Below are 54,716 nucleotides of genomic sequence, written 5' to 3'. Positions count from 1 at the left end.
ACCTCCCACCCCCCAACCCCCCCCACCGCGGTTTTCCCCCCCCCCCGGGGTGTCGGGGCGGGCCCCCACCGCGCCCCCCCCGCCCTTCCTCATTCCTCGCCGATGTCCTCGTTCCACAGCTCCGGACGGTCACGGACGAAGGCACGCATCAGCGCGATGCACTCCGGGTCGTCGAGCAGCACGATCTCCACCCCGTGCCCGGCCAGCCAGTCGTGGCCGCCCTGGAAGGTCTCGGCGTCGCCGATCACCACCCGGGAGATCCTGAACTGCCTGATGAGACCGCTGCAGTACCAGCACGGCGAGAGCGTGGTCACCATCGTCGTGCCCCGGTACGAGCGCTGCCGTCCGGCCGCCCTGAACGCCGCCGTCTCCGCGTGCAGGGACGGATCGCCGTCCTGGACACGGCGGTTGCGGCCCCGGCCGAGCAGGGTGCCGTCCGCCGCGTACAGCGCGGCGCCGACCGGGACGCCGCCCTCCGCGAGGCCCGCCCCGGCCTCGGCGAGGGCGGTCGCCAGCCAGTCGGCGTACGGAGGGCTCACCGGGCCAGCGGGGTGTCCAGGACCGCCTTGCGGTGGCTGAACGTCTCCAGTGAGTACCGGCCGTGGTAGTTGCCCATGCCGCTCTCGCCGACCCCGCCGAACGGCAGGTCCGACACGGTCAGGTGGGCCAGCGGCAGGCCTATGCCCACCCCGCCCGACGAGGTCTCGGCCAGCAGGCGCTCCCGTACGGCGGGGGAGTGCGTGAAGGCGTACAGCGCCAGCGGCTTGTCCCGGTCGTTGATGAAGCCGATGGCCTCGTCGAGCCCGGCGACCGTCACGATCGGCAGGACGGGGCCGAAGATCTCCTCGCCCATCACGGGGGCGTCCGGCGCCACATCGGCCAGTACGGTCGGCGCGATGTACTTGTCGGCACGGTCGTGGGTGCCGCCCGTCACCGTACGGCCGGAGTCCAGCAGCCCGACCAGCCGGTCGAAGTGGCGCTCGTTCACGATCCGTCCGTACTCCGGGTGGGCGGAGGCGTCCTGTCCGTACAGCCCTTCGACCGCCGCCGCGAGCGCGTCCGCCAGGGCGGGCGCGGTCGCCGGGTCGGTCAGTACGTAGTCGGGGGCGACACAGGTCTGGCCCGCGTTGAGGAACTTGCCTGCGGCCAGCCGTGCGGCCACCGTCGTCAGATCCGTGTCGCGGTCGACGAACACCGGCGACTTGCCGCCCAGTTCGAGGGTGACCGGAGTGAGGTGCCGGGCCGCCGCCGCCATCACGATCCGGCCGACCGTGCCGTTGCCGGTGTAGAAGATGTGGTCGAAGCGCTCGGCGAGCAGCGCGGTGGTCTCCGGGACCGCCCCCTCCACCACGGCCACCGCGTCGGTGTCCAGATAGCGCGGCAGAAGCCGGGCCACGGCGGCGGAGGTCGCGGGCGCCAGCTCGCTCGGCTTGGCGACGACGGCGTTGCCCGCGGCCAGCGCACCGGCGAGTGGAGCGAGCAGCAGCTGCACCGGATAGTTCCAGGGCGCGATGACGAGGACCACGCCCAGCGGGTCCTGCACGGTGTGGGCGGTGGACCCGGCGAGGGCCGCCGGTATGGGGGCGGGCTCGGGCCGCAGCCACCCCTCCAGCCGTTCCAGGGTGTGGTCGATCTCGCGGACCGTGAAGTCGATCTCGGTCCGGTAGGCCTCCTTGCGGCTCTTGCCGAGGTCGGCACGGAGCGCCTCGGCCAGCTCGTCACCGGACTCGGTGAGCAGGGCGCGCAGACGCGTCAGCTGGGAGGTGCGCCAGTCGAGGTCCCTGGTGCGTCCGGTGCGGAAGGTGCCACGGAGGCGGGCGACTACGTCGGCAGGGGGCTCTGCGGTGCTCACAGGGCCGCCACGATCTCGCGGGCCAGCTGCTCCGAGGAGGCCGGGTTCTGTCCGGTGTGCAGATTGCGGTCGTGCACGGTGTAGGGCGCCCACGACTCCCCTGCGGAGTAGTCGGCGCCGAGCTCCACCAGCCGGTTCTCCAACAGCCAGGGTGCCTTGTCGGCCAGCCCGGCGAGGGTCTCCTCGGCGTTGCTGAAGCCGGTCAGCCGGTAGCCGGCGAAGGGCCAGCTGCCGTCCTCGCGGCGGGCGGCGAGCAGCGCGGCGGGGGCGTGGCACACGACTCCCAGGTGCGCACCGGAGTCCAGCACTGCGGTGAGGAGCCGGCCGGACACCTCGCTGACGGCCAGGTCCTCCATGGGGCCGTGGCCGCCGGGGTAGAAGACGACGTCGTACGAGGTGGGGACGACATCCTCGAGCCGGGCGGGGATGCGGAGGATCTCGTCGATCGAGGCGAGGTACGAGGCGACGGCGTCGGCCTGCTCCTGGCCCCCGTTGGCGTCCGCGGCGAGGCTGGCCGTGTCCACGGTGGGGGCCACGCCGCCCGGGGTGGCCACGGTGATGTCGAATCCGGCCTGGGCGAAGACGCGGTGCGGGGCGGCGAGCTCCTCGGCCCAGAAGCCGGTGGGGTGGGTGGTGCCGTCGTTGAGGGTCCAGTGGTCGGCACCGGTGAGGACGAACAGTACGGAGGTCATGGGGGGTGCTCCCTACGAGACGCGAGACGCAAGACACGAGCGAAGGTTGATATGCTCAAGCAACACGGTTCATGTAACTGTCAAAAGTTGAGCATGTCAAATGAATGCGATGTGGCGTGGCGGACACGGTTCCGAACCTCGGGGCCACGCGTACAGATCGAAGGATGACCGACCATGACGACGGATCCGGCACCCCGCGCCGTCCCTACTCCGGACGAACTGCTGGAACCCCTCGCAGTCGTCGTCCGCGGCCACCACGACGACCTCACCGCCGTCGCCACCCGCCACGGCCTCAGCACCTCGCAGGCGCGCGCACTGATCGCCCTGAACGAGCCCATGCCGATGAGTGCCCTGGCCCATCACCTGGTCTGCGACGCGTCCAACGCCACCGGCCTCATCGGCCGCATGGAAACCCGCGGCCTGGTCACCCGCACCCCGGCACCCGACGACCGCCGCTCCAAGGTCGCCGCCCGCACGGCGGACGGCACCGAGCTGGCCCATCGCATCCGCTCCGAGATGCGCGTCGTGCACGGTGCCCTGGAGGCGCTCACCCCGCAGGAGCGCACGGCGCTGCTGCCCCTGCTCAACCGGCTGGGGCAGCTGCTGTCCTCATGAGGAGGAGGCGTCCGTGGATCCTGCCCCGCCCTCGCGGCGCTTGATCTCGTCCTCGCGGCGGCGCAGATCCGCTTCCCAGTCCTTGAGGAGCGACTCGTCCTTCGTGTTCTCTTCCTTGATCGACTTCAGGAAGTCCGGATTGTCGTCCGGCGCCACCCACGTGGTGCGGTGGTTGCGGTGCCACTCGGAGGGCGTGCGGCCTCCGGCGGGCGGCACCCGCAGCTTGCCTGCCGCGAACCAGACGATCGGGCCGACGATCCAGAACAGCAGGATGATGAAGACCCAGGCCAGCTTCGGCAGGTGCTTGGCCTCGTCCTCCGGGGTGTTCAGGCAGTCTATGAACGCGTAGATCGTCAGCGCGAGCGGCAGAAGATAGATCAAGGCCCTGAGCATCGTGGAAGGGTCCCCCGAGAAAAGGTGAGGGGCGCACTGTCCCGCCCCGGTGACGGGCCCAGGGTAGCGGGTGGCCGATACTTGTCCCCATGGCTTACGACGATCTTCGCTCCCTGCTCCGGGCTCTGGAGCGCGAGGGCGATCTCAAGCGCATCAAGGCCGAGGTCGACCCGTATCTGGAGGTCGGCGAGATCGTCGACCGGGTGAACAAGGCGGGCGGGCCCGCGCTGCTCTTCGAGAACGTCAAGGGGGCGTCCATGCCCCTGGCCATGAATGTCTTCGGGACGGACAGGCGGCTGCTCAAGGCGCTCGGGCTGAAGTCCTACGCCGAGATCAGCGACAAGATCGGCGGGCTCCTCAAGCCGGAGCTGCCGCAGGGCTTCGTCGGGATCCGTGAGGCGTTCGGGAAGCTCGGCGCGGTGACGCACCTGCCGCCGAAGAAGGTGAAGAGCGGGAGCGCCCCCGTCCAGGAGGTCGTCCTGACCGGCGACGACGTGGACCTGGAACAGCTGCCCGCGCTCTTCACCTGGCCCGAGGACGGCGGCTCCTTCTTCAACCTGGGCCTCACGCACACCAAGGACCCCGAGACCGGCATCCGCAATCTGGGGCTCTACCGCCTCCAGCGCCACGACAAGCGCACCATCGGGATGCACTGGCAGATCCACAAGGACAGCCGGAACCACTACCAGGTCGCGGCCGGGCGCGGTGAGCGGCTGCCCGTCGCCATCGCGTTCGGGGCGCCGCCCGCGGTGACGTACGCCTCCACGGCGCCGCTGCCGGGGGACATCGACGAGTACCTCTTCGCCGGCTTCATCCAGGGCAAGCGCATCGAGATGGTGGACTGCAAGACCGTCCCGCTGCAGGTCCCGGCGCAGGCCGAGGTCGTCATCGAGGGGTGGCTGGAGCCGGGCGAGATGCTGCCCGAGGGCCCGTTCGGCGACCACACCGGTTTCTACACGCCGCAGGAACCGTTCCCCGCGCTGACGATCGACTGCGTGACCATGCGCGAGCGGCCGCTGCTGCAGTCGATCGTGGTGGGCCGGCCGCCGACCGAGGACGGTCCGCTGGGGCGGGCCACCGAGCGGTTCTTCCTGCCGCTGCTCAAGATCATCATTCCGGACATCGTGGACTACCACCTGCCCGAGGCGGGCGGCTTCCACAACTGCGCGATCATCTCGATCGACAAGAAGTACCCGAAGCACGCCCAGAAGGTGATGAGTGCCGTCTGGGGCGCGCACATGATGTCGCTGACCAAGCTGATCGTGGTCGTGGACGCCGACTGCGATGTCCACGATCTGCACGAGGTCGCCTGGCGGGCGCTCGGCAACACCGACTACGCCCGCGACCTGCTGCTCACCGAAGGGCCGGTCGATCATCTCGACCATGCCTCGTACCAGCAGTTCTGGGGTGGCAAGGCGGGCATCGACGCGACGCGGAAGCTGCCCGAGGAGGGCTACACCCGGGACGGGGGCTGGCCGGAGATGGTCGAGTCCGATCCCGACACGGCGGCGAAGGTCGACCGTCGCTGGAAGGAGTACGGCCTGTGAGCGCTTCCGCCGCTGCGGTGCCGCAGCCCCGCAGCACGCCCCGCGCGTTCCTGCGGCTGGTGATGATCGAGCACTCGGTGTTCGCGCTGCCCTTCGCGTACATCGCGGCGCTGACCGCGATGTTCCAGCTGGACAAGGACATCCACTGGGGCGCCCTGCTGCTCGTGACCATCGCCATGGTCGGGCTGCGGACGTTCGCCATGGCCGCCAACCGGATCATCGACCGGGAGATCGACGCCCGCAATCCCCGGACCGCGAGCCGCGAACTGGTCACCGGTGCGGTCTCGGTGAAATCGGCGTGGACCGGCGCGATCATCGCCGTCGTCGTCTTCCTCGGCTCGGCCGCCCTGCTCAACCCGCTCTGCCTGGCGCTGGCACCCGTCGCCGTCGTGCCGATGGTCGTCTACCCGTACGGCAAGCGGTTCACGAACTTCCCGCACGCGATACTCGGCATCGCCCAGGCCATCGGGCCGATCGGCGCCTGGATCGCGGTGACCGGCAGCTGGTCGTGGGACGCGGTGATCCTCGGCCTGGCCGTCGGGATCTGGATCGGCGGCTTCGACCTGATCTTCGCCTGCCAGGACGTGCAGGCCGACCGGGCCCACGGGGTGCTCTCCTTCCCGGCGCGCTTCGGGATCCCGGCCGCGCTGTGGGGCGCGCGGGTCTGTCACGTCGTGACGACCGGGCTGCTGGTCTGGTTCGGCCTGGCGACGGACGCGGAGGTCTTCTACTGGATCGGCATGGCGATCGTCGCCGTGGCGTTCGTGTACGAGCACCGGGTGGTGCGGCCGCACGATCTGTCCCGGCTGAACCGGGCGTTCTTCTCGGTCAACGGGTTCATCGGGATCGCCCTGTTCGCCTGCGCGCTGCTCGACCTGCTGGTGCGCGGTCTCACACCGTGACGGCACCGGCCGTACGGCGGGGGCGGCGGAAGGCGAACGCCGCCGCCACCCCGCCCACGAGGCCGAAGAGGTGGCCCTGCCAGCTGATGCCGGAGTCGGTCGGCAGCACGCCCCAGAGCAGTGAGCCGTAGACCGCGGCGATGATCAGGCCGAGCACGATGTCGAGCGGGCGGCGGTCCACGAAGCCGCGGACCAGCAGATAGCCGAAGAGGCCGAAGACCACACCGGACGCGCCGAGCGTGACCGTGTCCGGGGGCGCGGTGAGCCAGACACCGAGGCCGCCCGTCACGATCACCACCAGGACCACGGCGGCGAACCTGCGTATGCCGGCGAGCGCCGCGATGAAGCCGAGCACCAGCAGCGGGACGCTGTTGGAGGCCACATGCTCCCAGCCGCTGTGCAGGAACGCGGACGGCACGATGTCGACGAGCTCCGCGGGCTCGCGCGGGCTGATGCCGTACGTGTCGAGGGAGTGGCCGGTCGCCGTGTCGATGCCTTCCAGCAGCCACAGGAGCGCGATCCAGCTCAGCATCACCGCGCCGGCCGTGACGGCCCGTGCGGTGGTCTCTGTGCGCATACCGGTCATGGTCACCCCCTGGTCCGTGGCTGCCCCTTCACCTGACGGAACGTACGGAGTACCTGGCTCGGTTCCTGGCCGGGGGTGCCGGATAGGCTCGGTGGTGTGGATTCCGGGACTTCAGTGAGTCAGCAGCAGCGCAGGCCTTGGATTGTCGGGGTGTCCGGCGCATCGGGGACCCCGTTCGCCGCCTCGGTCCTGCGGGGGCTGCTGGCCGCGGGGGAGAGCGTCGATCTGGTGGTGAGCCGCGCCTCGCGCCTCACCCTTCTGGACGAGACGGGGATCGCCTTCCGCGACGCGCACTGGCAGGAGGACCTGGGCGACTGGCTGGCGCGGGGGGCCGACGGGAAGCCGCACACCTTCGGCGTGAGCGAGACGGATCTCGGTCGCGTGCGGCACTGGGCGGCCGGGGATCTGGCGGCCGGGCCGTCCTCGGGTTCCTATCCGGCGAAGGGGATGCTCATCGTGCCGGCGTCGACGGCCTGCGTGGCCGGGGTGGCACTCGGACTTTCGAAGGATCTGCTGCAGCGGGCCGCGAGCGTGACGCTCAAGGAGCGGCGGAGGCTGGTGGTCGCGGTCCGCGAGACCCCGCTGAGCGGGCAGACGCTGAAGCAGATGGTCGCGCTCGACGAGGCGGGCGCCGTGGTGCTGCCCGCCTCTCCGGCGTTCTACGCGGGGGCGACGCACATCCAGGATCTGGTGGATTTCGTCGCGGGGCGGGTGCTGGACGCGGCAGGAGTGCCGCACCAGCTGTACCGCCGGTGGGAAGGAGAGCTCGGTGGGGGCTCCCGTGAAAGGCCGTAGCCGGTCAGCGCTTCTTGGGTGTGCGCGGGGCGCGGGCCTTGTCGACGCGGTGCGCGGCGGCCAACTGGTGGGCACTCGAGCGGTTGGCCAGGTCCTGCAGCTCGCGCATCCGGGCGTAGGCCATCTCGATCGTGTACACGGTGAAGTTCACTCCTGAAGATTCGAAAGCGTTTCTTGGATGTTCTGAAGGATTTGCAGGGCCTGAGCCCTGCACGCCTTAGATTTTACACATAAACTCGCGGTACTGCTGAACAATGGAAGGTTTCAGTCATATGGACGCGGTGGACAGGCAGCTCATCCAGGCCCTCAGAGAGAACGGCAGGGCCTCGTATGCCGAGCTGGGCCGGCTCGTCGGGCTCTCCGGGCCCAGCGTCACCGACCGCATCAACCGGCTGGAAACCGCCGGTGTCATCACCGGATACCGTGCGACCGTCGCCTCCGCGTCGCTGGGGCTCGGGGTCACCGCGCTGATCGGTATCTCGCTCTCCGACGCCGCCGACCACGAGGACGTCGCGCACCGGCTGAAGGACCTGGCCGAGATCGAGGACTGCTGGTTCATCGCGGGCGACGACTCGTACATGCTCAAGGTGCGGGTCGGTGACGTGGACGGCCTGGAGAAGACGATCCGACGGCTCAGCGGCACGAAGGGGGTCTCCCGGACCCGCACCACGATCGTGCTGTCCACCAAGTGGGAGAACCGGGTCGGGGAACTTCCCGACGAGGCATAGGCGTACGGTTGGCTGCCGGAGTCTGTTACGTAGAGATATCGGAGGGGCACTGGTGGACGCGGGACTCAAGCGCGAGCTGGAGGAGAAGGTCCGGGCCGGCGAGCGGCTGACCCGCGAGGACGGGATCGCGCTCTACGAGTCCGACGACCTGGCCTGGCTCGGCGGGCTGGCCCATGAGGTGCGTACGAGGAAGAACGGCGACGTCGTCCACTTCAACGTCAACCGCCACCTCAACATGACCAACGTCTGCACCGCGTCCTGCGCGTACTGCTCGTTCCAGCGCAAGCCGGGCGAGAAGGACGCGTACACGATGCGCATCGAGGAGGCCGTCCGCCTCGCCAAGGCGATGGAGAACGAGAACCTCACCGAGCTGCACATCGTCAACGGGCTGCACCCCACCCTGCCGTGGCGCTACTACCCCCGTTCGCTCAGCGCGCTGAAGGAAGCCCTGCCGAACGTCGGGCTCAAGGCGTTCACGGCGACGGAGATCCACCACTTCGAGACGATCTCGGGACTCTCGGCCTCCGAGATCCTCGACGAGCTGATCGAGGCCGGTCTGGAGTCGCTGACCGGCGGTGGCGCGGAGATCTTCGACTGGGAGGTCCGCCAGCACATCGTCGACCACAACACCCACTGGGAGGACTGGTCGCGCATCCACCGTCTCGCGCACGAGAAGGGGCTCAAGACCCCGGCGACGATGCTGTACGGGCACATCGAGGAGCCCCGTCACCGCGTCGACCACGTGCTGCGGCTGCGGGAGATGCAGGACGAGACCGGCGGCTTCCAGGTCTTCATCCCGCTGCGCTACCAGCACGACTTCGTGGACATGAAGGACGGCAAGGTCCGCAACACCCTCCAGGCGCGGACGTCCATGGCGACCGGCGCGGAGGCGCTGAAGACCTTCGCGGTCTCGCGGCTGCTCTTCGACAACGTTCCGCACGTCAAGGTGTTCTGGGTGATGCACGGGGTGCAGACCGCCCAGCTCGCGCTCCAGCACGGCGCGGACGACATGGACGGCTCGGTCGTCGAGTACAAGATCACGCACGACGCGGACGACTACGGCACGCCGAACAAGCTCGGCCGTGAGGACCTGCTGGACCTGATCCGCGATGCGGGCTTCCGGCCCGTGGAGCGCAACACCCGGTACGAGATCCTGCGCGAGTATCCGGGTCCGGACGCCGACCGGCGCGAGTCGCCGCAGCCGATGCGCGTCTGAGGCGTCCCGGTTCCCGTTGTGTGAAAGCCCTGGCCGGCTGTCTGCGGCCGGGGCTTTCGCATGGGCCTTCTCGCGTGGTGGACACCGGTTGAGGGTCGGTTAAGTAATGGTTAATATGCGGGTATGGCGCTTACATTTGAAGTGGACCCCGCGTTCGACCGGGCACTGCGGGACAGCATCACCGCGCTCTGGGTCGATGTCACCAACGCGGGCGGAGCCGTCGGCTTCGTGCCGCCCGTCACCGCCGACGAGGTCCGCCCGGAGCTGGTCAGACACCTCGCCGGTATGGCCGAGGGCCGCACCCGGTTGGTCGTCGGACGCGACGAGGACGGTGCTGTGGCCGCCACCGCCTTCCTCACGCACAACTCCCACCGGCTGATGCAGCACTGGATCGGGCTGTACACGGTGATGGTCCACCCCCGGCACCAGGGCAGGGGCTTCGGGCGCGAGCTGATGGCGGCCTCGGCCGATGCCGCCCGCGGGACCGACGGCATCGACGCCATCCGGCTCACCTGCCGCGGCGGCACCGGAGCCGATCGCTTCTACGCCTCCTGCGGATACAAGGAGGTGGGCCGGATCCCGGACGCGATCAGGGTCGCGGAGGACGACTACCGCGATGACATCATCATGCTGCTCCCGCTCTTCCGGCAGGACGGCCCTTCAGTGGTGAGCCCGGCGGGGGGCCCTGCGTAGAGCGGGAGCCCCGCATGGATGGGGAGCCCTGCGTGATCGAGGAGTCCGTCGTGAACGAGGAGCCCTGCGAACTGATCGAATTCGGGGCATGCTTCACTGGTCGGGCAGAACCGCAGACTGCACGAACGCAGGAACGTCGGACGTAGAGAGAAGGCCAGCCGTGTCCGCTGCCAAGCCGAGCGCAACGATCCGCTACACCGCGATGCGCCTGCTGATTTTCGTGGGCTGCTTCTTCTTCTCCGGTGTGGCGGTCCACTTCGGTGTGCTGCCCGCGGGGCTCGGTGGATCCAACCTCGTCTGGGTCGTCCTGCTCGGCCTGCTCCTCTCCGCACCCCTCAGCTTCGTCCTCCTGCGCAAGCAGCGCGACGAGATGTCCGAGCAGCTCATCTCCACGGTCGACCGGACCAGGGCCAAGCTCGAGGCGAACCGCACGCGCGAGGACAGCGTCAGCCAGTAAGCGCCCCGTAAGGTTCCTCACACCCTGCGGCCCCGTACGCACGAAGCACCCCGGACCGGAGCAACCGCTCCAGCGCCGGGGTTTCGGCGTTTTCGGGACGGACGGCGACGTTTTCGAGCCGGCCGGGCGAGCAGTGGCGGCGGGGCGGCGTGGTTCTTCGTCAAAGCAGACCTTTGAGGTTCTCAAAGTACAAGTGTTAACGTGTTCGACATGAACGCAGCAGCGCGCCCCTCTCATGCCATGAGCCCCCCGCTCGTGGCGCGCCTGCATGTCGATCTCTGCCGCTGTATGTCCGCGGTCTGTTGCCGCAACGTCTGAACCGGCATCATGCAGCGGCGCCGCCCCTGACGCGGGCGCCGCACCCCCGTCCCCGTTCGACCGCACGTAGGTACGTCCGTTCCCGTACGTCCCGATGCGCACATCTGGAGTGTGTCCGTGTCCGCGAATTCCGCGCCCCCCGCGACCGACGCCGGTAAGCCCTCCGGCTCCGGTTTCCGCATACCCAAGGTCCCGTTCTGGGCCCAGATCGTCGCCGGTCTGGTCCTGGGTGTCCTGCTCGGCTGGCTCGCCCGCAGCCAGGACATCAGCTGGCTCTACACCACGCTCGACAAGGTCGGCCACATCTTCGTCCAGCTGCTGAAGCTGGCCGTCGCGCCCCTCGTCTTCTTCGCGATCCTGGTGTCGATCACCAACCTGCGCAAGGTCAACAACGCCGCGAGGCTTGCCACCCGTACGCTGCTCTGGTTCATGATCACCTCGCTCATCGCGGTGGCCATCGGCCTCGTGATCGGTCTGGTCACCAACCCCGGCGCCGGTACCGGCCTCACCCCGAAGGACGGCGCCAAGCCCGAGCACGCCGGCTCCTGGCTCGACTTCCTGACCGGCATCATCCCGGACAACGTGATCACGCCGTTCACCGAGCTGAACGTGCTGCAGATCGTCTTCATGGCCGCCGTCGCCGGTATCGCCGCGCTCCAGCTCGGCGAGAAGGCCAAACCCATCCTCGCCCTCAGCGAGTCGATTCTGGAGCTCCTCCAGAAGGCCCTGTGGTGGGTCATCCGCCTCGCCCCGATCGGCACCGTCGGCCTCATCGGCTACGCGATCGCCGACTACGGCTGGGACCTGATCGGCAAGTACGCCACGTTCACCGCCGACGTCTACATCGGCTGCGCCCTGGTGATGTTCGGCGTCTACCCGCTGCTCCTCGCCACGGTCGCCAAGGTCAGCCCGCTGCAGTTCTTCAAGGGCGCCTGGCCCGCGATCCAGCTGGCCTTCGTCTCGCGCTCCTCCGTCGGCACGATGCCCGTCACCCAGAAGGTCACCGAGCGTCTCGGTGTCCCGAAGGAGTACGCCAGCTTCGCCGTCCCGTTCGGCGCCACGACGAAGATGGACGGCTGCGCCGCGATCTACCCGGCACTGGCGGCGATCTTCATCGCGCAGATCTTCGACGTCCAGCTGGGCATCGGTGACTACATCCTGATCGCGTTCGTCTCGGTGATCGGCTCGGCGGCCACCGCCGGTCTCACCGGCGCCACGGTCATGCTGACGCTCACCCTGTCGACACTGGGCCTCCCGCTGGAGGGCGTGGGCCTGCTGCTCGCCATCGACCCGATCCTGGACATGATCCGCACCGCCACGAACGTGGCCGGACAGGCGCTGGTCCCGGTGATCGTCTCCGCCCGCGAGAAGATCCTCGACCACGACAAGTACAACTCGGCCTCGGCCTCCCCGGTCGACGAGATCGAGGTCGAGGGAGCGAAGCCGACGGGCGTCGCTGTCGCCGCCTAGCGCGGAATCCGCACCGCACACACGAGAGCGCCCCCGGCCCGTACGAGGCCGGGGGCGCTTTTTTGTGCCCGCCGGGGGGGGAGGTGCTCCCGCCCGCCGGGCCGGGGCGGGGTGATGCGTGTGGACGCCGGGCCGGTAGGGGTGATGCTGTGGACGGCGGGCGCCTTTTGGCCACAGCAGTGGGGTCGTATGTGTCGTCATCCGGCCGTTCGTCCGACTCTGTCACCCGGGTCCAGGCCATGACCGGATGGTCCAGACCATTGACTCGGCATCCCTTCGCCTTCTAGCGTTGCCGTTGCCGGAGACCGGCGCCCAGACGGATCCGGAATATCTCAAATCCCTTTCCTGGCGTGGTTTCTGACGACCCGTCGACAGATTCCCCGAGCTGCTGGCCGCTGCCCCGCGAAGCGGCACGCAGCCGGGGTCAGCGCACAGGGAGCAACAGCACATGACCAGTACCGTCGGCGGTTGCGATGCGGGAGCGGACGCGGGGAACGCGGGGTCCGCCCTCACCCTCGGTCAGGAACGGCTGTGGTTCCTGGACCAGCTGGAGCCCGGGGACGCCTCGTACAACATTCCGCTCGTACTGCGTCTGACCGGCGCACTCTCCGAGGCCGCACTGCGCGCCGCGTTCGGTGGAACCGTCGCGCGGCACGAGGCCCTGCGCACCCGCTTCCCCGACGTGGACGGCAGACCGGTCGCCGTCGTCGCACCTCCCGGACCGGTGCCGGTGGAGAGCATCGACCTGCGGGGCCGGCCGCAGGACGCGACGAAGCTGCTGGCCGAGCGCACGAACGCCGGCTTCGACCTCGCTTCGGGGCCGCTGCTCAGGGTGACCCTGCTGCGGACCGCCGAGGACGAGCACCTGCTGTGCCTGGTCCTGCACCACATCGTGGCCGACGGCTGGTCACTGAACCTGCTGCGCGACGAACTCGCCACCCGTTACACCGCCCATCTCGACGGCCGGGCCGTCGAGCTGCCCCCGGTGCTCGCCTACACCGCGTACGCCGCCCGGGAGCGGGCCTCGGCGCAGGACCCGGAGGCGGAGAAGGCCCTGGAGTACTGGCGCGAACGGCTTGCCGATGTCCCGGTGCTGGATCTGCGTCCCACCGTGGAGCCGGGAGAGGGCACCGCCGGCGGCGCCTTCCACACCCGCCGCATGGCGGGACTGGGCGACGGGGTGGACGCGCTGGCCAGGGAGAGGCGCTGCACCCCCTTCATGGTGATGCTCGCCGCCTATCAGGTGCTCCTGCACCGGTGGACCCGGCAGGACGACTTCTGTGTCGGGGTGCCCGCCGCGGGGCGCGGTGAACCCGAACGGGAGGAGGTGATCGGCTACTTCTCCACCACCCTCGTCCTGCGCGCGGAGCTCGCCGGATCCCCTTCCTTCGGCGAGCTGCTGCGCCGTGTGCGCCGGTCGGCGCTAGCCGGCTACACCCACGACCGCGTGCCTTTCGAGCGGCTGATCGACGAGTTGGGCGTCGAGCGCCGCCTCGGTGGAAGTCCTTTGTTCCAGACTCTGCTCACCGTGCACACCCAGGACGAAGAAGACTTCGGTGAGCGGAGGTTCGCGGACCTGCGCTGTGCCGACGTGGACGGGGGCCACGCCGCCACCAAGTTCGAGGTGATGCTCGATCTGCGGAGGGAAGGGGACGGCCTGACCGCCGTCTTCGGTTACCGCACCGACCTGTTCGATGCCCGGTGGGCCGACCGGTTCGCCCGGCACTTCGAAACGCTGCTGCGCGGTGTGCTCGCGGCCCCGGACGCACCGGTCCGCGACCTCCCCCTGCTGTCGCAGGCCGAACAGGACGAACTGCTCGCCCTGGGGGCCGGGGCCCCTGCCCTCCCCGGTGACGCCGATCCACTGCCGGTCGCCCTGGCCCGCGCGGTCGAGGCGCACGGCACCCGGACTGCCGTACGTGACCCGGAGGGGGAGCTGACCTACCGGGGCCTGTGGGACGCGGCCGGGGACCTCGCGGTACGGCTCCGGGCCGCGGGCGTGCGGGGCGGTGACGTCATCGGCGTGTGCCTGCCGCGCGGTACGCGGGCGATCACGGCCATGCTGGGCGCGTGGCGGGCCGGTGCGGCCTATCTGCCGCTGGACCTCGCCTACCCGCGACCCCGTCTGCAGTTCATGATCGCCGACACCGGCGTACGGGTCGTGGTGGCCGATCCGGGGAGCGACGAGACGCTCCTGCCGACGGACGTCACCGTGCTCGCGGCGGGTGACGGCGCCGGCCCGGCGCACGTGCCCGAGGCCGGTTGGCAGCCGGGCCCCGACGACACCGCCTACGTGATCCACACCTCCGGGTCCACCGGTACGCCCAAAGGCGTGGCCGTGCCGCACAAGGCGCTGGCGGCCCGCATCGCCTGGATGCGCCGGGACTACGGCATCGCGGCGGACGACGAAGTGCTCCAGTTCGCCTCGCTGAGTTTCGACACCCATGCCGAGGAGATCTACCCGGCGCTCACCGCGGGGGCCCGCCTCGTGGTGGCGGGGGCCGGCAGCACACTCCCCGACCACCTGTCCGCGGGGTACGGCGACGGACTCACGGTCCTGGACCTGCCCACCCCGTACTGGCACCAGCTGGTCGACGACCTCGGGGCGGTCTCCTGGCCGCCGCGCCTGCGGCTGCTGATCCTGGGGGCGGACCAGGTCCTGCCGGGCGCGGTGGCCGCCTGGCGTTCGCACTTCGGGGACCGTGTGCGCGTCGTCAACTCCTACGGCCCCACCGAGACGACGATCATCGCCACGACCGCGGAACTGGGCAGCGCCGACTCGGTTTCCCGGCCGCCGATCGGCGGCCCCGTCGGGGCGACCTCGCTCACCGTGTGCGACGACCGCGGCCGGCTCATGCCCTACGGGGCACCCGGCGAACTCCTGGTGGGCGGCACCGGGGTGACCCACGGATACGGCGGCAGGCCCGGGGCCACCGCGCGGGCCTTCGTGCCCGACCCGTACGGTCCACCGGGTTCCCGTCGCTACCGCACCGGTGACCTGGTGCGATGGCGGGCGGACGGACAGCTGGAGTTCCTGGGCCGGATCGATGCCCAGATCAAGGTGCGCGGCTTCCGTGTGGAGCCGGGAGAGGTCGAGGCAGCGCTGCTCGGGCTGCCCGGCGTCGGGCAGGCCGTGGTCGTCGCGCGGGAGGACGCACTGGTGGGGTACGTGGTCCTCGTCCCGGAGACCGAGGCGCGGGGTGCGGGGGCGCAGCCGTCGCCCGTACAGCTGCGTTCCGCGCTGGCTGCCGTGCTGCCCGCCCATCTCGTTCCGAACTCGCTGGTCCTCCTGGACGCCCTGCCGCTGACCCCCAACGGCAAGCTCGACCGCCGTGCCCTGCCCGCGCCCGAACAGCGGCCCGATCTGAGGTCCGGGTACGTGGCTCCGCGCACGGACGCGGAGGAACTGGTCGCCGAGGTCTGGGCCGAGGTGCTGGGCCTGGACCGGGTCGGGGCGCTGGACGACTTCTTCGACCTCGGCGGCCACTCGCTCCTCGCCACCAGGGTCGTCGCCCGGATCAGGGCCGCGGCCGGACTGGCCGTCCCGCTGCGGGTGCTGTTCGCCCATCGCACCGCCGAAGCCTTCGCCGTCGCGGTGGAGGACCTTTTGCTGGCGGAGATCGAAGCCCTGTCGGACGAGGACGCCGAACAGCTTCTCGCGGCCGGATCAGGCCCGGAGAGAAACGGAACGACGACCGTATGAGCACCATCGAGGCACGCCCCGGCGACAGCACCGACGGACGGAGCGGGAACGCCGGCTCCGGCAGAAGACCTGGCGTACCGCTCTCCGAGGCCAAGCGCGCGCTCCTCGCCCAGCGGCTGCGCGGCCGGGACCGCGGCGGGAGGGCGGCCGTGCCGCGGCGGCCCGAGGGGACCGTGCCGCCCCTGTCGTTCGCGCAGGAACGGCTCTGGTTCATGGAGCAGTTCGCGCCCGGCACCGCCGCGTACAACATCCCCGTCGCCCGCCGGCTGCGCGGGTCCCTGGACCTCCCTGCGCTCCGGAGGGCGCTCGACGCGGTCGTGGCCCGCCACGAGACCCTTCGGTCCCGCTACCCGGCCACCGACGACGGCCGCCCCGCTCTGGAGATGGCCGAGCCCGCCCCGTTCGACCTGCGCACCGCGGACGCGGAGGACGAGGAGCATGCGGCCCGGCTCGTCGACGAACTGGGCGCCCTGCCTTTCGACCTGGTCACCGGTCCTCTGATCAACGGCCTGCTGGTCCGGCTGGCCGACGACGATCACGTACTCCTGCTGGTGGTCCACCACAGCGTCAGTGACGGTTGGTCCAGCGAGGTGCTCGTATCGGAGGTGCTGCGCGGATACTCCGCCCATGCGGCCGGCAAGGCCGATCCGATACCCGAACTGCCCGTGCAGTACGGAGACTTCGCGCTGTGGCAGCGCGCCCGGCTGACCGGCGAACGGCTGGAGGCGGAGGTCTCCTACTGGCGGGACGAGCTGGCCGGGGTCGGGCCGCTCGCTCTGCCCACCGCGCGCCCCCGCCCCGAGCGGCAGACCTTCGAGGGCGCCGGATACGGCTTCGCCGTCGACCGGGCCCTGCTGGACCGGCTCACCGCGCTGGGCCGCGAGCAGGGCGCGACCGTTCACATGGTGCTGCTCGCCGCCTTCCAGCTGGTGCTTTCCCGGTTCGCCGGGCAGCGGGACTTCGCCGTCGGCTCACCCGTCGCGGGCCGCCCCGAGCCCGAACTCGAAGTCCTGATAGGGATGTTCGTCAACGTTCTGGCGCTGCGCGCCCGGCTGGACGGGGACCCCACCTTCGCCGAGCTGGTGGGCCGTACCCGGGAGACCTGTCTGGAGGCCTACGCCCACCAGGAACTGCCGTTCGCCCAGCTGGTCTCGGAGCTGAACGTCGAGCGCGACGTCTCGCGCTCCCCGGTGTTCCAGGCGGTGCTGGCGATCCAGAACTACGCCTCGGCGGGTGCCGTACCTCCTGACGAACTCCTCCTGGAGGTGGAGCCGTTCGGACTGCATGCCGCCGGGACCCGGTTCGACCTGGAACTCTTCCTCATGGAGTGGCCGGACGGACTGCGCGGAGCGTTCAACTACAACACCGATCTCTTCGACGAGGCCGACATCGCCCGGGTGTCCGACCACCTCGGCCGACTGCTGCAGGCTGTTGCCGAGCGACCCGAGGTCCCGGTCTCCGAGCACGACGGGCTGGACCCCGCCGAGCGTCACCGGTTGCTCGTCGAGTGGAACGACACCGTGTCCGACGTTCCCGACGGGGCGACCCTGACCGGCCTCGTCGCCGCGCAGATCGCCCGCACCCCGGACGCCGTCGCCGTGGACTTCGGCGGCGAGACACTGACGTACGCCGCACTCGACCGGGCGGCGGACCGGGTCGCCCGGCGCCTCGCCGCCGAGGGCGTGGGCCCCGGCAGCCTCGTCGCGGTCAGCGCCGAACGCTCCCTCGCCCTGGTGTCCGGACTCCTCGGGGTACTGAGGACGGGGGCCGGATACACGCCGCTCGACCCGGAGTACCCGGCCGAGCGGCTGGCCTTCATGCTGGCGGACAGCGGGGCAGGTGTGCTGCTCACCCAGCAGGGGCTGCCCGTGCCCGAGGACTGCGCGGCGCGCGTGCTGCTGCTGGACGACCCGGCGCAGTGGGAGGAGGCCGGACCGGACCGGCCGGTCACGGGCCCGGACGCCGACGACATCGCGTACATGATCTACACCTCGGGTTCCACCGGCCGGCCCAAGGGCGTGCCCAACACCCACCGCGCCCTCGTGAACCGGCTGCTGTGGATGGCCCGCGCCTATGCGGTGGGCCCCGCCGACGCCATCCTGCAGAAGACCCCTACCGGCTTCGACGTCTCGGTCTGGGAGCTGTTCCTGCCGCTGATCACCGGCGCCCGGCTGGTCGTGGCGAAGCCCGGCGGACACAAGGACGCGGCGCATCTGCGCGACACCATCGCCGAACGCGGCGTCACCGTGGCCCACTTCGTGCCGGCCATGCTCGACGTGTTCCTCGCCGAGGAGGACGTCGAACGCTGTGCCACCCTGCGCCGGGTCGTCTGCAGCGGTGAGGAACTCGCTCCGCACACCGCACGCGCCTTCACCGCCCGGCTGCCGCACTGCGCGCTCGCCAACCTGTACGGGCCGACCGAGGCGGCCGTCGACGTGACCAGCTGGGAGTGCGAGGGGCCGCTCGCGACCGTCCCCATCGGTGCACCCCTCGACAACACCCGGCTGTACGTCCTCGACGCGGACCTGCGCCCGGCGCCCGCCGGCACAGCGGGCGAACTCCACATCGGTGGCGTCCAGGTCTCCCTCGGCTATCACCGCCGGGCGGGCCTGACCGCCGCCCGCTACGTTCCCGACCCCTTCGGCCCGCCCGGCTCACGGCTCTACCGCACCGGCGACCTGGCCCGCTGGAGGGCCGACGGGCAACTGGAGCACCTGGGGCGGATCGATCAGCAGGTCAAGATCCGTGGCATGCGCATCGAGCCCGGCGAGATCGAGGCCGCGCTGCGCGCCGAGCCGCACATCGCTGCCGCGGCCGTGGTGGTCCGTGAGGACAATCCGGGCGACAAGCGTCTGGTGGCGTACCTCGTGACGGACCGGGCGGAAGCGGAAGCGGACGCCTCCGGGCCGGGAACCTCCGGGCCGACCGGGCCGGGAACCTCCGGGCCGACCGGGCCGGGAACCTCCGGGCCGGACACTTCCGAGCCCGACGCCTCCGAGCCGGACACCCCCGAGCCCGACCCCGCCCAGCTGCGTACCGCGTTGCGCCGCACGCTGCCCGACTACATGGTTCCGGCCGCTTTCGTCGTCCTGGACGCCCTTCCGCTCTCCCCGAACGGCAAGCTCGACCGACGGGCACTGCCGGCGCCGCAGGCCCGCCGCACGGGCGGCGCGATCTCGGCCCCGGAGACCGTGACCGAGCAGATCCTGGCCGAGATCTGGGCCGAGGTGCTGACACTGCCCGAGGTCGGTACCGACGACGACTTCTTCGACCTCGGCGGTCACTCGCTCCTGGCCACCCAGGTCGTCGCGCGGGCCCGCAAACGGCTCCCCGAGGCAGGTGCGCGGCCGGTCAGCGTCATGGACCTGTTCACCTGCCGCACGGTGCGCGCCCTGGCCGCCCTGGCCGACCTCGACGAGTCCGAGCGCGGCCCCAGCCGGCTCCTGCACCGGCTCACCCGGCCGACGACCGCCGGCACCCCGACCCTGTCGCTCGTCTGTGTCCCGTACGGCGGAGGCAGCGCCGTCGTCTACCAGCCGCTCGCCGACCGGCTCCCCGACGGGTACGACCTGTGGGCCGTGGCCATCCCCGGCCACGACGTGGGCGTCACCGAGGAGCATCTGCCCTTCGAGGAGCTGGCCGGCCGGATCGCGGCGGAAGTGGCCGAACGGGTCGAGGGCCCGCTGGTCGTGTACGGCCACTGCGGCGTCGGCAGCGCGCTGGCCGTCGCCGTCTCCCGACTCGTCGAGGGCTCCGGCCGTGAGCTGGAGGCCGTCTACATCGGGGCGCAGTTCCCGTTCGCCCGGCCGCGCAGCCGGCTGCTGGGCGCGCTGAGCCGGGTCTCGGCCCTCGAGCCGCTGCTGGGCGACCGGGTGTACGTCAACTGGCTGCGCTCGATGGGCGCCGAGGTCGGCGAACTCGACGACGCCCAGATGAAGTTCATCATCGGGAACATGCGGGCCGACTCGAAGGCGGCGGAGGAGTACTTCACCGAAGTGCTCGCCGACGTCGAGGCGGGCGGCGCCCGGCTGCGGGCCCCGGTGATCTCCGTGATCGGAAACCGGGACCCGGCGACGGACTTCTACGAAGAGCGCTACAGCGAGTGGCAGATGCTGGCCGAGCGCTCGGCGCTGGCCGTACTGGACGAGGGCGGCCACTTCTTCCTGAAGTACCGGGCCCAGGAGCTCGCCGAGATCGTCACCCTCACGCATCCGGCGGTCCTGGCCGGTACGACGGACGAACTGCCGCCGCGGGCGGACGACGGGCCCTGGTGGTTCCACGGCGACAGCGGCGGCGAACCGGACCCGTCCGTCGACGACGGGACGGACGGCGCCACCGGCCGGAAGCGGGCCGACACCGGACCGGCACCCGACACCGGACCGGCACCCGGCATGGGACGGTTCCTGGCCGTCGCCCTCGGCCAGTTGCTCTCCATCACCGGGTCCGCGCTCACCGAGTTCGCTCTGCCGGTGTGGATCTACACCGAGACCGGCTCGATGGCGAAGTACGCCCTCTACGCAGTCATCGGCATGCTGCCCGGCATCCTCGTCGGACCGCTGGCCGGAGCGCTCGTCGACCGGCTCGACCGGCGCAGGGTCATGCTCGTCAGCGACCTGGCGGCCGGCGGAACGCAGGCCGCGCTGCTCACGCTCCTGATGTCCGGGAACCTCGCCTCGTGGCACATCTACGTGCTGCTCGGTGTGCTGTCGATGGCCCTCACCTTCCAACGGCTCGCGTACGCCTCCTCCGTGCCGCAGCTGGTGCCCAAGCAGTACCTGGGCCACGCCAACGGCATCGTCCAGATGGCCTTCGGTGTCGCGCAGTTCGTCGTTCCGCTGGCCGCGGTGGCGCTGATGGCCGGAATCGGCTTGAAGGGCATCCTGATCCTCGATGTCGCCAGCTATGTGATCGCCGTCGGTGTCCTGGTGTTCGTGAAGTTCCCCAGGACCCTGCCCTGGAAGCGGCGGGAGTCCCTGGTCGTCGAGATCAAGCACGGCTTCACCCACTCCTGGAACAACCGGGGGTTCCGGGCCATGCTGCTCTGGTTCGCGGCCCTGAACATCTTCCTGTCGCCACTGTTCCTGCTGGTCACCCCGCTGGTGCTGTCGTTCGACTCCCTGGAGGCGGTGGCACGGGTCTCGGTGGCCGGTGGCGCCGGCGCGATCCTCGGCGGTATCGCGATGGGCTTCTGGGGAGGCCCGAAGAGCAGCCGGATGCGCGGGATGCTGGGGCTGGCCGGGCTGCTCGCCGCGGCCAGTGCGCTGGTCGGGCTCCGGGCGGACCTGTGGATCATCGGCGTCGGGGTGTTCGGGATGTCCTGCGCCTTGTCCATGGTCAACGGCGTCTACACGACGATCGTCCAGATCAAGGTCCCGCAGCGGTTCCACGGCAGGGTGTTCGCCCTGAACACCCTGGTCGCCTGGTCGACCCTGCCGATCGGGCACGGGATCATCGCGCCGGTGGGCTCCTCGGTCTTCGGGCCGATGTTCGAGGACGGCGGTTCGCTGACCTCGACCGTGGGGGCCCTCATCGGCACGGGGCCGGGGCGCGGAATCGGGTTCATGTACCTGCTGTTCGGCGCGGCCATGCTGGTCCTGGTGGTGGTCGGGCTGCGACTCCCGGTGCTGGCCCGCTTCGATGTCGACGTACCGGATGCGCTCCCGGACGACCTGGTCGGCATCCAGGAGCGCGAACGCCGGATGAAGGCCGCCGCAACGGTGCCGGCCGCCGGAGGACAGGACGGCGAACCGACCGCGCACCGGTCCGCCGGACCCGCCCCGGCCGGGGCCGCCGACCCGCGCAGCGACGAGAGGGACGCCGGATGACCGCCGCCCCGCGCCCGCCGTCCTCGCCGCTCCGGCAGGCAGCGCCGCGCAGCCTGTCCGCCCTGCTCGACCACCGGGCGGCCGTCGGTCCGGAGCGCACCGCGCTGATCTGCGGCCCGAGCACGCTGACGTTCGGTGCCTGGCGGGAGCGCGCCGACGCGCTCGCCGCCGGACTGCGGGCCGGGGGCCTCGGGCCGGGGGCGCGGGTGGTGCTCCGGTACGGCAGCGGCGACTGGATCGCGTACGCCGTCGCGTTCTGCGGTGTCCTGCGTGCCGGATGCGTCGCCGTGCCGCTCTCGGACCGGCAGGCCCCGGCCGTGGCCGCCCATGTCCTCGCGGACAGCGATGCCTCGGCCGTCCTGCACGCCTCCGGCGCGAGCATGCCTCCGGGCGTGCTGCCCGACGGGCTGTGGGCGGCGACGGAGGAGGAGGTCGAGGCGAAGGGCGCGTACCGCGAGGCCGGTCCCCGGCCCGACCCCGATGCCCTCGCCCAGATCCTCTACACCTCGGGTACCACCGGGACCCCCAAGGGCGTCACCGCCACGCACGCCAACCTCGTGCACGGCTGCACCCTCGACGAACGGCGCCGCCCTCTGCGCCACTCCCGCCACTTCCTGCATGCCTTCCCCGTCGGCACCAACGCCGGGCAGACCATGCTCGTCAATGCGCTCGACGCCGCCGCGACCGCCGTGGCCGCCCCGCAGTTCACGCCGGGACGGTTCGCCCGGCTCATCGAGGAGTACGAGGTCGGGAGCGTCTTCCTGGTCCCCGCCATGGCCATCGAACTGCTCGGCTCCAAGGCCGCCCGGCGGTGCGTGACCGACAGCGTCCGGCTCGTCGGCTCGACCGCCGCCGCCCTTCCGCAGCCGGTCGCCCTCGGGCTGTCGCAGGCCTTCCCGCGCGCCCAGGTCGTCAACTACTACACGTCCACCGAGGCCGCCCCGGCCCAGATCACCCTGCTCTTCGACCCGGACCGTCCCGACTCCCCCGGCCGCCCCGCCTCCCTGCGCGACCTGCGGATCACGGCCCCCGACGGCACCCCGCTGCCGCCCGGCGAACCGGGCGAGGTGTGGCTGCGCACCCCGGCCGCACCCCGCACCTACCTCGGCGACGCCACGGCCGGGGCGGAGACCTTCCAGGGCCGCTGGGTCCGGATGGGGGACCTCGGGCGGCTGGACGAGGAGGGCTACCTGCATCTGCTCGACCGGGAACGCGACGTGGTCAAGTCCGGTGCGTACAAGGTCTCCACACTCCAGGTGGAGAACGCGCTGCACGCCCACCCGGCGGTGGCGGACGCCGCCGCGCTCGGGGTGCCGCACCCCGTTCTCGGCTCGGTCGTCGCCGCGGTCGTGGTCCCACGCGGCGAACTCACCGCACCCGCGCTGCGGACCTTCCTGCTCGACCGTCTGGCGGCCCACGAACTGCCCGCCCGGCTGCTGTTCCGACCTTCCCTGCCGCGCAACGAAGGCGGCAAGATCCTCAAGCGCGAGCTGCGCCTGCTCCTGGACGACGAGGCCCTGCGATGACCACGACCACCCCATCACCGCTCCCGCTCGGCCCGGCCCAGCACGGGATGTGGGTCACCGAACAGGTGCTGCGGCCCGGTGCCGCGCACCACCTCGCGCTCACCGCGCGGTTCGCCTCACCGCCCGACCCGGAAGCGCTCGCGGCCGGTTGCGCCCGCCTCGTCGCACGGCACCCGGTGCTGGCGTCGCGGGTGGACCCGGAGGGCCCCGCGCTCGTCCCGGCCACGGGTCCCGCGCCCGAGCTGCGCCGCCTGGCCTGCGCCTCTGACGCGCTCGACGCCCTCCTCGCGGAGGAGAGCGCCCGGCCGTTCGACCTGGCCGCAGGCCCTCTCGTACGCTTCGCGCTCGTGACGGCCGGGGACGCGCACCCGGTGCTGCACGCGGTGGCCCATCACCTGGCGTTCGACGGCACCTCGAAGGACGTCCTGCTCGCGGAGATCCTCGGAGTGGAGACGGACGCGCACCGCGCGGTGGTGGAATCCGTCGAACCGGACGCGCAAGACGTCGCAGCTGCGGGGGAGTTCTGGGCGAGCCGCTGGTACGACCCGGCCACCCCCGTACTCCCCGGGCTCCCCGCCTCCGTACGGGACAGCACCACGCCCGCACCCGGCGCCGCCGTCCCCTTCACCCTGGACGCCCCTCTCCACACCCGCCTCGCTGCCACCGCCCGGTCCCTCGGCGTCACCCGCTTCGAACTGCTCCTCGCCCTCTGGCACACCCTGCTGCTCCGGTACGGCAACCAGACCCCGGCCACCGCCCTGGAGCTCTCCACCCGGGGGCCGGGGAGCCCCGAGCACGTCGGCCTGTACGTCAACGAGCTCCCGGTCTTCACCCGCCCGGACCCGGACCGGCCCTTCGCGGACTTCGCCGGGGACGTCCGTGACGAGCTGCACGCCCTGTACGAGCACCGTCCGGTCCCACTCGGCCGGGCGGTCCGCGGCCTCACCCCGCGCACCGCGCTCACCCCGCTCTCGGTCAGTTACCGCCGCCGCACCGGCTGGGAGGCGACGGACGTGCCGGGCGCCGACGTGGACTGGATCGGCTTCACCCACGCGGTGCGCAACCTGGCGCACCTCCAGCTGGTGGACGGTCCGGACGCTCTGGACGGCTCGTTCCAATACCGCGCGGACGCTTTCACCCCCGGTGCGCCCGCCCGGATCGTCGGCCACTTCCGCACCCTGCTCGACGCCGTGCTCAGCGCACCCGCCACCCGCCTCGCCGACCTGCCCCTGCTGGCGGGCGACGAGCTGGAGTCGGCGCTGTACGCGGGCAACGGCACGCCGGCCGCCTGCTCGGCGGACGCCACGGTGATCGGAATGTTCTCGGACCGGGCGGCGGACGCCCCGGACGCGGTGGCCGTGGTGGCGGCGGACGGGGCGGAGCTTTCGTACGCCGAACTGCACGCGGCTGCCGAGGCGTTCGCCGACCGGCTCGCCGCCGCGGGGCTCGGGGCCGGGGACCTCGTGGGCGTGCAGGTGTCGCGGTCGGTGGGCGAACTGGTGGCCGTGCTCGGGGTGCTGGCTGCGGGAGCGGCCTATGTCCCGCTCGATCCCGGCTACCCGGCCGACCGGCTGGCCTTCGTCCGGGCCGACGCGGGCCTTGCCGCCCTGGTCGTCGAGGGACCGGCGCCGGACGGGCTGCCACCCGGGCTGCCGGTCCTGTCCCCGGCGACCGGGGCGCTTCCGGACGGGCCGGTCCCGCCCCGGGCCCGCGCTACCGCCCCGGCCGCCGGGGACCCTGCGTACGTCATCTACACCTCCGGCTCCACCGGTACGCCCAAGGGCGTCGAGGTCCCGCACGGCGCGCTGGCCAACCTGCTCGGCACCCTGGCGGACCGCCTGGGCGCAACGGCCGATGACCGCTGGCTGGGGCTGACCTCGCTGTCGTTCGACATCTCCACCGTGGAGCTGCTGCTGCCGCTGACCGTCGGAGCCCGGGTCGTCCTCGTCCCGGAGGAGCGCCAGCGCGACGGGGCGGCCCTGCTGAAGCTGATCGACGGACACGGCATCACCCACGTCCAGGCCACCCCGAGCAGCTGGCGGCTGATGCTGGCCGCCGGTCTGCACCACCCGGACCTGGTCGCCGTCGCGGGCGGCGAGGCGCTGCCCGGGCCGCTGGCCGATGAACTGGCCCCATCGGTAGTCCGGTTGGTCAATGTGTACGGGCCGACCGAGACCACCGTCTGGTCCACCCTGGCCGAACTCGGTCCCGGCGACCCCGTCACGATCGGCCGCCCGCTCGCCGCTACCAGGGCCCATGTGCTCGACGCACACGGGCAGCCCGTCCCCGACGGCATCCCCGGCGAACTGCACCTCGGCGGCGCGGGTGTCGCGCACGGCTACCGGGGTCGCCCGGGACTGACCGCCCAGCGCTTCGTCCCCGACCCGTGGGGGCCGTCCGGTTCGCGGCTGTACCGCACGGGGGACCTGGTACGCCGACTCGCCGACGGACGGCTGGAGTTCGCGGGGCGCCTCGACACCCAGGTGAAGCTGCGCGGCCACCGCATCGAGTTGGGGGAGATCGAGGCCCGCCTCGTCGAGCACCCGGCGGTGGCCCAGGCGGTCGTCGTCCTGGACCGCGACGGCGGTGCGGGCGGTGGGCAGGAACGGCTGGTGGCGTACGTGGTCGGTGCGCCGAAGGCCCCGCCCGCCGACGGGCTCCGTGCCCATCTGGCCCGTACGCTGCCCGCCGCGATGGTCCCCGGGGTCTGGGTCCCGCTGGGCGGACTGCCCCTCACCCCCAACGGCAAGGTGGACCGGGGGCGGCTCCCGGAGCCGCCGCGGGTCAGGGCGGACGTGCCCGTGGGCCGGGCGGGCGGTGATGCCGCGGGAACCGCGCCGAACGGGGTTGCCGCGGCGGTCCGCGACATCTGGCGGGAGGTGCTGCGGCTCGACGACATCGGTCCGGACGAGGACCTCTTCGACCTGGGCGGCCATTCCCTGACGATCACCGCCATCGCCGCCCGTATCCGCAAGCAGCTCGGCGTCGAGGTACCGCTCGACGTCTTCTTCGACACCCCGACGCTCGCCGAGGTCACGACCGCGGTGGGCGAACTTCAGCAGCAGGCAGCAGCAGGAGGAGAGCAGCGATGAGCGACACCCCGGCCTATCAGGTGGTCGTCAACGACGAGGAGCAGCACGCACTGTGGCCGGCCAGGACCGCACCGCCCGCCGGCTGGCACGCGGAGGGCTTCACCGGGTCGGAGGAGGAGTGCATGGCGCACGTGGACACCGTCTGGCCCGACATCCGGCCGCTCGGCCTGCGCCGCCGTCTCGCCCGGTCCGCCGAGGCGGGCCGGTGACCGCCGGGGCGGCTCCCACCGTACGTGCGCTGCGGAGCCGGGTCGTGGCACTCGTCTCCGAGGCGACCGACGGCGAGGTGACCGAGGCGGAAATCCTTGTCCCGGGCGGGTCGCTGACCGCGCTGGGCGTCACCTCGCTGGCGTTCCTCCGGCTGATCGACTCCGTCGAGGACGAGTGGGGGGTCTGTCTCGATCTGGACGGGCCGTTCCGCTTCCTGGACGACCTCGACGCCCTGGTCGGCCACCTCGCCGAGCTGGGCGCCGACGCGGACGGCGAGGGCGATGGCTGACACCACCACGGTCCCCGCGGCCACCACGGTCCCTGTGACCACCACGGTCCCTGTGACCACCACGACCCGCGCGGCCACCACGATCCCCGCGGATGCCGGCCCCGCCCCCCTGGGCGCCGGTGTCCGCACCGGGGTCGACTTCTGCGGGGAACGCTCCGGGCAGGCGCCGCTGACCTGGGGGCAGCTGGCGATCTGGCATGCGATCGGACGCACCGCGCCCAACGACCACTACTTCAACATCGGCCGGATCCTGCCACTCGCCGACCGGGGTCGTCCCGCCACCGTCGACGGGGCGACCCGAGCCCTCGGCGCGCTCGTGGAACGCCATGAGGCGCTGCGTACCCGGATGGCGCCGGGCGGCGACGGGCAGCCCGGTCAGATTCTCGCGGCCACCGGCTTCCTGCCCGTCACCGTCGTCCCCGCCCCGGACACGGCCGCCGCCGGGCGCCTCGCCCAGGAGGTGCTCGACGGGCTGTGCGCCACCCGCTTCGACTACCGGGAGGAGTGGCCGCTGCGCGTCGCTCTCGTCTCGGTCGGCGACCAGGTCACCCACGCCGTGCTGGTCCTGTGCCACCTCGCCGCCGACGGGCACGCGGCCGAAGTCCTCGTACGCGACCTCCGGCTCCTGGTGCGCCGGGGATCTGCCGGGCGCCCGCCCGCCACCACCCCGTTGGACCTGGCACGCGAGCAGCACGGCGAGGCCGGCCTGCGGCGCGGGGCGACGGCCCTGGCGCACTGGGAGGCCGGCTACCGCGCGTCTCCTGCAACGATGTTCCTCCGGCCGGCCGCCGAACCCCGCACCCCGCGCTTCTGGACGGGGCGGATCGTCTCGCCCGCGCTCGCCCGCGCGGTCGCCATGGTCGCGGCCACGCACCGGGTCAGCGGTTCCACCGTGCTGCTGGCCGCGTCCGCGGCGCTGGTGGCGGCCGGGCAGGGGCACCGTACGGCGGCCGTCATGCCCATCGTCGGCAACCGAACGGCCCCCGCGCACCGTGATCTGGTCACCACCCTGTCGCAGGACGGCTTGTTCGTCCTCGACCTGGGCGCGGACGCGTCGGGGACCGGGTTCACGGATCTCCTGCCCGGCGCCTACCAGGCGGCCCTGCGAGCCTACCGGGCCGCACGGTACGACCCGGTGGCCTGGGACGCGCTCGCCGAGCGGTTGCGCCAGGAGTACGGCCACGAGGTCCACCCGTACTGCTGCTTCAACGACATGCGACTGGTCGAGCGCCCTGTCGCGGTGGCCGCGGTGTCCACGCCCGCAGAACTGGACGCCGCCCGGAGCCGGACCCGCTTCGGCTTCCCCGCCACCCAGGACCGGGTCGCCTGCCGCTACTGCCTGCACATCACCGAGGAGGGCGACGCGCTCGCGGTGGCACTGACCGCCGACACCGCGTATCAGCCGCCGGACGCGATCCGCGCGCACCTGTACGCGATGGAGGAGCTGATCGTTTCGAGCGCCGCCGGACGTCCGCCCCTGCTGTCCGCTCTGCCCGGCCTGCTGGACGCGGCGGGAAGGAACACGCCATGACCGACCGGGGCACGACCACGGCGGCGACCGCGCCGCTCCGGGCCTGGGCGGAGAGGACCTCGTGCGTCCAGGGCGGTCCGATCGCCTTCCACCTGACGGGAGGGCCGGGCCCCGGCGGTCCGCCCGCCCGGGTCGTCGTCACCGACGCGGTGACGGACGACGTACGCCTGAGGGCGCCGGTGAGCGGAGCGGACTGGACCCTGGACGTCCCGGCCGACTGGCCCAGCTCCCTCTACCGCGCCACCTTCGAGGTAACGGGCGGCCCGGCCCCGGAGGGGGCCGGGGCCGAGCACGAGGTGTGGTTCGTCGTGCGGGCGGCCCGGCCCGGTGCACACTCACCGGTCCTCGTCTCGGTTCCGTTCGCCACCTGGCGTGCGTACACCCACGCCGGGCAGCCCCACCGCGGCCTCTACTACACCGAGCAGCCCGACCGGGCCGCCCGGGTCTCCTTCGCCTCGCCCGGTGGCGGTCCGCCGCCCGAACGCTGGGAGGAGGGGCTGCTGCGCTGGCTGCCCGGTGCCGGTTACCCGGTCGAGTTCTGCTCCGGACTCGATCTCCACGACGGTGACGAACTCCTCGGCCACTACCGGCTCCTGGTGGTCAACGGCCACGACGAGTACTGGTCGATGGAGATGCGCGACAGCGTGGAGTCGTTCGCCCGGCGTGGTGGCAACCTGGCCTTCTTCGCTGCCAACACCGCCTGGTGGCAGATGCGGCTGGAGGACGACGGGCGCACGATGGTGTGCCACCGGGACGCGGTCACCGACCCGATGACCGCGCTCGACCCGCGCCGGGTGACCGTCGAGTGGTCCAGTTCTCCCGTGGAGCGCCCCGAGAACACCATGACCGGTGTGAGTTTCCGCCGCGGCGCGGGCGCCTGGGGCGAGGGCATGACCATCATGCGCAAGGACGCGTACACGGTCCGCTTCGCCGCGCACTGGGTGTTCGCCGGTACCGGGCTGGTGGACGGCGACCCCTTCGCCCGGGGAGCCCTCGGATACGAGACGGACGCCTGCGCGCTGGAGTGGGACGGAGACGTGCCCCGGGCCACCGGCGCGGACGGCACCCCCGCCTCCTTCGTCGTCCTCGCCACCGCCGATCTGCGGCACTGGCGTCCGTACGGACAGGGCGGGGCCGCGACGATGGGCGTCTTCCGGCTCGGTGCGGGCACGGTGTTCAACGCCGCGACGATCAACTGGGGCAGTGTGCTGGAGGACGATCCCGTCGTCGACCGCATCACCCGCAATGTGCTGGACAGGCTGAGCGGTGCCGCACCGGGCGGTGCCTGGGAGGTCGCTGGCGGTGCGGCACAGGTCCACGCGCTGGCCGTCTGCGAGAGCGTGCTGTTCGGGGTGGACGAGCAGGGCCTGCTGGTGTGCCGGGAGCCGTCCGGGCAGAACGTGCCGTGGCGCCCGGTCGGGACGGCGGCCGGAGTGCGCGCGCTGGCCTCCTCGCGGGAGGCGTCGGGGTCGCTGCCGCTGGAGCTGTACGCGGCCACGGACGACGGGCGGCTGCTGCGCCGCGATCCGGTGCCGGGACCGGCCGAGTGGGTGGAGGCAGGCACCGTACCGGCGGGAACGGGTGCGCTGGCGCTCTGCGACGCCGGGGTGTTCGCCGTCACCCCGCACGACGACACCCTCCATTACCGGTCCGCGCTCGGCCCGCAGGAACCTTGGTACGTGCTGGGTGACGCGGGCGGTGCGGTCGCGCTGACAACCCTGAACAGCCGGCTCTGGGCAGTCACCGCCGACGGGCGCCTGCGGACCCGTCTCCCGGCGGGCCCGGGCGCAGGTCCGGTCCGGTTCACGGACTGCGCCGACGCGGGCCCGGCCGGCGGCTGCACGGCCCTCGCCGCCCGGGCCGGAGTGCTGTACGCGGCTCGTGGGGGAGGACCTCTGCTGATGCGTCGACAATCGGCCACACGGGCCCGATCCGGTCCGTAGGGCACGGTGGGTGCCAACTCCGCGCCGTACTCTTACCGAGGAGTAGGGCAGTGGGGGCGGGAGGGAAGTCTGACGTGAGTGCAGTGAAGAGCAAACGCATGCCGCGCGCTGTGCGTGAGCAGCAGATGATGGATGCCGCGGTGCAGACCTTCGGGCAGCGTGGATACCGGGCTGCTTCGATGGATGAGATCGCGGAGCTGGCCGGTGTCTCCAAGCCATTGGTCTATCTGTATCTGAATTCCAAGGAAGAACTCTTCACCGCGTGTATCCGCCGCGAGGCAAAAGCGCTGGTGGAAGCGGTGCAGGCGGCGGTGGAGCCGGGGCTGCCGGCGGATCGCCAGCTGTGGTCCGGGCTGCGGGCGTTCTTCACGCACACCGCGGACAACCCGGACGGCTGGGCGGTGCTGGACCAGCAGGCACGGTCGCAGGGGGAGCCGTTCGTCAGCGAGGTCGGTGTGCTGCGGGAGGAGATCGTTGCGTTCGTGACGGGTCTGATCGGCGCGGCGGCACGCGAGGCGCACCACGATCCTGCGCTGCCCGACCGCGATGTGGCCGGGCTCGCGCAGGCGCTCGTGGGGGCTGCGGAGGCGCTCGCGGGGTGGGCGAACGAGACTCCGGGTGTCTCGGCCAAGGAGGCGGCGGGCACCCTGATGAACTTCTCCTGGGCGGGCCTGGAGAACCTCATGCACGGCCGCGGCTGGCAGTCCAAGGGCTGACAGGGCTATCGGCCGTCCAGGGTCACGCTGCCGGTGAGGTGGACCCGGCTTCCGCCGCGCACCTCGAAGGCGGAGCCGGCAGCCGCGTACGTCACGGTGGCCGGCAGCAGGACGGGGGCCCTGAAGTCGGCCCGTACGGAACGGATCCGGCCCGATTCGCCGGCTGCGGCCTCGGCCTCGGCGAGGCAGCGGGCGACGGTCCACATGCCGTGCGCGATAGGCCGGGGGAAGCCGAACAGCCGTGCCGTCAGCGGGTGCAGGTGAATGGGGTTCCGGTCGCCCGAGGCGGCGCCGTACCGCCGTCCGAGGTCGCCGGGCAGCTGCCACTCGGCCACGGCGGGAAGACTCTTCGGGGTCGCCGCCGCCCCGGAGGCGGGTGCGGCGGTGGTGCCGGTCGGGTGCCGGGACAGGTAACCGCTGCGCGATTCCCACACCAGCTCGCCCGCCAGCCGGGCCTCCGTCACCATCGTGACCTCGGTGCCTCGCCGATGGGGAGTCAGTTCCGCGGCGTACACGACGAGTTCGAGCCTGTCCGCCGGGTGCAGCACCCGGTGCCGGGTGATCTCGATCCAGGTGTGGACGAGCCCCAGCACCGGCAGGGGGAAGGCACGGCCGGTCATGACGCGCATGGCCAGCGGGAAGCCAAGGACATGCGGGTAGGTGAGTGGCAGCACTCCCGGCTCGGTGAACCCGCAGACCCTGCTGTACGAGGTGAGGGGCCCGGGTGCGCTGCGGGCGGGCGGAAGCGACGCCCGGCCGGTGGGGAGCGCGGCACCGGACCGCCCCGCCCGCTTGAACGGGGAGGTGACGGCCCCGCGTACGAGGGACATGCTCAGGCTGGACATGGCCTCAGGCCCCCAGCAGGCTCTGGCCGCAGACCCGTACGATCTGGCCGTTGACGGCGCTCGACGCGGGCTGGGCGAGCCAGGCGGTGGTCTCGGCGACATCGACCGGAAGCCCGCCCTGGGAGAGGGAGTTCATCCGGCGGCCGGCCTCCCGGATGAAGAGCGGCACGGCGGCGGTCATCTTCGTCTCGATGAAGCCGGGGGCGACCGCGTTGACGGTGACACCGTGGTCGGCGGCGGCGTGCGGGGCCAGGGAACGGACCAGGCCGATGATGCCCGCCTTGCTGGCCGCGTAGTTGGTCTGGCCGTTGTTCCCGGCGATCCCGGCGATGGACGCCGTGGCGACGATCCTGCCGCCGCGGTTGACGGCGCCCGCCTCGAGGAGGGCGTCGGTGGTGCGCAGGACGCTGTCCAGGTTGACCTCGATCACCGAGTCCCAGCGGTCGGCCGGCATGTTGGCGAGCCTTCGGTCCCGGGTGATGCCCGCGTTGTGGACGAGGATGTCGAGCCCCCCGGGTGCGGCTGCGGCGATCCGGTCGGCGGCGTCGGGTGAAGTGATGTCCAGCGGCAGGGCGGTGGCGCCGAGCCGGGCGGCGGTACGGGTCAGCTCGTCCTCGGCCTGCGGGATGTCCAGGCAGATCACCGTGGCGCCGTCCCTGGCCAGGACGGAGGCGACCGAAGCTCCGATGCCGCGGGCCGCGCCGGTGACCAGCGCGGTGCGCCCGGACAGCGGCGCCGCCCAGTCGGCGACCGGGTCGGGGGTGGCGTCGGTGAGCTCGATGACCTGGCCGCTGATGTAGGCGGACCGGGGGGAGAGCAGGAACCGGAGTGTGGATTCCGCCGAGGCGGCGGCGCCCGACGGGATCCGCAGCAGCTGCGCGGTGGCACCCTTGCCGATCTCCTTGCCGAGCGAGCGCACGAACCCTTCGAGCGCCTGCTGGGCCGCCGCCTGGTGGTGGTCGTCCGGTGACGGTGGTGTGCCGAGGACGACGACACGGCCTCCCGCGGTCAGCGACCGTATGACGGGATGGAGCGCGGAGTGCACTGTCCCGAGTCCCGCAACCGTGGTGATTCCGGTGGCATCCAGGACGATTCCCGCCGGGTGGCCGGTCTGCTCGGCGGCCGCCGGGCCGATCGTCGCGAGAATCGCGCGCAGCATGTCCGAGATCGCCGATTCACCCGCTGTGAGGTGCAGCAACGGGCCGTCGAGTGTGGGATTCTCCAGCGTCCAGCGGCGCAGCCGCCGGGGCTGCGGCAGGCCGAGCCTGCGGGTCAGAAAGCGGCCGGGTGCTGTGCCGGTGAGGTGCAGATAGCGGTCGGCCATTGTCCAGACTCCTGCTCGGTCGTAGATTTACTCCGGAGTAAGGTTACTCAAGAGTCAGGAGTTGGTCGAGATGAGTTGGTCGAGTTGATTCCCCTCGCACTTCCGCAGCCGCGCAGGGTTGCGGTCATCGGCGGCAGTCGCATCCCGTTCGCCCGCTCCGACGGTCCGTACGCGCAGGCCTCCAACCAGGAGATGCTCACCGCCGCGCTGGACGGACTGGTCAACCGTTTCGGACTGCGGGGGCAGCAGGTCGGCGAGTTCGTCGCCGGGGCGGTCCTCAAGCACAGCCGGGACTTCAACCTGGCCCGCGAGACCGTCCTGGGCTCCGCCCTCGACCCGCGCACCCCGGCGTACGACATCCAGCAGGCCTGCGGTACGGGTCTGCAGGCCGTCATCGCCGCCGCCAACAAGATCACCCTCGGTGTCGTCGACTCGGCGATCGCGGGCGGCGCGGACACCACGAGCGATGCGCCCCTCGGCGTCAACGACCAGTTGCGCAGGCTGCTGCTCGAAGCTCGCCGCGCCCCATCGACGGGCGCCCGGATCAAGGCTCTGTCGGGCGTACGTCCCCGGCACCTCGTCCCGGACATCCCGCGCAACGAGGAACCCCGCACCGGTCTCTCGATGGGCGAGCACGCCGCGGTCACCGCCCGCAAGTGGGGCGTCGCCCGCGCCGATCAGGACCTGCTGGCGGCCACCAGCCACCAGCGGCTCGCCGCGGCCTACGAGCGCGGCTTCCTGGACGATCTCGTCGTCCCGTACCTCGGTCTGGACCGTGACCAGAATCTGCGCCCCGGCTCCACGGTCGAGAAACTCGCCACACTGAAGCCGGTGTTCGGAGCCGATCACCCCGACGCGACGATGACGGCGGGCAATTCGACCCCGCTCACCGACGGTGCGGCCACCGTGCTGCTGGCGAGCGAGGAGTGGGCGACGGCGCACGGCCTGGAGCCGCTCGCGTATCTGTCGCTCTACGAGACGGCGGCCGTCGACTACGTGAGCGGCGAGGACGGGCTGCTGATGGCGCCCGCGTACGCCGTACCGCGCATGCTGGAGCGTGCCGGGCTCACCTTCGAGGACTTCGACCTCTTCGAGATCCACGAGGCCTTCGCCTCCCAGGTGCTCGCCACCCTGGCCTCCTGGGAGGAGCAGGGGCTGGCCGCGATCGACCGGGACAAGCTCAACGTGGCGGGATCGTCCCTGGCCACGGGGCATCCGTTCGCCGCGACCGGTGCGAGGATCGTCGCGACCCTGGCCGAGCTCCTCGCGGAACGGGATGCTCCGGGACGGGGCCTGATCTCTGTCTGCGCCGCGGGCGGCCAGGGAGTCACAGCCATTCTGGAACGCCCCTGACCCCGCCGGACGGAACCGGGACCCGGATCGGCCGCCGCGCCCCGCACCCACCACCGCACGACCCCGCGCACCCAACAGCCCGCACCGGCACCGGACCCACGGACGGGCCCGGTGCCGCCCCCCCACGCCGAGGAGCCGCTCGTGTCCACGTCAGCCGCTGCCGCCACACCCGCGGCCCCCACCGTGCCCGTTCTGGTCGAGCCCACGAAGGTCAGGGCAGCCGACGGCACGGTACGGGAGGTCTCCGTACCCCTGTTCGCGCCGACCGTACGACGCGGTTCGCTCGCCGAGATCCCCTTCGACAACGCCCGCGAGGCCCCGTCCGAAGCCGTCCTCAGCCGCAAGCAGTCCGACCGCACCTGGCAGGACGTGACAGCTTCCGAGTTCGCCGACGAGGTGCAGGCGGTGGCCAAGGGCCTCATCGCCGAAGGCCTCCAGACCGGTGACCGGGTCGCGATCATGGCCCGCACGACCTACGAATGGACGCTGCTCGACTTCGCGGCCTGGGCCGCCGGGCTCGTCACCGTGCCCGTCTACCCGACCTCCTCCGCCTTCCAGACCCGCTGGATACTCCAGGACTCGGGCGCCGTGGCCTGTGCCGTGGAGACGAAGGAACAGGGCCGGCTGGTCAGCCAGGAGCGGCAGCAGCTCGGCGATCTCGCCCACCTCTGGCAGTTCGACACCGGCGCCATCGGCCGCCTGAAGTCACTGGGCAAGCAGATCCCCGACGCGGAGGTCGCCGCCCGGCGCGCGACCCTGGAGCCGGACAGCCCCGCCACCCTCATCTACACCTCGGGCACCACGGGCCGGCCCAAGGGCTGCGTCCTGACCCACGGCAACTTCTTCGCCGAGGTCGACAACGCGATCGAGCTGCTGCACCCGGTCTTCAAGTCCGTCTCCAAATACCCCGCTTCCACCCTTCTCTTCCTTCCCCTGTCCCACGTCTTCGGCCGGATGGTCGCGGTCGGCTGTCTGCGCGCCCGGGTCCGGCTCGGGCACGCGCCCTCCATCCAGACCGAGGACCTGCTGGCGGACCTGGCGGGCTTCAAGCCCTCGTTCCTGCTGGCGATCCCGTACGTCCTGGAGAAGGTCTTCAACACCGGCCGGGCCACCGCCGAAAAGATGGGCCGTGCCTCGTCCTTCGACCGCGCGGCCCGCATCGCCCAGCGCTACGGCGAGGCGATCGAGGCCGCCGAACACGGCACGGGTCCCGGCCCGGGGCTCGGCCTGCGCGTCGCCCGCGCCCTGTACGACCCGCTGGTCTACCGCCGCATCAGGGCCGCGCTCGGCGGCCATGTCCGGTACGCGATCTGCGGCGGCTCCCCGTTGGGGCACAGGCTCGCCGCGTTCTACGCGGGCGCGGGCATCGAGATCTTCGAGGGCTACGGCCTCACCGAGACCACCGCGGCCGCCACCGTCACCCCGCCCCTCAAGCCCCGCCTGGGCACGGTGGGCTGGCCACTGCCCGGTACCGCCGTACGGATCGCGGACGACGGCGAGGTCCTGCTCAGCGGCGGCCAGGTCTTCCAGGGCTACTGGGACACCGAGCGCAGCGAGGCGGTCCCGTATCTGGAGGAGGACAACTGGTTCCCGACCGGCGACCTCGGCGCACTGGACGAGGACGGCTACCTCACGATCACCGGCCGCAAGAAGGACATCATCATCACGTCCGGCGGCAAGAACGTCATCCCGGCCCCGCTGGAGGACTGGCTGCGCGCCCATCCGCTGGTCGGCCAGTGTCTGGTGGTCGGCGACAACCGCCCGTTCATCAGCGCCCTGATTACCCTGGAGCCGGACGGACTCGCGCACTGGCGCCGGATGCGCAAGAAGGTGGACTTGCCGATGCGCGACCTCGTCAACGACGAGGAGCTGCGTGCGGCGCTGCAGCGCGCGGTCGACGAGGCCAACCGGCTGGTCTCGCGTGCCGAGTCGATCCGTAAGTTCACGGTCCTGCCGGGGGAGTTCACCGAGGAGAGCGGACACCTCACCCCGTCGCTGAAGCTGAAGCGGGACGCGATCACACGGGACTTCGACGCGGAGATCGAGGACCTGTACCGCAAGTAGCCCCCGTACGTGCCGGCCCGGCTCCTGCGCCGGGCCGGCAACAGGAAGACCGCTACTCAGGCAAGGGGACCGCGGATCTGAGTACTCGGGCGGTGCCGGCCGGCCATGGGGCTCCGTAGCGTCCGTCAGATGAAGAACACCGGCGCCGATCTCGATTCTGCCGACCTCGATCCGGAGTACTTCGGCAACCGGCGGTGGCAGGTCGCCGCGGAATGGGCCTGGCCGGCCTTTCTCGCGGCCGGAGTACTGGTCATCGGACTCTTCGTGGGGGTGTTGGGACCGCTGCTCGCCCTGGCCTGCGACTCGTGCCAGGACGGCATCCGAGGCCGGCTGCGCTTCCAGGGCGCGTTCTTCGCCGTCGCGTGGTTCGCCGTACCACTCACCGCATCGGGAACGGCGGTCGGCGTCTTCTTCCCGCGGGGCGGCACACGGGTAGCCGTCATCGGCACGGGCGTACTGGCGGTGCTGCAGCTCGTGATGATGGTCCTCGGCCATTACGCGGCATGAAGGCGCCCCGGTCCGGAGCCGCCCCGTTGCACGGATGCTCCGGGCCGGGCTGGTGTCCCGCACCGGCCCGGACTCCGCAGCGACGGGCTAACTCCCCAGGAACACCGGGTTGGTGAGCGCCGCCAGTGCCCCCGGCAGCCCCGGCACCGACGCCGGATGCCGCACCTCGGCCCGTACATAGGCGGCGTACGAGGGAGTCGTCCGCCACTCGACCGTGCCCGCCCCGGACTCCGGCAGTGCGGCCGTGAACAGGGTGCCCTGGTCCGTGACGAAGTGCGCCGTGCACCCCGGCGCACCGGTGACCTCCAGCCGTACGGTGACGGGGGCGTCCTCGTCGGCCCGCAGCCGCTCGCCGATCCCGGCATGCAGACCGCGCCCGCCCGAGGCGCCGAAGGCGAGCGTGACGGCGGACGACTCGGCGATGTACGAGCGGCCCGCCCGGATGCCCGCGGTGATCGCCCTGCGCGACAGCTCGTCGGCCAGGACGACGGTCTGCGGCAGCCCGACCTTGTCCGGCTCGCGGTGGGCGTCGCTGTTGCCCATGGCCGGGATCCACGGCTTCGACGCGCGGACGGCCGCGACGAGGGAGTTGTCCCACTCGGCGAGCGCGATCTCGTCCTCCGGGGTGTACGGGCCGTTCCACACCTCCACCGCGTCCGCCTCGCCGAAGCCGAACTTCCAGTGGCAGCCGATGCACGTGGCGTGCGGATGCGCGGGCACGACCAGGCCACCGGCCCGCCGCACGGCCTTCGCGTAGTGCCCGAAGCGGTTGTCGCGCGCCCGGTAGCGCCAGTCGACGAACGTGCCCGGGTCGGTGGCGAGCGCCACGACGTGCCCGTTGCGGGTGGTGACCTCCTCGCCCGTCAGGATCAGCAGGTCGTCACCCCACAGCCCCTCCCAGGCGCTGTGCGCGGAGTGGGTGTTGTGCTCGCTGCTGTTGATGAAGTCGAGCCCGGCGGCGCGCGCGGCGGCTGCGATGTCCGCCGGGGTGCGCTTGCCGTCGGAGTGGACGGAGTGCAGATGGCAGTCACCCCGGTACCAGGCCCTGCCGCGCCCCTTCGCGCGCTCGGGCGGGTAGACGGGCTCGGGGGTGGCGCCGGTGGGCCCGAAGTCCAGAGTGACGGTCACTTCGTACGGGAGGCCCTCGGGGGCGACGGTGTACGGGCCCAGGGCGATGTGCCAGGTCCCGGCCCGTACCGGCCCCGGGATGTAGCCGGGTGTCGCCTCGTCGGCCCGGATGAAGAAGCTGCTGCGCGCCCCGCCGGACCAACCGCGGAAGCCGCGCCCGCCCAGCTCGGTACCGCGCTCGTCGAAGATGCCGATGTCGAGGGCGTTGCCCTGGGTGCCGGCCGGTACGGGAGTCTTCACGTACGTGTACGAGACGGCGATCTCCCGTACTCCGCGCGGCACCTCGACGGGCAGATGGACGAAGTCGGGCGATCCGGTGGGCAGGGTGCCGCGCACGGTCCGCACCGCCGTGTTCGGGCCTGCCCCGGTCTCGTCCCCGGGTGCGGGAGTGGGTGCGGCGTCGGCGAAGCTCACAGGGCCCAACGTCAGAGCGGTGGCGGCGGTCCCGACGAGAAGACCGCGCCTGGCTATCGATCCGGTCATGCGAGTGCTCCCCAGGGTGTCGTGAGTGACGAGGGTGATGTACTCGAACTCTCGTATGAGGCCGTGAACTCCGGGGAAACGCAAGAGGGGCCACGGCCGAAGTGGAACCGCACGCCCCCGGGCGTCAGTGGAAGCCCGGCTTTGCGCACCGCACGGCACGCGACCGCATACGTTGGTGCCGTCACGGACGACGACGGAGGAGTCCTCGCATGCGGATCGCCACAACGATCTTCCTCACCGATGAGACGATCACGCCCGTACGGCTCGCACGGGAGCTGGAGCAGCGCGGGTTCGCCGGGCTGTATCTGCCCGAGCACACGCACATCCCGGTGAGCCGGGAGACCCCGTACCCGGCGGGCGGCGAGCTCCCGCCCGAGTACGGCCGCACCCTCGACCCGTTCGTCGCCCTGGGCCAGGCAGCGGCGGTCACGGAGCGCCTGTCCCTCGGCACCGGTATCACCCTGATCGCCCAGCACGACCCGATCGACCTGGCGAAGCAGGCGGCCACGCTCGACCATCTCTCCGGCGGCCGGTTCACGCTCGGCATCGGCATCGGCTGGAATGTGGAGGAGGCCGCGGACCACGGGGTCACCTGGGCGACGCGGCGGGCGCTGGCGAGCGACCGGATGGCGCTGATGCGGGCCCTGTGGGCCAACGAGCCGACCGCGTACGACGGTGAGTTCGGCTCGGTCAGGGCGAGCCACGCGTATCCGAAACCGGTACGGAAGCCGCGCGGACCGGTGAACGGCCCGCGCACCCTGATCGGTGGTGCGGCGGGGCCGAAGCTGTTCGCACAGATCGCCGGGGAGGCGGACGGCTGGCTGCCGATCGGCGGGCGCGGTCTGTCGGAGTCCGTACCGAAGCTGCGCGCGGCCTGGGAGTCGGCGGGCCGCGATCCGAAGCAGCTCCAGGTGGTCCCGTACGCGGTCCTGCCCAGCCCGGGCAAGCTGGCCCACTACGCGGACCTGGGCATCGAGGAGGTCGTCCTGCAGCTGCCGCCGGCGGGCGAGGCGGAGGTGCTGCGCGCGCTGGACGCGTACGCCGAGTACCTCTGACAGCCGAGTGGCCGGGATCGTCCGGTGGCGATCTTCGGATGCAACCGCGAACGCTAAAATTGCATCCTTCACCTCCGGACATCGATGGTGCGGCCCGTGTGCGTGTGTGCTCGGCTGCCGGGGATCAGGAGCACGATGAACAGGCCGTTGCGGCACATAGCCATCTTCTGCGGGCTGCTGATGCTCGCCCTGCTGATCCGGACCAACTGGCTGCAGTTCGCCCAGAGCGAGGAGCTCGCCACCCACGAGCACAACCGCCGGGTCAAGATCACCCAGTTCGCGACCCCGCGCGGCGACATCATCGTGAACGGCAAGGCGATCACGGGCTCGAAGGCGGTTTCGGGGACCGACTTCAAGTTCCAGCGCACCTTCAAGGACGGTGCGATGTACGCCCCCGTCACCGGCTACGCCTCCCAGGCGCAGGGCATGTCCCTGCTGGAGAAGACGTACGACAGCGTGCTCAGCGGCCAGGACGAGCGCTTCGCCTTCTCGAACGCCAAGGGCATCCTCACGGGTGACGAGCGGCGCGGCGGCGACGTGATCACAACCATCGACCCGAAGGCGCAGAAGGCCGCGTACAAGGGCCTCACCGACCTCGACGCGCGGGGCGCGGTCGTCGCTCTCGACCCGGCGACGGGCAAGGTGCTCGCCCTGGTCTCGACCCCCTCGTACGACCCCTCGGTCTTCGCCGGCAACTCCTTCAAGGAGGGCGACACGTTCCAGTCGCTCGTCGACGCCAAGAGCAAGCCCCTGGCCAACCGCCCGCTGCGCGAGACCTTCCCGCCCGGCTCCACGTTCAAGATCCTCACGGCTGCCGCCGCCCTGGAGCACGGCGTCGTCACGGACGTCGACGCGGCGACCGACGCCGCCTCCCCGTACCGGCTGCCGCTCTCCTCGAACAAGATCAGCAGCGAGGCGGGCGACCGGACCTGCAACAAGGCCTCGTTCAAGACGGCCATGCAGTTCTCCTGCAACAACGTCTTCCTCGACGCGGCATCCAAGCTGGGCGACGACAAGATGCGTGAGACGGCGGAGAAGTTCGGCTTCAACTCCGACGTCTACTCCGAGGAGTTCGGCGACATGCTCGCCACGAAGAGCCTCTACCCCGCGGAGCTCGACAAACCGGGCACGGCCCTGACCGGCATGGGCCAGGGCAGCCTGACCAGCACCCCGATGCAGATGGCGATGGTGACCGCCGCCCTCGCCAACGACGGCAAGCTGATGCAGCCGTACATCGTCGAGGAACTGCGCGGCCCGGACCTGTCGACCCTGGAGACGCACGAGCCGAAGCTCAAGAGCCAGGCGGTCTCCGAGGGCACGGCGAAGAAGGTCCAGGAAATGATGGAGTTCACCGCCAGCGAGGGCAGCGCGAAGCGCGCGCTGATCGACGGTGTGACGGTGGGCGGCAAGACCGGTACGGCGCAGCGCGGTGACGACGTGACCAAGGAAGTGCCGTACGGCTGGTTCGTCTCGTACGGCAAGAAGCCCGACGGTCAGTCGGTGGCGGTCGCGGTCTTCATCGACCCGACGGCGATGGACATCTCCCGCGAGGACATCTCGGGCGGCGGCCTGGGCGGCCCGATCGCGCGGGACGTCATGAAGGCGGTCCTCGGCGCGTAGGCCGGCACCCCGAGGTACGTCAGCCGGCGGGCCGGTCCGGCAACGCGGTGGGCGGGGCGGGGGCCGTGGCGGGCGGGTCCGGCAGCGTGGCGGGCGGGGCGGGGGCCAGGGAGTCGCCCGGGGGCGTGGCGTCGGCGGTCCCGGCGCCGCCTCCGGCCGCCCGCAGCGTCAGGGCGGTCAGGAGACCGGCCACCAGGCCCCAGGTCAGGGCGGCAGGGACGCCGCCGCCGAGGCCGCCGGTCAGCTGCAGCAGACCCCAGCGCATGCCCGAGTCCGCCCCGGTCAGTCCCATCTGCAGCAGTTGTCTCGCCAGCAGCCCGATGACGGTCGCACAGACCGCGCCGGCCGCCATCGCCGGAACAGTGGCCGGGGTGAGCAGTACGGGCAGTTTCCGCAGCGCCCACCACACCACGGCGAGCAGCAGCCCGTCCGCGACGCGGTACAGGAGCCAGTCGCCGAGCGGCGCACCCGCCGGGCCCGACCAGCCGCCGAGCAACAACCACTGGCGCAGGAAGTCGCCCGGTTCGGAGAGCAGCCGGCCGGACAGGGAGACCGTCTGGATGGCTGCGGCGACCGGCTGGTAGGAGAGGACGAGCAGGGACAGGGCGACCACGGCGGTACCGACGGTGGCGGCCAGGCGGGCGGCGCGCGCCGGAACCTGCCCGAGCGGCAGCGGACCGGCGCCCTTGGTGGTGATCCGCGCCGCCAGCACGGTCCCCGTCGCAGCGACGAGCGCGGCAAGCACGGTGATCTGCTGCCCGGAAGAGCTCGCTGACGCCAACTGGGGCAGGAAGCGGTAACTGCCGTGCCCCCGCGAGGCGATCGACCACGGCGCGGAGAGGACCGCGGCCAGCATCCCGGCGACCAGGCCCCAGGCCCATACCGCGAGCAACGCGGCCGTCACCCGGCCGCGTACCGGCGGCAGTCTGCGGACGAGGAGCAGCGCCCCGGGCATGAAGACGGCGAAGACGGCGCTGAACCGGATCTGCATGGAGGTCGCGTACAGCGAGAGATAGCGGCTGCCGTCGGTGCCGGCCGCGTCCCCGATCCCACCGGACACCCCGGCGCCGAAGCGGACCGAGTCCGGAGGGTCGTACGACCAGGGAGTGAGCCAGTACTGGAGCTCAGCGGCTGCCCGGCCGCCGAGCACCTCACTGGTACCCGCCAGGTGCAACGCGTTCACGCTCGCCCCCGCCCACCACAGAAGCGCCGTGAGCAGCAGCCCTCCGGCCAGTGCCGGTATCGCTGCGCGCCGGTATGTCATGTACTGCCCCCGCCTTGATCTCACACCCCGTCAATCCTCTGGCGGGTTGGAGGTTACGGGGTGGTGATCACGCGTGGATCACGGCCGGGCGCTTGTCTGTACGGGTGCTCGTTCCGAACGGACCTGCGGTGGGATCGGCCGGCCCGGGAGGGGCAGGCGCTCCCGGGCGTGAGGGGCCAGGCGTTCGCACGGCGGCTGGATTCGGGTGACCATCCCTCGCTGTCCCGGGCCGCCGCGCACGTCGAGGACGCTTCTTCGGCGAGCGCCTCGACCACGGGCTGTCCCGCATCCTCGGGGCGTGAGGCGGCCGCCCGGTTCGGCTTCCGTTCACCGGACCGATCGGAGGCCGGTGCCGATGCCGGGCGCGGCACCGGACGGTGCCGCGTTCACGATCGCCGGCAGGTCCGTCAGCGCGTTGATGCACCAGTCCGCCGTCTCCGTCACGTCCGGGTGGTCCGCCCACCAGTGCCCGTACGCGCCCCGGCGGATGTGTGCCGCCCGCAGGCCCGAGGACTTGGCCGGGAACAGGTCGTTGGCCGGGTGGTCGCCCACGTACAAGGTGGCGTGCGGGGCCGCGTCCGAGACCTCCAGCACGCGCTCGAAGAACTCGCGGTCCGGTTTGGCCACACCCCATTCCTCCGACGTGACGATCATGTCCGCGGGAAGGTCCAGGGCCCGCAGCAGTTCCCCGGCCCGGACGGTCTGGTTCCCGGCGATCACCACCCGCAGGCCCAGGGCGCGCAGTTCCGCCAGGGCGGGGCGGACGTCGGGGTAGAGGTCCGACTCGTCCAGGTGCTCGCCGCGGCCGGCTGCCGCACGGGCGTGGTACGCCTCGGTGACGTCCATGTCGGGGCGCAGGATGCGCAGCGCGTCCGAGCAGTCGCGGCCCTGCACGACGGCGGCGCCCACGAGCGCGCTGACGGTGTGCGGCGGGACCCCGAGCCAGTTGGCCCAGGAGGCCCAGTGGCGGTCGTCGCGGACGAGGGTTTCGCCGATGTCGAAGACGATCGTTTCCATCACCGGACCGACCCTACGGGGCAAGTGGGACATAACGGCCAAGGCGCCAGGAGTGGCCGGACGGTAGCTGCGGACAGAGGCCCTGATCCGGTGGGGGTGCGTCGCTCGTATGCTCGGTTCATGACCGATCCTCAGCTCGGACGCCCGACCACCAACGCCATGCGGCGCGCCCTCCGCCGGGCTCGCGACGGAGTCGCCCTCGATGTGGCCGAGGCCGCCGTACTGCTCCAGGCCCGCGGGGACGATCTGACGGATCTGACCGCGTCAGCTGCCCGGGTCCGCGACGCGGGGCTCGACGCTGCGGGACGCCCGGGAGTGATCACGTACTCCCGCAAGGTTTTCATCCCGTTGACCCGGCTCTGCCGTGACACCTGCCACTACTGCACCTTCGTCACCGTGCCCGGGAAGCTCAAGCGCGACGGCCACGGGATGTTCCTGTCGCCGGACGAGGTCCTCGACATCGCCCGTAAGGGTGCCGAAATGGGCTGCAAGGAAGCGCTGTTCACGCTCGGCGACCGGCCGGAGGACCGCTGGCCCGAGGCGCGGGAGTGGCTGGAGGCCGAGGGGTACGACGACACCCTGGCGTACGTACGCGCCATGGCGATCCGGGTGCTGGAGGAGACGGGGCTGCTGCCGCACCTCAACCCCGGGGTGCTGACCTGGACCGATCTGCAGCGGCTCAAGCCCGTCGCGCCGTCCATGGGCATGATGCTGGAGACGACGGCGACCCGGCTGTGGTCGGACAAGGGCGGCCCGCACTACGGGTCCCCGGACAAGGAGCCGGCCGTCCGGCTGCGGGTGCTGGAAGATGCCGGACGGTCCAACGTCCCGTTCACCACCGGCATCCTGATCGGCATCGGCGAGTCGTACGAGGAGCGGGCCGACTCCCTGTTCGAGCTGCGCAAGACGGCCCGCGCCTACCACGGCATCCAGGAAGTCATCGTCCAGAACTTCCGCGCGAAGCCGGACACCGCGATGCGCGGGATGCCGGACGCGGAGCTGGAGGAGCTGGCCGCCGCGATCGCCGTGGCCCGCCACATCCTGGGCCCCTCGGCGCGCATCCAGGCCCCGCCGAACCTCGTCGACGCCGAGTACGCCCTGCTGATCGGCGCGGGCATCGACGACTGGGGCGGCGTGTCACCGCTCACGCCCGACCATGTGAACCCCGAGCGGCCCTGGCCGCACATCGACGAACTCGCCGCCCGTACCGCCGAGTCCGGATTTCGATTGCGTGAACGTCTCACCATCTATCCGGAGTTCATCCAGCGCGGCGAGCCCTGGCTCGACCCCCGCCTCGTCCCGCACGTGCGGGCGCTCGCGGACCCCGAGACCGGCCTCGCCAAGGAGGGCGTGATTCCCGTCGGGCTGCCCTGGCAGGAGCCGGACGAGGGGTTCAACGCCTCCGGCCGCACCGATCTGCACCGCACCATCGACACCGAGGGCCGCACCGGCGACCGGCGCAACGACTTCGACGAGGTGTACGGGGACTGGGAGGCGCTCCGCGAGGCCGCGGCCCCCGGCATGGTCCCGTCCCGCATCGACGCCGACGTACGCCAGGCGCTGAGCCGGGCCGCCGACGACCCGACGAAGCTCACCGACGACCAGGCGCTCGCCCTGCTGCACGCGGACGGGCCGGCGCTGGACGAGCTGTGCCGGATCGCCGACACCCTGCGCCGGGACGTGGTCGGTGACGACGTCACCTACATCGTCACCAGGAACATCAACTTCACCAATGTCTGCTACACCGGCTGCCGGTTCTGCGCCTTCGCCCAGCGGCGTACGGACGCCGACGCCTACACCCTCTCCCTGGACCAGGTGGCCGACCGTGCCGCACAGGCCTGGGACGTCGGTGCGGTCGAGGTCTGCATGCAGGGCGGGATCCACCCGGACCTGCCGGGCACCGCGTACTTCGACATCGCGCGGGCCGTGCGGGAACGCGTTCCCGGCATGCACGTCCACGCGTTCTCGCCGATGGAGGTCGTCAACGGCGCGACCCGTACGGGCATGTCCATCCGCGACTGGCTGATCGCGGCCAAGGAGGCCGGACTCGGCTCGATCCCCGGCACCGCCGCCGAGATCCTCGACGACGAGGTCCGCTGGATCCTCACCAAGGGCAAGCTGCCGACCGCCACATGGCTGGAGGTCATCAGGACCGCGCACGAAGTCGGGCTGCGGTCCTCCTCGACCATGATGTACGGGCACGTCGACCAGCCCCGGCACTGGCTCGGCCACCTCAGGACGCTGGCCCGCCTCCAGCAGGAGACAGGCGGCTTCACCGAGTTCGTGACGCTGCCCTTCATCCACACCAACGCCCCGGTCTACCTGGCCGGAATCGCCCGCCCCGGTCCCACCGACCGCGACAACCGGGCCGTCACGGCGATGGCCCGACTGCTCCTGCACCCGCACATCACCAACATCCAGACCAGCTGGGTGAAGCTCGGCACGGAGGGTGCGGCCGAGATGCTGCGCTCGGGGGCCAACGACCTCGGCGGAACGCTGATGGAGGAGACCATCTCCCGGATGGCGGGCTCCAGTTACGGCTCGTACCGGTCCATCCAGGACCTGGTCGCCATCGCCGATCTCGCGGGGCGGCCGGCGAAGCCGCGTACGACGCTGTACGGCGAGGTGCCCGAGGAGCGCATCACGGCCGCGGCGGCCTCGGACGGGCACCTGCCGGAGCTCCTGCCGGTGCTGCCGAGCTGAGGCGACCGCCCGGAGCCGGCCTCGGCTCGCCGGCCCCCGTGCGGTCGCCTGCGGGAACGCCCCCTTCACTGTCGGGCTTGCCGGGCCCGCTCCAGGTAGCTGACCAGGTCACGGATGCGGTCCGCGGGCTGCGGCAGGCTCCTGCCGATCTCCTCGCTGTTCTCCCGCCACATCGTCCGCGCCGCGGCCTTGGTCCGCTCGCCGGCGGCGCCTTCGGCGTGGAACCGGTTTCCCAGGGCGTCCCAGCGGCCGGCCAGGACCTGCACGCGCGGGTCGTCGACGGGGGTGTCTTCCTGTACGTGTCGCAGGAGCTGTCCGACGAGACCGGCCCATACCTTCTTGGCCTCCTCGATGGCCTCGGAGCCGAGTTCGGCCCGGCGCCGGGCCAGTTGCTCCTGCTCTTCCGTGGTGAACGCGGCCTCGTACACAGAGATCATCTCCAGGGTCGTCATGAACTGGTCCGGACCGGGCATCGACGCGGTGTCGAGCTGCCCCAGCAGCCCGCGGATCCGGTGCGTGAGCTGCTGGACCCGGGCGGCGTGTCGCTCCAGCCCGTCGAGCTGGGCTGCCAGCAGGCCGCGCATGGCGGCCAGGTCGTCCGCGGAGTCCTCGAGGACATCCGCGATCTCCTCGAGGGACAAGGCCGAGGGAGCGCAGGGCCCGCACCCGGTACAGCCGTCGCACATCGCGCTCCGTGTAGCGGCGGTGCCCCGACGCGGTGCGCTCGCTCGCGCTCAGCAGACCGATCCCGTCGTAGTGGTGCAGTGCGCGTACGGTCATCCCGCTCGTCCGTGCCACCTCGCCGATGCTCCACCGACGCCCTGCGCCGTGATTCCCGATCATGGTCGCCACGCCAGAACCTCCCGTCGCGGCAGGTTCAACCCCGTGGACTCATCGGGCCGGGCCGGGGACTGCGGTGCGGGCCGCGCGGCAGGGGAGACGCACGTCACATACAGGCGTGTCACATCCCGCCGGGCCGCATCCGTCACAGAGGTGCAGGCATCAGCAACGGCATAGGAGTACACGATGAATGCTCGCTTGAACCTCTTCGGCAGCCCGGACGTGGCCACCTTCCTGAGGCACATCAACTCGGCGGGGAAGGTGGTCACGGACTCGTCGCTGCCGGCCGTGACGCAGGAACTGGTGAAGATCCGCGCCAGTCAGATAAACGGCTGCGGGTTCTGTACCGACATGCACACCAAGGACGCCGTGCACGCGGGGGAGACGTCGACGCGCCTCCACCTGGTCGCGGTCTGGCGGGAGGCCACGGTGTTCACCGACGCCGAGCGCGCTGCCCTGGAGCTGACGGAGCAGGGCACCCGCATCGCCGACGCGGCCGGTGGCGTCACGGACGAGGCCTGGGCGAACGCCGCCAAGTACTACGACGAGGAACAGCTCACCGCTCTGGTGTCCCTCGTCGCCCTCATCAACGCCTACAACCGCATGAACGTCATGGTCCAGCAGCCCGCCGGCGACTACCAGCCCGGCCAGTTCGGATAACCCGGGCAGCAGGGCGTCCCCGGCCGGGACCGCCGGTACTGTCCCGGCCGGAGACGGCTGCGGGGGAGGGCGCCCTGCTCGTACCGGTGGACCGTTCTGGAAAACCGTGAGGAATGGCGTACAAAAAGGCTCTCGAGACCGCACTCCGTACATACCGTTCCAGCTCTGAACCAGCTCTTCCCGTTCGATTACAGTGCTTGCGCAGTCGCACGCCGGTGAACGGATGGAAGGGGCACGGTGAGCACAGGGACCACAGCTGTCTGGGGCCGTGCAGAGCAGCAGGACTTCCGCAGCCGGGTGCGCGGGGCCCTCCTCGGCGGTGCCATCGGCGACGCGCTCGGGGCGGGCGTCGCCGGGCTCACCCTGGAGCAGATCCGGGCGGGCCACGGCGTCGACGGCGTCGTGGACTTCATTCCCGCGCACGGCAGGCGCGGTGCCGTCACCGCCGTCACACAGCTCACCCTCTTCACCGTCGACGGGCTGATACGCGCCCAGGTCCGCCGTGACACGGGCGCCTGGCACCCGCCCACCGATGTGCACCGCGCCCATCTGCGCTGGGCGGCCACACAGAGCGCCTGGGGGCCCGACGAACGCCGCAAGGACAACGGCTGGCTGGCCCGGGAGGAGTGGCTGTACACGCGCCGTGCGCCCACCCGGGAGTGCCTCGTCGGATTCGGCGACACCACCATGGGCACGCTCGCCGTTCCCAAGAACCCCTCGGCCCGGGACTCTGCTGCGCTGACCCGCTCCGCACCGTTCGGACTGCTCGTCGGGTGGGAGTCGCAGCTCGTCCTCCAGCTGGCCGTCGAGTGCGCGGCCCAGACCCACGGTCACGCCACCGCCCAGCTGGCCGCCGGAGCCCTCGCCGTCCTGGTGCACGGGCTGGCGCGCGGCGAGACCCTGGACGGTTCGGTCCAGCACGCCCTCGCGCTGCTCGCCGGCCGCCCGGGCAACGAGCAGGTCACCGAAGCACTGCGACAGGCCCTCGGCTCCGTACGGCAGGGCATTCCCGGGCCGGCCCTCATCGAGGCGCTCGGCGACACGGACTCCGCGGAGGAGGTCCTCGCCGTGGCCCTGTACTGCGCGCTGGTCGGCGAGGACGTGCGGCACGGGCTGCGCCTCGCCGTGAACCACTCGGGGCCGTCCGCGGCCACCGGGGCCGTCTGCGGGGCCCTCCTCGGGGCGCTGCACGGCGAGACGGCGCTGCCGCCGGCCTGGCTGGCCGAACTCGAGGGGCGCCCGACCGTCCTCGAACTCGCCGACGACTTCGCGATGGAGATGACCCAGGGGCCCGCCCTGCACAGCCCGACGGCTGTGGCTCCCGGCTGGCTGACCCGCTACCCGCGGGACTGAGGGAAGCGGGAAGAGGGCACAGACAGCAGTGGGCGGACGCCGCCGCGCCCGCCCACCGTTCGTGTGTCCCTGTCGGAACGACGGTCAGTCCTTCACACCCTCCGGGACCGCCGTGCCGTCCGGGCCGGTCTTCTGCGCCGGAACTGCGGCTGCGCCGGCCTCGCCGTCCGGGCCCCCGCCATCTGTGTTGATCATCTCGATGATCGCGTCGCGCTCAGGAGTGTCCTCGGGCTTGATGAACCCGATGGCGATGTAGAGCACCAGCGAGATCGCCAGTGGCAGCGCCACCTGGTACTGCAGGGCGACGTCGGTCTTCACCGAGCCGTCGAAGTTGTAGTTCGTGAGGTAGAACGCGAGCAGGCCGGCTGCCCAGCTCGTGAGCGCCGCCGTCGGCCCCGACCTGCGGAACCTGCGCAGCAGGCCCAGCATGAACGGAATGGCGATCGGGCCCATCAGACCGGCCACCCACTTGATGACGACCGAGATGATGTCCTTGAACGTCGGCGAGTTGATCTGCGTCGCCAGTGCCATCGACAGGCCGAGGAAGGCGAGCGTGGACAGCCGCGCGGCCAGCAGACCGCTGCGGTTGCTCCAGGTGCGGGCCGCCTTGGAGAAGACCGGTGCGATGTCCCGGGTGAAGACCGCCGAGATCGCGTTGGCGTCGGAGGAGCACATGGCCATCGTGTGCGAGAAGAAGCCGACGACGACCAGGCCGAGCAGACCGTGGGGCAGCAGCTGCTCGGTCATCAGGGCGTAACTGTCCGAGGCGTCGGGCTTCTTCGCCTCGACGAGCAGAGGGGCGACCCACATCGGGAAGAAGAGCACCGTCGGCCAGACCAGCCACAGAATCGCGGAGAGGCGGGCCGAACGTGTCGCGGAGCGTGCGGAGTCCGTGGCCATGTAGCGCTGGGCCTGGTTCCACATGCCGCCGTTGTACTCGAAGGTCTTGATGAAGAGGTACGCGAGCAGGAACGTCACCGTGTACGGGCCGGCCGTCGGGTCCGTGTGGCCCTCGGGCAGCTTGTCCCAGACCGTCCACAGCGAGCTGAAGCCGCCCAGCTTGCTCATGGCGATGAACAGCATGGCCAGACCGGCGAAGAGCTGGATGATGAACTGTCCGAGCTCCGTGAGCGCATCGGCCCACAGCCCGCCGACCGTGCAGTAGACGGCCGTGATGGCGCCGGTGATGAAGATGCCCTGGGTCAGGGAGATACCCGTGAAGACGGAGAGCAGTGTGGCGATGGCCGCCCACTTGGCGCCGACGTCCACGATCTTCAGCAGCAGACCGGACCAGGCCAGGGCCTGCTGGGTCTGGATGTTGTAGCGGGTCTTGAGGTATTCGAGCGGCGATGCGACGTGCAGCCGCGAGCGCAGCCGGTTGAGCCGCGGTGCGAAGAGCTTGGCGCCGATGCCGATGCCGATGGCGATCGGCAGCGACCAGGTCACGAAGGACGTGACACCGTACTGATACGCGATACCGGCGTAGCCGGTGAACATCACCGCGCTGTAGCCCGACATATGGTGCGAGATGCCCGACAGCCACCACGGCATCTTGCCGCCGGCGGTGAAGAAGTCGCTGACATTGTCCACGCGCTTGTGCGACCAGAGTCCGATCGCGACCATCACACCGAAGTATCCGATGAGCACGGCCCAGTCGAGACTGTTCATGTGCCCCCTCCAGGGGTCCGCCTTGTGAACGGGAACGCACTTCGTCAGTACGGCCGTTCAGCGGGGCCCCGTGCGGGAACGGGGACTTTGGGGATTGAACCGCCTGTTCGGGTCCTCGGTCAAGGTTTTTCGTGATCAGGGATGTGAACACGGATCAGTAAGGCGAACGATTTTACTCGTTCTTGACCTTGCGGGGCGTTGTAGTGAACGTGACAGCGGCCACACGATGAGCGGGCACTTCGTCAGGCTGTGCAGAGACAGAACCCAAGCAGGAGCGCTGAGAACGCAGAACGACCGCACGGGATGCGGGTCCCGTGCGGCCGGAGAAGGAGGAGAGCTGAAGAACCGGGGTCTGAAGCACTGAAGGTCCTGGTTACCGGAGGACTTGAGTGCTGACGTGCTGTACGTCGATCGACCGCAGCCGAACGCGCGAGCGGGCCGGGACGCGAGAGCGGGCCGAGCCCCCTCGGCCAGGACGGCGGACCAGTCGAGAGGGCTCCTGTCAGTGGTGCGCGGCGACCGGCGCAGGCGTCGGTACCGGCGCCGGTCAGGCGCCGACGGCGCCCTCCGCCACATCGCGCACGAAAGCGTTCCACGCGCCGGGCACGAAGGTGAGCGAAGGACCCTCGGGGGCCTTCGAGTCGCGTACGGCAATGGCTTGCGTGACGGGGGACTTGACCTCGACGCATGCTCCGTTGCCGCCGGAGTACGACGACTTTGTCCACATGTCCGTAGCACCCTGAAGAATAGCCATGTTCACTCCGGTTCAGAGAGTTGTGTGAGGGACGCCAACTTCGTTCCTGTTGGCGTGATCGACGCTACTCGCCAACATCGCTGAGTGGCGCGGCCGTTCACTCGACCGGATGGCATATTCCATGTGGGTCTTCCAGGGGGAGGTGGTGACGGTGTATTGTCCCGCCGCCACCTCGCTTACATCCCTGCATGCCTCGCAAATCAGACTTTGCGGCGGTGTCTGATTTCGACGGGTGCCCAGTGGGCGCCCGACGGTTGTTCAGCGGGTGTAGCCCTTGGCGATGTCACTGATGAATTGGCGGGTCTGCTCCACATTCAGTGCCTGGGCCCGCAAATGTTCGTACATGACGCTGTATCGCTGTACGTCATTCGCTTTCTCCAGATACAGATCGCTGGTGACGCCTTCGATGTACACCACGCTGGAGTCCGCGGCGTCCGGGAATTCCAGAATGGCGTACTGCCCGTTGATGCCCGGGTGTGCACCCATCTCGAACGGAAGCACCTGCACGGTCACATGCGGGAGTTGGGACTGTTCGATAAGGTGCTCGAGCTGCTCGATCATCGCCTGCTTGCCGCCGACCAGCCGGCGCAGCGCGGACTCGTCGATCACCGCCCACAGCCGCAGGGGGTGTTCGGGAGCATTGATGCGGTCCTGGCGGCGGGCCCGGACGTTGACCCGCTTCTCGATGTCGGACTGCGGCGCCTCGGGGAGCGCGCCGGTGATCAGCGCCTCCGCGTACTGCCTGGTCTGCAGCAGGCCGGGGACGACCTGGGGCTCGTACACCCGGAGCGATTCGGCGTCCGTTTCCAGACCGATGTAGACGCTGTACGGGATGTCGCCGAAAGCGTGCCACCAGCCCTGCTGGCGGGAGTCCTTGGCCATCTGCATGAGAGAGTCGACGATCCGGTGGTCCTCGACCTCGTACACGCCGCAGAGGTCCCGGACGTCGCGCTGGCTGATCGAACGGCGGCCGTTCTCCAGGCGGCTGATCTTCGACTGGGAGACCAGCAGCCGCTCCGCCACCTCCTCGGCCGTCATGCCCTTGATCTCGCGAAGGCGGCGCAATTCCTGGCCCAACCGGCGTCGCCTGACGGTGGGATTGACGTTGGTCGGCACGGAAACGGCACCTCCGGCTATGCAGCTCTTGTAGCTGTGCGTATCTACTGCTCAGCAGATTGCCACCCCTGGCCGTGGGCGCGCTGGGAAACGGCCACACACAAGCGCGCGGGGCAGCCGGTGGATCCGGCTGCCCCGCGCGTGGTGCGGCTCCCGAACCGGGTCTGTGGGGACGTCGGTGCGGCGGTATTCGGTTCTCCGCGCGATGCTCTGCGCGGTCAGTGCACGGAGGTGTGCGCCATGCTGCCGCGATGTGCTTGCGGCTGCAACGGCACGCCTGCCGCTTGCTGATTACGGCGCGGCTGTACGGCCACGCCGTTCTGGACGTCCATCACGGCATGCGCCACGAGGCCGCCCATGGGGTCGTGTCTGATCAGGTCCCGGAGCCGGGAGCGCGAAGAGCGCCCCTCGTTCCCGGGGTACAGGTGCTTGCCGAGTCCGACCGCATGGGCCAGCGCGGCGAGCGCCGCGGTCCGCGGGTCCGGCGGTACGCCGGTGCGGATCGCACTGTCCAGCCGGTTTTTGATGTCCCGGCTGATTGCCGTGTCCGTCGCCTGGTAGCGAGTCGTCGGCAGTACTCCGCACATCTGGCCCGCCACGGCATGCACCATGCCGCACCGCTCCAGATGAGCGAGGTAGATCTGACGAAGCCCCAGTCGGGGTCCGCCGATCCAGTGGACGGCCCGGACCGGGCTGCCGCGACGGCGCAGCAGCTCCAGTGCGGAGTCCAGAGTCGGATCTCCTGTCGGCCGTGGCATCACCACGGCGATACGATCCCCGTCAGGGGCTATCCGTCCTGCCAGAGCCAGCTCTACTAGCTGTGCCCCGGCCAGGCCGAGGTCGAGCGACTGCGGCTGCGCTGTGGTACCCGTGGTCGGGTCCAGAGCGAGCAACAGAAGCTCTTCCGGAATTGTTCTGCGGCTCCTGCCCATCCATGCCTCCCCGCGTGGATGAATGACAGGGTGACCCCTCTCACATTGGTCTGTCGAGGGTGCCTGGGTGCTTTGTGAGGGAACCGTTAGGTATGTCGTTCTCGTCTAGCGGCCCAGTCAAGGGTTCACACAGGACACTGGTAGATGGTTCGGACAGTGCGGGCATGTCCCCGCGGCGCATGGAGGAGGCATCGGTGGCGGGCGAGTCCCCCGACAATTCGGAGCAGCGGAAGTCGTCGGGGACGACTGAGGGACGCGATCCGCGTCTCGCCGTGTTCCGCGAACCGGTCGCCGCGGCGGGCACCGGGAGCACCACGGGCACCGCGACGGACACCGCGACGGCGGTCTTCCGCTCGCCGCTCTCCGCGGATGCTGCCGACGATCCGGCGGAGGCGTCTGCGGACGGCTCTGTGGACGCGCCTGTGGATGCGTCTGTGGACGCGTCCCCGGATGCTTCAGCGTCTGCCGGGAGCGAGGCGGACACCGCCGGCACCGACTCCGGGGCCGCGGAGGACTCAACGGGCTCCGTGGAGGGCGTGAAGGCCCCTGTGGAGGGCTCGGAGCCCCGCGAGGCGGCCGAGGAGGCTGCTGCGGCGGACGAGGCGGCTGTGCCCCCCGAGACGGACGAGACGGGTGCCCCCGAAGCCGAGCCCACGGCCGAGGCTGCCGCCGAGGTGGGGTCTGCAGGGTCTGCACGCGGCGAGGGGGCCGACGCCGGGACCGACGCTGAGCACGGCTCCGAGACTGAGTCCGGCCCCGGGACCGACGCTGAGCACGGCTCCGAGACTGAGGCCGGCCCCGGGAGCGACGCTGAGCACGGCTCCGAGACTGAGGCCGAGGCCGAGCCCGAGGCCGAGCCCGAGGCCGAGCCCGAGGCCGAGCCCGAGGCCGAGCCCGAGGCCGAGCCCGAGGCCGAGCCCGAGGCCGAGGT

At 71.2% G+C, this 54,716-nt stretch carries 42 protein-coding genes and 2 pseudogenes; 27 read left to right on the top strand and 17 right to left on the bottom strand.

Features of this window, described 5'->3' with window-relative positions; translation table 11 throughout:
• Positions 1 to 89: 89 nt before the first annotated feature.
• From ACFWBQ_RS14630 to ACFWBQ_RS14620, 3 genes are read right to left on the bottom strand one after another with little or no spacing between them, the layout of a single operon-like run.
• Positions 90 to 539, bottom strand: coding sequence for a nucleoside deaminase (locus ACFWBQ_RS14630; protein ID WP_385487741.1), 450 nt, complete (start codon positions 537 to 539; stop codon positions 90 to 92).
• Positions 536 to 1,852 (bottom strand): aldehyde dehydrogenase family protein, encoded by a 1,317-nt coding sequence (locus ACFWBQ_RS14625; protein ID WP_385487739.1) that lies wholly within the window; start codon positions 1,850 to 1,852, stop codon positions 536 to 538. Before ACFWBQ_RS14625 ends, ACFWBQ_RS14630 begins: the two co-directional genes overlap by 4 nt.
• The gene (locus ACFWBQ_RS14620) at positions 1,849 to 2,544 is read right to left on the bottom strand and encodes a type 1 glutamine amidotransferase domain-containing protein (protein ID WP_385487737.1); all 696 of its coding nucleotides are present in this window, start codon (positions 2,542 to 2,544) and stop codon (positions 1,849 to 1,851) included. Before ACFWBQ_RS14620 ends, ACFWBQ_RS14625 begins: the two co-directional genes overlap by 4 nt.
• A gap of 174 nt (positions 2,545 to 2,718) precedes the next feature.
• Between ACFWBQ_RS14620 and ACFWBQ_RS14615 the strand changes: the two genes are divergently transcribed.
• Positions 2,719 to 3,159, top strand: coding sequence for a MarR family winged helix-turn-helix transcriptional regulator (locus ACFWBQ_RS14615; RefSeq protein WP_385487735.1), 441 nt, complete (start codon positions 2,719 to 2,721; stop codon positions 3,157 to 3,159).
• Here the strand turns inward: ACFWBQ_RS14615 and ACFWBQ_RS14610 are convergent.
• The gene (locus ACFWBQ_RS14610) at positions 3,154 to 3,552 is read right to left on the bottom strand and encodes a PLD nuclease N-terminal domain-containing protein (protein ID WP_385487733.1); all 399 of its coding nucleotides are present in this window, start codon (positions 3,550 to 3,552) and stop codon (positions 3,154 to 3,156) included. The genes ACFWBQ_RS14615 and ACFWBQ_RS14610 overlap by 6 nt on opposite strands.
• An 89-nt stretch (positions 3,553 to 3,641) precedes the next feature.
• On the opposite strand from ACFWBQ_RS14610, the gene ACFWBQ_RS14605 reads away from it, so the two are divergent.
• Together ACFWBQ_RS14605 and mqnP are read left to right on the top strand one after the other, a co-directional pair.
• The gene (locus tag ACFWBQ_RS14605) at positions 3,642 to 5,099 is read left to right on the top strand and encodes a menaquinone biosynthesis decarboxylase (RefSeq protein ID WP_385487731.1); all 1,458 of its coding nucleotides are present in this window, start codon (positions 3,642 to 3,644) and stop codon (positions 5,097 to 5,099) included.
• On the top strand, positions 5,096 to 6,001 hold the full coding sequence (gene mqnP / locus ACFWBQ_RS14600; RefSeq protein WP_385487729.1) for a menaquinone biosynthesis prenyltransferase MqnP: 906 nt from the start codon (positions 5,096 to 5,098) through the stop codon (positions 5,999 to 6,001). The genes ACFWBQ_RS14605 and mqnP overlap by 4 nt, the downstream gene beginning before the upstream one ends.
• On the opposite strand, the gene ACFWBQ_RS14595 is transcribed toward mqnP, so the two are convergent.
• Positions 5,991 to 6,587: a rhomboid family intramembrane serine protease gene (locus ACFWBQ_RS14595; protein WP_385487727.1), complete on the bottom strand. Its 597-nt coding sequence runs from the start codon at positions 6,585 to 6,587 to the stop codon at positions 5,991 to 5,993. The genes mqnP and ACFWBQ_RS14595 overlap by 11 nt on opposite strands.
• A gap of 114 nt (positions 6,588 to 6,701) precedes the next feature.
• Between ACFWBQ_RS14595 and ACFWBQ_RS14590 the strand changes: the two genes are divergently transcribed.
• On the top strand, positions 6,702 to 7,382 hold the full coding sequence (locus tag ACFWBQ_RS14590; RefSeq protein WP_385487725.1) for a UbiX family flavin prenyltransferase: 681 nt from the start codon (positions 6,702 to 6,704) through the stop codon (positions 7,380 to 7,382).
• A 4-nt stretch (positions 7,383 to 7,386) separates the two neighbouring features.
• Here the strand turns inward: ACFWBQ_RS14590 and ACFWBQ_RS14585 are convergent, their stop codons facing one another.
• Entirely contained in the window at positions 7,387 to 7,533 is a 147-nt protein-coding gene (locus ACFWBQ_RS14585; RefSeq protein ID WP_385487723.1) for a hypothetical protein, read from the bottom strand.
• 121 nt (positions 7,534 to 7,654) lie between these two features.
• Between ACFWBQ_RS14585 and ACFWBQ_RS14580 the strand changes: the two genes are divergently transcribed.
• The 14 genes from ACFWBQ_RS14580 to ACFWBQ_RS14515 all read left to right on the top strand — a co-directional run bounded on the left by ACFWBQ_RS14580 (position 7,655) and on the right by ACFWBQ_RS14515 (position 31,099).
• Positions 7,655 to 8,110, top strand: coding sequence for an Lrp/AsnC family transcriptional regulator (locus ACFWBQ_RS14580; RefSeq protein ID WP_329209980.1), 456 nt, complete (start codon positions 7,655 to 7,657; stop codon positions 8,108 to 8,110).
• Between the two features lie 52 nt (positions 8,111 to 8,162).
• Complete coding sequence (mqnE, locus tag ACFWBQ_RS14575; protein ID WP_385487720.1) at positions 8,163 to 9,326, top strand: aminofutalosine synthase MqnE; 1,164 nt, start codon at positions 8,163 to 8,165, stop codon at positions 9,324 to 9,326.
• A gap of 123 nt (positions 9,327 to 9,449) precedes the next feature.
• Positions 9,450 to 10,019 (top strand): GNAT family N-acetyltransferase, encoded by a 570-nt coding sequence (locus ACFWBQ_RS14570; RefSeq protein ID WP_385487718.1) that lies wholly within the window; start codon positions 9,450 to 9,452, stop codon positions 10,017 to 10,019.
• Between the two features lie 160 nt (positions 10,020 to 10,179).
• Positions 10,180 to 10,476: a DUF4229 domain-containing protein gene (locus tag ACFWBQ_RS14565; RefSeq protein WP_385487716.1), complete on the top strand. Its 297-nt coding sequence runs from the start codon at positions 10,180 to 10,182 to the stop codon at positions 10,474 to 10,476.
• 435 nt (positions 10,477 to 10,911) lie between these two features.
• Positions 10,912 to 12,264: a dicarboxylate/amino acid:cation symporter gene (locus ACFWBQ_RS14560; protein WP_385487714.1), complete on the top strand. Its 1,353-nt coding sequence runs from the start codon at positions 10,912 to 10,914 to the stop codon at positions 12,262 to 12,264.
• 448 nt (positions 12,265 to 12,712) lie between these two features.
• Entirely contained in the window at positions 12,713 to 15,967 is a 3,255-nt protein-coding gene (locus ACFWBQ_RS14555) for an amino acid adenylation domain-containing protein (protein WP_385487712.1), read from the top strand.
• Positions 15,964 to 21,792: an amino acid adenylation domain-containing protein gene (locus tag ACFWBQ_RS14550; protein WP_385487710.1), complete on the top strand. Its 5,829-nt coding sequence runs from the start codon at positions 15,964 to 15,966 to the stop codon at positions 21,790 to 21,792. The genes ACFWBQ_RS14555 and ACFWBQ_RS14550 overlap by 4 nt, the downstream gene beginning before the upstream one ends.
• Positions 21,789 to 23,318, top strand: coding sequence for an AMP-binding protein (locus ACFWBQ_RS14545; RefSeq protein WP_385487708.1), 1,530 nt, complete (start codon positions 21,789 to 21,791; stop codon positions 23,316 to 23,318). The genes ACFWBQ_RS14550 and ACFWBQ_RS14545 overlap by 4 nt, the downstream gene beginning before the upstream one ends.
• Positions 23,315 to 26,410: an amino acid adenylation domain-containing protein gene (locus ACFWBQ_RS14540; protein WP_385487706.1), complete on the top strand. Its 3,096-nt coding sequence runs from the start codon at positions 23,315 to 23,317 to the stop codon at positions 26,408 to 26,410. The genes ACFWBQ_RS14545 and ACFWBQ_RS14540 overlap by 4 nt, the downstream gene beginning before the upstream one ends.
• Positions 26,407 to 26,619, top strand: coding sequence for an MbtH family protein (locus ACFWBQ_RS14535; RefSeq protein WP_385487704.1), 213 nt, complete (start codon positions 26,407 to 26,409; stop codon positions 26,617 to 26,619). The genes ACFWBQ_RS14540 and ACFWBQ_RS14535 overlap by 4 nt, the downstream gene beginning before the upstream one ends.
• Positions 26,616 to 26,909: an acyl carrier protein gene (locus ACFWBQ_RS14530; protein WP_385487702.1), complete on the top strand. Its 294-nt coding sequence runs from the start codon at positions 26,616 to 26,618 to the stop codon at positions 26,907 to 26,909. Before ACFWBQ_RS14535 ends, ACFWBQ_RS14530 begins: the two co-directional genes overlap by 4 nt.
• The gene (locus ACFWBQ_RS14525; protein ID WP_385487700.1) at positions 26,902 to 28,440 is read left to right on the top strand and encodes a condensation domain-containing protein; all 1,539 of its coding nucleotides are present in this window, start codon (positions 26,902 to 26,904) and stop codon (positions 28,438 to 28,440) included. Before ACFWBQ_RS14530 ends, ACFWBQ_RS14525 begins: the two co-directional genes overlap by 8 nt.
• Positions 28,437 to 30,383 carry a N,N-dimethylformamidase beta subunit family domain-containing protein gene (locus ACFWBQ_RS14520; RefSeq protein ID WP_385487698.1) on the top strand — a complete coding sequence of 649 codons (1,947 nt, stop codon included), beginning with the start codon at positions 28,437 to 28,439 and terminating at the stop codon, positions 30,381 to 30,383. The genes ACFWBQ_RS14525 and ACFWBQ_RS14520 overlap by 4 nt, the downstream gene beginning before the upstream one ends.
• Positions 30,384 to 30,481: 98 nt before the next feature.
• Complete coding sequence (locus ACFWBQ_RS14515; protein ID WP_385487783.1) at positions 30,482 to 31,099, top strand: TetR/AcrR family transcriptional regulator; 618 nt, start codon at positions 30,482 to 30,484, stop codon at positions 31,097 to 31,099.
• A 5-nt stretch (positions 31,100 to 31,104) separates the two neighbouring features.
• On the opposite strand, the gene ACFWBQ_RS14510 is transcribed toward ACFWBQ_RS14515, so the two are convergent.
• Both ACFWBQ_RS14510 and ACFWBQ_RS14505 read right to left on the bottom strand, forming a co-directional pair.
• A complete protein-coding gene (locus ACFWBQ_RS14510; RefSeq protein WP_385487696.1) occupies positions 31,105 to 31,944 on the bottom strand; it encodes a MaoC/PaaZ C-terminal domain-containing protein in 840 nt (279 codons plus the stop codon).
• 4 nt (positions 31,945 to 31,948) lie between these two features.
• Entirely contained in the window at positions 31,949 to 33,268 is a 1,320-nt protein-coding gene (locus ACFWBQ_RS14505) for a 3-oxoacyl-ACP reductase (RefSeq protein ID WP_385487694.1), read from the bottom strand.
• A 75-nt stretch (positions 33,269 to 33,343) separates the two neighbouring features.
• Between ACFWBQ_RS14505 and ACFWBQ_RS14500 the strand changes: the two genes are divergently transcribed.
• The 3 genes from ACFWBQ_RS14500 (at position 33,344) to ACFWBQ_RS14490 (ending at position 37,192) form a co-directional block, all read left to right on the top strand.
• Positions 33,344 to 34,621 (top strand): acetyl-CoA C-acetyltransferase, encoded by a 1,278-nt coding sequence (locus ACFWBQ_RS14500; RefSeq protein WP_385487692.1) that lies wholly within the window; start codon positions 33,344 to 33,346, stop codon positions 34,619 to 34,621.
• Between the two features lie 141 nt (positions 34,622 to 34,762).
• A complete protein-coding gene (locus ACFWBQ_RS14495) occupies positions 34,763 to 36,685 on the top strand; it encodes an AMP-dependent synthetase/ligase (protein ID WP_385487690.1) in 1,923 nt (640 codons plus the stop codon).
• A gap of 129 nt (positions 36,686 to 36,814) precedes the next feature.
• On the top strand, positions 36,815 to 37,192 hold the full coding sequence (locus ACFWBQ_RS14490) for a hypothetical protein (RefSeq protein ID WP_385487688.1): 378 nt from the start codon (positions 36,815 to 36,817) through the stop codon (positions 37,190 to 37,192).
• A gap of 87 nt (positions 37,193 to 37,279) precedes the next feature.
• On the opposite strand, the gene ACFWBQ_RS14485 is transcribed toward ACFWBQ_RS14490, so the two are convergent.
• Positions 37,280 to 38,803 carry a CehA/McbA family metallohydrolase gene (locus ACFWBQ_RS14485; protein ID WP_385487686.1) on the bottom strand — a complete coding sequence of 508 codons (1,524 nt, stop codon included), beginning with the start codon at positions 38,801 to 38,803 and terminating at the stop codon, positions 37,280 to 37,282.
• Between the two features lie 209 nt (positions 38,804 to 39,012).
• Here ACFWBQ_RS14485 and ACFWBQ_RS14480 point away from each other — a divergent pair, with 209 nt between their 5' ends.
• Together ACFWBQ_RS14480 and ACFWBQ_RS14475 are read left to right on the top strand one after the other, a co-directional pair.
• Entirely contained in the window at positions 39,013 to 39,858 is an 846-nt protein-coding gene (locus ACFWBQ_RS14480) for an LLM class F420-dependent oxidoreductase (protein ID WP_385487684.1), read from the top strand.
• A gap of 135 nt (positions 39,859 to 39,993) precedes the next feature.
• Complete coding sequence (locus ACFWBQ_RS14475; RefSeq protein WP_385487682.1) at positions 39,994 to 41,478, top strand: peptidoglycan D,D-transpeptidase FtsI family protein; 1,485 nt, start codon at positions 39,994 to 39,996, stop codon at positions 41,476 to 41,478.
• 19 nt (positions 41,479 to 41,497) lie between these two features.
• Here the strand turns inward: ACFWBQ_RS14475 and ACFWBQ_RS14470 are convergent, their stop codons facing one another.
• Complete coding sequence (locus ACFWBQ_RS14470; RefSeq protein ID WP_385487680.1) at positions 41,498 to 42,742, bottom strand: hypothetical protein; 1,245 nt, start codon at positions 42,740 to 42,742, stop codon at positions 41,498 to 41,500.
• Between the two features lie 327 nt (positions 42,743 to 43,069).
• Positions 43,070 to 43,759, bottom strand: coding sequence for an HAD family hydrolase (locus tag ACFWBQ_RS14465; protein ID WP_385487781.1), 690 nt, complete (start codon positions 43,757 to 43,759; stop codon positions 43,070 to 43,072).
• 120 nt (positions 43,760 to 43,879) lie between these two features.
• On the opposite strand from ACFWBQ_RS14465, the gene ACFWBQ_RS14460 reads away from it, so the two are divergent.
• The gene (locus ACFWBQ_RS14460; RefSeq protein WP_385487678.1) at positions 43,880 to 46,462 is read left to right on the top strand and encodes a bifunctional FO biosynthesis protein CofGH; all 2,583 of its coding nucleotides are present in this window, start codon (positions 43,880 to 43,882) and stop codon (positions 46,460 to 46,462) included.
• 65 nt (positions 46,463 to 46,527) lie between these two features.
• Here the strand turns inward: ACFWBQ_RS14460 and ACFWBQ_RS14455 are convergent, their stop codons facing one another.
• The gene (locus tag ACFWBQ_RS14455; RefSeq protein WP_385487676.1) at positions 46,528 to 47,103 is read right to left on the bottom strand and encodes a TipAS antibiotic-recognition domain-containing protein; all 576 of its coding nucleotides are present in this window, start codon (positions 47,101 to 47,103) and stop codon (positions 46,528 to 46,530) included.
• Positions 47,104 to 47,161: 58 nt separating this feature from the next.
• Positions 47,162 to 47,242: pseudogene (locus tag ACFWBQ_RS14450) on the bottom strand (MerR family DNA-binding transcriptional regulator); the annotation flags it as partial.
• Between the two features lie 246 nt (positions 47,243 to 47,488).
• Here ACFWBQ_RS14450 and ACFWBQ_RS14445 point away from each other — a divergent pair.
• Both ACFWBQ_RS14445 and ACFWBQ_RS14440 read left to right on the top strand, forming a co-directional pair.
• On the top strand, positions 47,489 to 47,962 hold the full coding sequence (locus ACFWBQ_RS14445; RefSeq protein ID WP_385487674.1) for a carboxymuconolactone decarboxylase family protein: 474 nt from the start codon (positions 47,489 to 47,491) through the stop codon (positions 47,960 to 47,962).
• Between the two features lie 237 nt (positions 47,963 to 48,199).
• Positions 48,200 to 49,315, top strand: coding sequence for an ADP-ribosylglycohydrolase family protein (locus tag ACFWBQ_RS14440; RefSeq protein WP_385487672.1), 1,116 nt, complete (start codon positions 48,200 to 48,202; stop codon positions 49,313 to 49,315).
• Positions 49,316 to 49,399: 84 nt separating this feature from the next.
• Here the strand turns inward: ACFWBQ_RS14440 and ACFWBQ_RS14435 are convergent, their stop codons facing one another.
• The 4 genes from ACFWBQ_RS14435 to ACFWBQ_RS14420 all read right to left on the bottom strand — a co-directional run bounded on the left by ACFWBQ_RS14435 (position 49,400) and on the right by ACFWBQ_RS14420 (position 53,785).
• Positions 49,400 to 50,983 (bottom strand): sodium:solute symporter family protein, encoded by a 1,584-nt coding sequence (locus ACFWBQ_RS14435; RefSeq protein WP_385487670.1) that lies wholly within the window; start codon positions 50,981 to 50,983, stop codon positions 49,400 to 49,402.
• Positions 50,984 to 51,530: 547 nt separating this feature from the next.
• Positions 51,531 to 51,737 (bottom strand): DUF397 domain-containing protein, encoded by a 207-nt coding sequence (locus ACFWBQ_RS14430; protein ID WP_385487668.1) that lies wholly within the window; start codon positions 51,735 to 51,737, stop codon positions 51,531 to 51,533.
• A 258-nt stretch (positions 51,738 to 51,995) separates the two neighbouring features.
• Positions 51,996 to 52,853, bottom strand: coding sequence for a helix-turn-helix domain-containing protein (locus ACFWBQ_RS14425; RefSeq protein WP_385487666.1), 858 nt, complete (start codon positions 52,851 to 52,853; stop codon positions 51,996 to 51,998).
• 218 nt (positions 52,854 to 53,071) lie between these two features.
• Positions 53,072 to 53,785 (bottom strand): GPP34 family phosphoprotein, encoded by a 714-nt coding sequence (locus tag ACFWBQ_RS14420; RefSeq protein WP_385487664.1) that lies wholly within the window; start codon positions 53,783 to 53,785, stop codon positions 53,072 to 53,074.
• Positions 53,786 to 53,949: 164 nt separating this feature from the next.
• On the opposite strand from ACFWBQ_RS14420, the pseudogene ACFWBQ_RS14415 reads away from it, so the two are divergent.
• A pseudogene (locus tag ACFWBQ_RS14415) lies at positions 53,950 to 54,716 on the top strand (D-alanyl-D-alanine carboxypeptidase); the annotation flags it as partial.

This window comes from Streptomyces sp. NPDC060035, assembly GCF_042736635.1.
Taxonomy (GTDB): Bacteria; Actinomycetota; Actinomycetes; order Streptomycetales; family Streptomycetaceae; genus Streptomyces.
Note: the sequence above shows the minus strand (reverse complement) of the source record. Positions and strands in the feature narration are given on the sequence as shown.

Bases quoted from the DNA above. Each gene is read 5' to 3' on its own strand.
- ACFWBQ_RS14595 (WP_385487727.1), bottom strand. From the start codon at position 6,587: ATGACCGGTATGCGCACAGAGACCACCGCACGGGCCGTCACGGCCGGC.
- ACFWBQ_RS14540 (WP_385487706.1), top strand. From the start codon at position 23,315: ATGACCACGACCACCCCATCACCGCTCCCGCTCGGCCCGGCCCAGCAC.
- ACFWBQ_RS14505 (WP_385487694.1), bottom strand. From the start codon at position 33,268: ATGGCCGACCGCTATCTGCACCTCACCGGCACAGCACCCGGCCGCTTT.
- ACFWBQ_RS14510 (WP_385487696.1), bottom strand. From the start codon at position 31,944: ATGTCCAGCCTGAGCATGTCCCTCGTACGCGGGGCCGTCACCTCCCCG.
- ACFWBQ_RS14465 (WP_385487781.1), bottom strand. From the start codon at position 43,759: ATGGAAACGATCGTCTTCGACATCGGCGAAACCCTCGTCCGCGACGAC.
- ACFWBQ_RS14475 (WP_385487682.1), top strand. From the start codon at position 39,994: ATGAACAGGCCGTTGCGGCACATAGCCATCTTCTGCGGGCTGCTGATG.
- ACFWBQ_RS14515 (WP_385487783.1), top strand. From the start codon at position 30,482: ATGCCGCGCGCTGTGCGTGAGCAGCAGATGATGGATGCCGCGGTGCAG.
- ACFWBQ_RS14555 (WP_385487712.1), top strand. From the start codon at position 12,713: ATGACCAGTACCGTCGGCGGTTGCGATGCGGGAGCGGACGCGGGGAAC.
- ACFWBQ_RS14570 (WP_385487718.1), top strand. From the start codon at position 9,450: ATGGCGCTTACATTTGAAGTGGACCCCGCGTTCGACCGGGCACTGCGG.
- ACFWBQ_RS14605 (WP_385487731.1), top strand. From the start codon at position 3,642: ATGGCTTACGACGATCTTCGCTCCCTGCTCCGGGCTCTGGAGCGCGAG.
- ACFWBQ_RS14525 (WP_385487700.1), top strand. From the start codon at position 26,902: ATGGCTGACACCACCACGGTCCCCGCGGCCACCACGGTCCCTGTGACC.
- ACFWBQ_RS14430 (WP_385487668.1), bottom strand. From the start codon at position 51,737: ATGGCTATTCTTCAGGGTGCTACGGACATGTGGACAAAGTCGTCGTAC.
- ACFWBQ_RS14460 (WP_385487678.1), top strand. From the start codon at position 43,880: ATGACCGATCCTCAGCTCGGACGCCCGACCACCAACGCCATGCGGCGC.
- ACFWBQ_RS14550 (WP_385487710.1), top strand. From the start codon at position 15,964: ATGAGCACCATCGAGGCACGCCCCGGCGACAGCACCGACGGACGGAGC.
- ACFWBQ_RS14435 (WP_385487670.1), bottom strand. From the start codon at position 50,983: ATGAACAGTCTCGACTGGGCCGTGCTCATCGGATACTTCGGTGTGATG.
- ACFWBQ_RS14420 (WP_385487664.1), bottom strand. From the start codon at position 53,785: ATGGGCAGGAGCCGCAGAACAATTCCGGAAGAGCTTCTGTTGCTCGCT.
- ACFWBQ_RS14545 (WP_385487708.1), top strand. From the start codon at position 21,789: ATGACCGCCGCCCCGCGCCCGCCGTCCTCGCCGCTCCGGCAGGCAGCG.
- ACFWBQ_RS14490 (WP_385487688.1), top strand. From the start codon at position 36,815: ATGAAGAACACCGGCGCCGATCTCGATTCTGCCGACCTCGATCCGGAG.
- ACFWBQ_RS14610 (WP_385487733.1), bottom strand. From the start codon at position 3,552: ATGCTCAGGGCCTTGATCTATCTTCTGCCGCTCGCGCTGACGATCTAC.
- ACFWBQ_RS14580 (WP_329209980.1), top strand. From the start codon at position 7,655: ATGGACGCGGTGGACAGGCAGCTCATCCAGGCCCTCAGAGAGAACGGC.
- ACFWBQ_RS14485 (WP_385487686.1), bottom strand. From the start codon at position 38,803: ATGACCGGATCGATAGCCAGGCGCGGTCTTCTCGTCGGGACCGCCGCC.
- ACFWBQ_RS14470 (WP_385487680.1), bottom strand. From the start codon at position 42,742: ATGACATACCGGCGCGCAGCGATACCGGCACTGGCCGGAGGGCTGCTG.
- ACFWBQ_RS14615 (WP_385487735.1), top strand. From the start codon at position 2,719: ATGACGACGGATCCGGCACCCCGCGCCGTCCCTACTCCGGACGAACTG.
- ACFWBQ_RS14535 (WP_385487704.1), top strand. From the start codon at position 26,407: ATGAGCGACACCCCGGCCTATCAGGTGGTCGTCAACGACGAGGAGCAG.
- ACFWBQ_RS14445 (WP_385487674.1), top strand. From the start codon at position 47,489: ATGAATGCTCGCTTGAACCTCTTCGGCAGCCCGGACGTGGCCACCTTC.
- ACFWBQ_RS14520 (WP_385487698.1), top strand. From the start codon at position 28,437: ATGACCGACCGGGGCACGACCACGGCGGCGACCGCGCCGCTCCGGGCC.
- ACFWBQ_RS14620 (WP_385487737.1), bottom strand. From the start codon at position 2,544: ATGACCTCCGTACTGTTCGTCCTCACCGGTGCCGACCACTGGACCCTC.
- ACFWBQ_RS14480 (WP_385487684.1), top strand. From the start codon at position 39,013: ATGCGGATCGCCACAACGATCTTCCTCACCGATGAGACGATCACGCCC.